We start from the raw sequence: 55,201 nt of genomic DNA, 5'->3' as shown, positions 1-55,201 counted from the left end.
AGGAAACCCTTGCGGCGGTAGAGCTCAAGGGCGCCGTGGTTGGAGTCGACCGCCCACAACTCGACCTGCTCGGCCTTCTGGGCGCGAGCCCAGTCGACGACCATGTCGATCAGCACGGAGGCGATGCCCTTGCCTCTGGCCTCGGGGGCGACCCACATGGAGAAGACCATGACGCTGCCGTTCTCGATGCGTCCGCCCACCAGGCCCACGTCGGTGCCGTCGAGAGAGGCGACGAACCACTCCAGTTCCGGAATTTTCAGGCTTTCGGTCCAACGCTCGTCCGAGTAGTCGCGCTCCTCCTCATACGTTCGGAAGAACGCCTCGGGCGCCTCCTGCAGCGCGCGAAGCCTGATCGCCTTCAAACGGTCGCCTTCATGGGCCATGAGCTGCTCAATCATGGTGCCAATGATGTCAGGGGCGAGTCAGGGTCCGTCCCCGATGTGTCCTCAGGTGGTTCGCGTGCACTCTGGGGACATGAACGAAATCTCTCGGAGTGAAGAACTCTCGCTGTCCGGCGCCGCACTCCGTGGCGCCCCTTGGAAGGCCGCCGCCATCGCGGGCGGCGGCATCGCGGGCATCAGTCTGTTCATGGGCTGGGTGCTGCCCGGCTCCCCCAGCCTCACCTGGGCGCTCGGACTCGGCATCAGCCTCTTCGCCCTCGTCGCCTCCATCGGCGCCGTGGCCAACCCCGAGGTAGGCGACCGCACCACCCGCCAGGCACGGCAGTGGGCGCTTCGCCACCCGTGGAAGTTCGCCCTGCTGCCCGCCGGGATCACCGCGATCCTGGAGTACCCGGTGCAGCTCCTCATCGACGGTCACGGCATCGTCGGCGCGGCCTGGGACTCGCTGTGGCGGGGCGCCCTGGTCTACCTGATCGCCGGCATCGTCACCCTCACGATGAAGGGACGAGCACGAGCTTCCCAGTGATGCGCCTGCCGATCAGGTCGTCCATCGCCTGCCCCGCGCCGGCGAGCGGCCTGATCTCCGGAGCCACCGGGTCCAGGCCGTCGAGGAGCAGCAGCTCCTCCAGCAGGGCCCGGTTCTCTCCAGCGTGGGTGACCGCCCACGCGCCCCAGTCGACGCCCACCACCGAGCGGTTGCGCAGCAGCACCTGGTTGGCGGGCAGGCTGGGGATCGCGCCTCCCGCGAAACCGATGACCAGCAGCCGCCCGCCCTCGCGCATCCCCCTCAGAGCCTGCTCCGACAACTCGCCGCCGATCGGGTCGACCGTGATGTCCACCCCGAAGTCGCGCGCCGCCCGCTTCAGCTCCTCGTAGCCGATCGTCTCGTCCGCGCCCGCCTGGGCGGCCAGCTTCCGCTTCTCCGGCGTCGAGGCCGCTGCCAGGACCTGCCCGCCGTACGCCTTGGCCAGCTGGATCGCGGCCAGGCCCACCCCGCCCCCGGCGCCGAGCACCAGCACGCGCTCCCCCGGCTCCATCCGGGCCCTGCGCCTGAGCGCGTAGGCGGCGGTGCAGTAGCTCTGGACGAACCCGGCGGCCCTGGCGGAGTCGATCCGGTCGGGCACACGAACGGCCTGGTCACGCTGGATGACCACCTGCTCGGCGAACCCGCCGAACATGCAGAACGCGAGCACCCTGGTGCCGTCGTCGAGCGTGCCCGCCACCTCGCTGCCCGGCGTGAACGGCAGCGGCGGCCTGAGCTGGTAGGAGCCCCTCACGATCAGGCCGTCGACGTAGTTGACCCCGGCCGCCTCGACCCTGACCACCACCTGGCCAGGTCCCGCCACCGGATCGGGCACCTCCCTGAGCACGACCGAGCCCAGCTCCTCGCAGACGACCGCCTTCACGCGCGCTCCGCGTGCTGCTTCAGCGCCGCCAGCGTCTTGCGGATGTTGGCCCCGTTGTGCGTCGCACGATCCGGCACGTTGGTCACCAGCCCGCCGACGACGCGCATGAACGCGCCCCTGGTGTCCCACGTCATGTGCTCGACCCGGCACCCCTCGCCGTTCGGCGTCAGCTCCCACCGCCAGATCGCGATGTCGAGCACGCCCGCCGCCCTCGTGTGATACGCGAAGACCCGGCCGGACTCGGCCGCCGTGACCGTGTTGTGTGTACGCCACCGGCGCGCGCCGTTACGGTTGCTCCCCACGAAACGTGCTCCGGGCTCGGCCCACTTCACCTCGCCGAGCCACTTCCCGCTGACGCACTCGGCGTTCCACTCGCCCACCCGGGCCAGATCGGTGATGAGCTCGTAGATCCTCTCTGGCGGCGCGGAGATCTCGATGCTCGCGGACGCGCTGGGCTCACTCATGCCACCCAGCTTCGTCCACCGAACATTATTCCGGCAAGCCCTTCTCGGCGTCGCTCCTGCACACGCAGAACTCGTTCCCCGCCGGGTCGAGCAGCGTGATCCAGCCCGTGCCGTCAGGGTTGCGGTGATCCTCGTACACGGTCGCGCCCAGCTCGATCAGCCGCGCGGCCTCCTCATCACGCGTCCTGCCGTCGCGGGAGGTGACGTCGAGGTGGAGGCGGTTCTTGGTGGACTTGCCTTCGGGGACCCGGATGAACAGGACATAGGGGCTCGTCTCGGTCTGGAGAGCGACCTCCTCGTCGTCGGGCTTGGCGACGTCCTCGACGGGGAAGCCGGTCGCCTCGCTCCACCAGGTGGCCAGGGCGTACGGGTTCTCGCAGTCGACGGTGATGGAGTGGAGTTCAATCATGGATAGCAGCCAACCGCGACACCGGCTAAGACGTCAAACTGGTTATTTGCTCAGAGCCGACGCCCCATGAGGCGGCGGACAAGGTCGTTCGGCGCGAGCCCGCCGACGTGGAGCAGGTAGCTGACCGGTGATTGGGCGAGCTTGTCGGCGCGTGCCTGCCTGGCGTTCCTTCCGTAGCCGAGCAGGCAGAATGCCGCCCCTCCTCCGAGAGCGAGAAGGGGCTGCCCGGCAAGGAGAGCGCCACCGGTAGCGGCCACCGCAGCGGGCAACTCCACCTTGAGGTTGAGACTCCCCAGCACGGCGTCCATGCCAAACGCCCTCATCGCCTTCCGAAGGTCGTCCAGGGGCCGCCGAAGGCGTCGAACTCCGCTCCGTGCCGCCGACGAAGCTTGATGATTTTCGCCACAGGGATCTCCCCCAAGTGGTTCGGCAGAGCGATGTGGACGGCCAGAAGGGCGATCCGTTCAGGCAGTCCCAACTCTCCACCCTGCGCGTGCGCGCGCGCCGATCCTGACGATTCAACCCCGAGCAGGGCGGTGGCGATCTGCTGGCTCCCCCATTCCTGGTCGGCGGTCTGCGCCGCAATCTGGTCAGTCGTAGGATGCAGCCGATTCTGGCGCGCGACCTCCCGACTGAGGACGCACTTGTATATCCACGCGAGGTCGGGATGGACGGCCATCCATTCGTACCTTGGGTTATGGGCGTCCAGGCCTATCCGTGACGACGGCAAGGCCAACTGCGCGTCCCACAGCGCTGTGAGCACGACTTCGTCGAGTTCGCCAAACAGGATTCCGGTAAGTGGCGCCCTCGTCGACCGTAGGCGATCCTCTTCGGCGGAAAACCTCTCCGGCGGGTCGAGCAGACTGTCCGATGCGACGGCCTCCGTGCGCGACATTCTGTACAGGCTCACCAACGAGCCCCTCGAGGAGATGATGCTCTCGACGGTCTCGTTAACCGTGTCGGCATCAACCCGGTACCGCTCGCGTAACTGATCGGCGTGCTCGCCGATGACGCTCACGAATGCTTCTGCGACTGCCGCGGCGGCGGGCGCCGGGTCCACATTTGTGAAGAGGCCTAGCGCGTCATCCAGTTCCCTCGCGGTACGGGTGTCGAGTGTTGTGTAGTGGCGCGGAACGATTCTCGCCAGCCCGGGCCAGCGGCGGCCTTGAGCCACGCCTCCTCGCGAATGTGAATGTAGGGGTAGTAGAGCCCGATCTCGCGCGTCGAAGACAATCGAGAAGTCAGGCCCTACCCCGCCGCGGACGGAAACTGCCAGAGGCCCCCGGCCCGGGCGGGACCAGGGGCGGGTGGGTGGGCGGGCGGCCGGGTGGGAAGGCGGGGGCTAGTGGCCGGCGCCGGCGAGGTTGAGTCCCACCACACCGATGAGGATGAGGGCGATCGAGCCCACCTTCACCGCCGAGAAGTCGTCCCCCAGCGCGATCATCCCCAGCGTCGCCGTGCCGACGGCCCCGATGCCCGTCCACACCGCGTAAGCCGTCCCCACCTCGAGCGACTTGAGCGCGTAGGCCAGCAGCCCGAAGCTCGCGATCGCGAAGACGAGGAACGACACCGTCCACCACAGTTGGGAGAACCCGGAGCTCATCTTCAACGAGTAGGCCATCGCGACCTCGAAGAGCCCGGCGGCGACGAGAAGGATCCATGCCATGACAACCTCCCGAAGGCGCGTCGTCTTGGCGGTCCGGGTACGGCGCGTCTCGTCCGGGAGGAGCGGGGATCCACCCCTCACAACGCCATAACGGCGGTGTGAGGTCAGACATTCCACCAGATGGTGACCCAGCGGTCGCGCGGGACGGGCCACATGCCCAGTTCCGTGGCGGTGTCGGCGACCTCCGGGGCGCGGGAGGGGTCGAGGCACAGGCGGCGGCACGCGCTGGTGGCGAGTTCGTCGATGGTGGTGAACCTCTCGAGCGGCGCCTCGCGTTCGTCGACCTGGACGGCGAAGCCGAGCGCGGCGGCGAGGGCGACGCAGTCTTCCGCGATGGGCCGCACGGGTCTCTTGAGCGAGTGGAAGTGCTCCCAGAGCGGTCCGAGCCAGCTCATGGGGTGCCGGTGTGTGAGTTCGAGGACCACGCGGTGCCTGGCGTGGGTGTTGAGGGCGCGCAGGAAGTCGGCGAGGTCGGGCACGTTGTAGACGACGTGGGCGGCGACGGCGACGTCGGCGGAGGGGACGGCGGGGGCGACGTCGGGCCAGCGTCCTTCGACGGTGTCGACGGGGACGCCGAGTTTGTCGGCGCGGACGGTGAGCTCGGCGAGCATGGCGGCCGAGGTGTCGACGGCGACGAGCGAGGTGAGCTGGGCGCGCAGGGGCAGCGAGGATGCGCCGGTGCCGGCGCCCACGTCGAGGAGGGAGCCGGGCAGGAGTTCGGCGACGCGGCTCATGGTGGGCCCGCGGTCGGAGACGGCGACGGCCAGGTCGCTGCGGATGCCAAACCGGTGGGGGTGGTGGGCCCAGGGGTCGGCGGCGGCGCCGTCGAGGATGCGCGCCGGGATCGCCCACGACTCCAGGTGAGCGCGCCAGCGGGCGTCTAGTGCATCGGCATCCATGAACTTGAGCATGCCACGCATATGCACGGTTACTCGCGGGTAGCATTGCGAGTAAGGTTACTCGCCAGTACTAAAATCCCCTCCGGTTCCAAGGAGCACCAGCCATGGGCCACTACAAGAGCAACGTGCGCGACCTTGAGTTCAACCTCTTCGAGGTGTTCGGCCGCGGCGAGATCCTCGGCAAGGGTCGCTACGAGGACGTGGACGAGGACACTGCCCGCAGTCTGCTGGACGAGATGAATCGTCTGGCCACGGGAGTCCTGGCCGACTCGTTCGAGGAGGGCGACCGCACCCCGCCCGTCTTCGATCCCGCCACCAGCACGGTGACCGTCCCCGACGGCGTCAAGAAGTCCTTCAAGGCCCTCATGGACGGCGGCTGGGGCCTGCTCGACCTGCCGGTCGAGCTTGGCGGCCCCGGCATCCCGCGCTCGCTGGCGTGGGCCGTCGCCGAGATGGTGCTGGGCTCCAACCCCGCCCTGCACATGTACGCGGCGGGCCCGAACTTCGCGCTCACGCTGTGGACGCTCGGCAACGCGTCGCAGAAGCGCTTCGCCGAGCTGGCGATCGAGCGCAACTGGGGCGCCACCATGGTGCTCACCGAGCCCGACGCGGGTTCGGACGTGGGCGCCGGCCGCGCCAAGGCGGTGCAGCAGCCCGACGGTTCCTGGCACATCGAGGGCGTCAAGCGCTTCATCACCAGCGCCGAGCACGACATGGCCGAGAACATCTTCCACCTGGTCCTGGCGCGCCCCGAGGGCCACGGCCCCGGCACCAAGGGCCTGTCGATGTTCCTGGTGCCCAAGTTCCACGTGGACCTGGAGACCGGTGAGCTCGGCGAGCGCAACGGCGCCTACGTCACCAACGTCGAGAAGAAGATGGGTCTGAAGGTCTCCACGACCTGCGAGCTCACCTTCGGCGACAAGCACCCGGCCGTCGGCTGGCTGATCGGTGACGTGCACGAGGGCATCAAGCAGATGTTCATGGTCATCGAGCACGCCCGCATGATGGTCGGCACCAAGGCCATCGCCACGCTCTCGACCGGTTACCTGAACGCGCTCGATTACGCCAAGTCCCGCGTCCAGGGCGCCGACCTGACCCAGATGATGGACAAGAGCGCCCCGCGCGTCGCCATCACCCACCACCCCGACGTGCGCCGCGAGCTGATGCTCCAGAAGGCCTACGCCGAGGGCATGCGCGCCCTGGTGCTCTACACCGCGACCTTCCAGGACGCCGTGCAGATCAACCCCGAGGACCACGCGGCAGAGGCGATGAACGACCTGCTGCTCCCGCTGGTCAAGGGCGTCGGCTCCGAGCGCTCCTACGAGATGCTCACCCGCTCGCTGCAGACCCTGGGCGGCTCCGGCTACCTGCAGGATTACCCGATCGAGCAGTACATCCGCGACGCCAAGATCGACTCCCTCTACGAGGGCACCACCGCGATCCAGGGTCTCGACCTGTTCTTCCGCAAGATCCTGCGCAACCAGGGCCAGGCGCTGGGCTCGCTCCTCGACGAGATCAACGCCTTCGCCGCCTCCGAGGCGGGCAACGGCCGCCTGAAGGAGGAGCGCAAGCTCCTGGCCGAGGCCGCCGCCGAGCTCAAGGCCATGGGCGACACCATGGCCGGCTGGGCGATCGGCTCGCTGGAGGCGCCGCGCGAGGTCTACAAGGTGGGTCTCAACTCCACCCGCTTCCTCATGGGTCTGGGCGACCTGGTGATCGGCTGGCTGCTGCTGCGCCAGTCCGAGATCGCGCTGGGCAAGCTGGCCGAGCGTGAGGACGCGTTCTACCAGGGCAAGGTCGCCGCCGCGTCGTTCTTCGCGCACACCGTGCTGCCCCGTCTGGCCGTCGAGCGCCGCGTTCTCGCGGCGACCGACCTGAGCCTGATGGAGCTGCCGGAGGAGGCCTTCTAAGGACACCTGCTCCCGCGGCAGGCCGCAAGGGCGGCGTCACCTTCGTGGTGGCGCCGCCCTCTGCTTGAGGGGGCAAGATGGGGTATGACGGTTGGCGTACGCGCTCTTTACCCTCCGGAGGTCGCCATGGGTGTCGGGGTCAGCATCTTCTTCCTCACGCTCGGCGCCATCCTGTATTTCGCGATCGAACCCGATGTGTTCGGCACGTCGGTGCACATGGACCGGGTGGGCCTGATCTTCATGATCGTGGGCGGCGTGGGCGTGTTGCTGAGCATCTTCATGGGTTCCCGGCGCGGCCAGACCTCGGAGGAGCGGCTGGCGCGCCGGGAGATCAACCCGCCCGACCTCTAGATCTGGTGCTGGACGGCCGCGCGGGCGGCCAGGATCGGCTTGATGCGCTCGCTGATCACCTGCTGGTGCAGCGGATGGTCGCGATAGACGAAGAAGTCCTCGGCTGAGTCGAACTCCCCGATGATCCCGAAGTCGTAGTTGCCCTCGGAGACCCCTGCGTCGGGCCCGAGGGTGTAGCTGCGCATCTGGGGGATCTCGGCGGGCAGCTTGCTCAGTTCCTCGAGCACGGCGGCCTTCTGCTCCTCGGTGGCCGAGTCGATCCACTTCAGCAGCACGATGTGGCGAAAAGTCATGGCCCTAGCTTGACAGCGAAGCCAGTTGTTCTCATTATGAGATTGTCTCACTGAGAGAAGGACTGGTGATGGGGTACAACCCGAGGGACTACCCGCCCGTGGCGGTGACCGTTGACGTGGTGGCGCTGACCATCCGCGACCGGCGGCTCAACGTGCTGATCGTCGAACGCGGTGTGCAGCCCTTCCTCGGTCACTGGGCCCTGCCGGGCGGCTTCGTGCGGCCCGACGAGAACCTCGACGCGGCGGCCGTCCGCGAGCTGGGCGAGGAGACCGGGCTCGGCATCAGGCCCGCGCACCTCGAACAGCTGGGCTCGTACGGCACGCCGGAACGTGACCCGCGCATGCGGGTGGTCTCCATCGCCTACCTGGCGTTCGGCCCCGACCTGCCGGATCCGATGGCGGGCAGCGACGCGGCCCAGGCCGTCTGGCACCCGGTCGACGACCTGCCGCCGCTGGCCTTCGACCACGAGCGCATCCTGAACGACGGCATCGAGCGGGCCAGGTCCAAGCTGGAGTACACGCCGCTGGCCACGGCCTTCCTGCCGGGCACCTTCACGGTGTCGGAGCTGCGCCTGATCTACGAGAGCGTGTGGGGCACGGCGCTGCACGCGGGCAACTTCCACCGCAAGGTGCTCTCGGTGCCGGGGTTCGTGGAGGGCACCGGGGAGACGACGCAGACCGGCGGGCCGAAGGGCGGGCCCCGGGCCAAGCTCTACACCGCAGGCGACGCCAAGCTCCTGCACCCGGCGCTGCTGCGGCCCTCGCGCGAGGAGGAGATCCGGTGAGCGCGCGCCCCTCCGTACGGCCGGCGAATGCGCGGGAGGCTGCGGCAGCGGTCATGGGAGCCAGGTCGGCCGCCGAGTTGTTCGCGAGCGACCCGGCGGGCACCTACCGCCGCCTGGCCAGGCTCCTGCACCCCGACCTGTCCCCCGGCACGGCTGCCGCGTTCGCGCGGCTGGCCACGCTGTGGGCCGACCACACCAAGGGCATTCGGGTCGGCCGCTACCGCGTCGGGTCGCCGATGCACAGGGGCGGCACGGCGATGCTCTACCCGGCGGATGACGACCTGGTGCTCAAGCTGCCACGCGACCCGGGTGACAACCATCTGCTCCGGCGGGAGGCCGAGGCGTTACGGACGATCGCCGCGGAAGGTGACCCTCGGCTCCTGCCGTACATCCCACGCCTGGTGGCGAGCTTCCGCCACCGGGCGGGCTCCCGGGAACGCCAGGCCAACGTGATCAGCCGGGCGCCCGACGGTTTCGTCCCGCTGAGCGTCGTCCGCACCAGGCTCGACCCCCGCGACGTGGCGTGGATCTGGCGCCGCCTCCTGGTCGCGGTCGGCGTCGCCCACCGGGCGGGCCTGTCGCACGGCGCCGTGTTCCCCCGGCACGTCCTCATCCATCCCCTCGACCACGGCCTGATCCTCGTCGACTGGTGCCGGGCGGGCGACGACCCGGCCCGCGACATCGGGCAGCTGAGCGCCTCGGTGGCCGGCCTGCTCGACGACCCGCCGCGCAGCATGCGCGCCTTCGTCGAGGGCTGCCGCCGCCGGCCGCCCTCCGACGCCTGGGCCCTGCTCAGGGAGCTCGACGACCTGCTCGAAGAGCTGTACGGACCACGCAAGTATCGACCTCTGGAGATCTGACATGGGAAGCGGCATCTGGTCCACCGACGTCTACACCTCCGCGGCCCGCTACCGGGCGGCGACCGGCGCCAGCGCCTTCGCCTACAGCGACAGCGGCGCCCGCAGCACCCACCCCGACCTCGACCCGCGCGGTGTGACGCGGGAGAGCCGCGACTCGGACGAGCACCCCGACTCGCTGGCCATCGCGGTGCTCTTCGACGTGACCGGCTCGATGGGCGGCGTGCCCAGGGTCCTGCAGACCAAGCTGCCCGACCTGCTCGGGCTGCTGCTCAGGAAGGGGTACGCCACCGACCCGCAGATCATGTTCGGGGCCATCGGCGACGCCACCTGCGACCGGGCTCCGCTGCAGGTGGGCCAGTTCGAGTCCGACAACCGCATGGACGACCAGCTCGGCCAGATCCTCATCGAAGGCGGCGGAGGAGGGCAGAAGACCGAGTCGTACGAGCTGGCCATGTACTTCATGGCGCGGCACACGAAGATCGACTGCTTCGAGAAGCGCGGGCGCCGCGGCTACCTGTTCATCATCGGCGACGAGCTCCCCTACCGGACGGTGAAGCGCCGGGAGGTGGAGGGCGTCGTCGGCGACGGGCTCGGGCAGGACATCCCGGTCAAGGAGATCGTGGCCGAGCTCAAGCGCATGTACGACGTGTACTACATCCTCCCCGCGGGCGCGGGCTACGCGGGTGACCGGGAGGTGCTCGACGCCTGGCGCGCGCTGCTCGGGCAGAACGTCCTGGAGCTCGACGACCTCGACGCGGTCTCCGAGACCATCGCGCTGACCGTGGGGCTCGGCGAGGACGCCATCGGGCTCGACGACGGCCTGGCCGACCTGGCCGCGACCGGCTCGACCGCCGGCGCCTCGGTGGGCAAGGCGCTGGCCAAGCTGGACCGCGGCTCGCTGGTGGTCTCGTCGCCGCTCGAAGGCCTCGACCCGTGAACCTCCTGGACGCAGGAGACACCAACTACGTCGTCGTCGACCTCGGGTACGGCGACGCGGGCAAGGGCACCGTCGTCGACTGGCTGTGCGCGACACGGCCGGTCGACGCGGTGGTGCGCTTCAACGGTGGCGCCCAGGCCGCGCACAACGTGGTGCTGCCCGACGGCACCCACCACACCTTCGCCCAGTTCGGCTCCGGCACCCTGCGCGGCGTGCGCACCCACCTGTCGCGGCACGTGGTGGTCGACCCCCTGGCGTTGTCGGCCGAGGCCGGGCACCTCATGGAGCTCGGCCTGGCCGACCCGTTCTCCATGATCACCATCGATCCCGGTGCGCTCGTCGCCACGCCGTACCACGTCGAGGCCGGCCGGCAGCGCGAGCTGGCGCGCGGCGCGGACCGGCACGGCTCCTGCGGCATGGGCGTCGGCGAGACCATGCGCTGGGCGATCGAGCGGCCCGAGCTGGCCCTGCGCGCGGGCGACTGCGTGCTGCCAGGCCGCCTGCGGGTCAAGCTCACCCACCTGCGCCAGGCGCTCGGGGTCGGCGGCCCGCCGGTGGCGGCCGTCGCCGACGCCTTCCTGGCCTTCGCCGAGAGGGTACGGCTCAGCGACGCGCTGCCCACGGGCACCCTGGTCTTCGAGGGCGCCCAGGGCGTGCTGCTCGACGAGTGGCACGGCTTCCACCCGTACACCACGTGGAGCACCACGACCTTCGCCAACGCCATGGAGCTCCTGGGCGGCGCGCCTGCCGTACGGCTCGGCGTGCTGCGCACCTACACGCCCCGCCACGGCGCCGGACCGCTGGTCACCGAGGACCCGTCGCTGGAGGCGCCGGAGCGCCACAACGCGGGCAACGCCTGGCAGGGCGCCTTCCGCCTGGGCCACTTCGACGCGGTCGCCCACCGCTACGCCCTCGACGTCGCGGGCGGGGCCGACGGCCTGGTCCTCACCCACCTCGACGCGCCCGTCTCCCGCATGTGCCGGGAGTACACCGGGCTCGCCTCCCTGCCGGTCAGCGGCGAGCTGGAGGCCCAGGAACGGCTCACCGAGCGGCTGCGCCACGAACGCCCGGTGTACGGCGAGGCGGTCACGGACTGGCCCTCGGCCGTCGCCGAGGCGCTCGGCGTGCCGGTCGTCCTCGGCTCCTGGGGGCCGACGAGCGACGACAAGGGCGTGCTGGAAGCCTCGTCACGCGCCTGACGCGGCCCGGCCGATCCGTACGGCCAGACCGTCGAGGATGCAGTCGAGCCCGAAGCGGCGCCCGAAGTCGCCCGGCGCGTCGCCGATGCCGGCCAGCGTGGCCGACAGGGCGGGGAACCGGTCGCCGTGGCGCTCGAGCAACTCCTTGTACGGCTCGCGGACCTGGTGGTCCTCGGCCCAGGGCTGGGTGCCGGCGGTTCCCGACGACTGGGTGTTGCGTATGTGCCCGAACAGCAGGGTCACGGCGTCCATCTTCTCGACGCCGGACAGCCCCGTGTCGTCGAGCGCGGTGAGCGCGCACTCCACCCAGGCCATCTCTCGCGGGCCCATCATGCGGTCGCCGAGCGTCACCCACGGCAGCCACGGGTGGCGCTCCCACACCGCGCTCAGGGCGGCCAGGAAGCTCTCCAGCCTGGCCCGCCAGTCGCCCGCCCCCAACTGGGGCGGCTCGCCCACCGCGACGTCGACCATGACGGCCAGGAGCTCGGCCTTGTCGCTCACGTGGCGGTAGAGGGCCATCTTGGTGAACCCGAGGACGGCGGCCACCCGCTGCATGGACAGCGCGTCGATGCCCTCCTGGTCGGCCAGCTCGATGGCGGCCCTGGCGATGACCGGGACGCTCAGCACCGGCCGCTCCCGGCTCGGTGGAGCCTCCCACAACTTGCTCATGTTTCCACTTTACACGCATGTGTCCGATGGATACTGTGTGTCCGCCGGACACACAGGTTTCCCAAGGAGATCCACATGCGTAAGCTCGTCGCCAGCCTGTTCATCTCCCTCGACGGCGTGGTCGAGGCCCCCGACCAGTGGCAGTTCGCCTTCGACGACGAGATGGGCGAGGAGATCACCACCGTCACCTCGGCGCAAGACGCCATCCTGCTCGGCCGCGTCTCCTACCAGGAGTGGGCCGGCTACTGGCCCACCTCCGACGAGGAGCCGTTCGCCAGCTGGATCAACGAGACTCCGAAGTACGTCGTGTCGACCACGCTCGAGTCGACGGACGAGTGGCAGAACAGCACCCTTCTGACCGGCGACCTGAGCAAGGCCGTCACCGAGCTGAAGAACCAGCCCGGCGGCGGCATCGGCGTCGGCGGCAGCCCCACGCTCGTGCGCTCGCTGCTGGAGCTCGACCTGCTCGACGAGCTGCGCCTCCTCATCCACCCGGTGGTCGCGGGCAAGGGCGCCAAGCTCTTCGACAACGGCGAGCTCAAGAAGCTGGAGCTCGTCGAGGCCAAGCCGACCAGCAGCGGGACGGTCATCGTCGCCTACCGTCCCGCCCGCTGACGTCAGCTCCAGGCGAGCATGCGGAGGGGATCCTCCAGCATGGCGCCCACGTCACGCAGGAACAGCGAGCCCAGCTCGCCGTCGACCAACCGGTGGTCGAACGACAGGGCCAGGGTCGTGACCTTCCTGACCGCCAGCTCACCGTCGACCACCCACGGCATGTCTCTGACCTGGCCGAACGCCAGGATCGCCGACTCGCCGGGATTGATGATCGGAGTGCCGGTGTCGACGCCGAAGACGCCGACATTGGTGATCGTGAACGTGCCGCCCGCCATCTCGGCGGGCTGGGTCCTGCCCGACCTGGCCGTCTCGGCCAGCTGGTTGAGCGCCTTGGCCAGATCGGGCAACGACCTGGTGTCGGCGTCCTTGATGTTGGGGACGATCAGGCCCCTCGGCGTCGCGGCGGCGATGCCGAGGTTCACGTAGTGCTTCACCACGATCTCCTCGCCGGTCCACGCCGAGTTGATCATCGGGTAGCGCCTGGCCGCCGTCAGGACCGCCTTGGCGACCAGGAGCAGCGGCGAGACCTTGACGTCCTGGAAGTCGGGCATCGCCCTGAGCCGCTTGACGGCCTCCATCGTCGCCGTCACGTCGACCTGGAGGAACTCGGTGACGTGGGGGGCGGTGAAGGCGCTGGCGACCATCGCCTGGGCGGTCATCTTGCGCACGCCCTTGACGGGGATGCGCTCCTCCCTGGGCTGATCGGCCGTCCGCACGGCGGGGGCGGCCTCTGGCGGGGCCTCCGAGGCGGCCCTGAGGTCGTCGCGGGTGATGGAGCCGTGCGGGCCGGTGCCCGTGACCGTGGTCAGGTCGACGCCCAGGTCCTTGGCCAGCTTGCGGACCGGGGGCTTGGCCAGGACCGCCAGCTTGGCCGCCGACGGTTCAACGGATGCCGGCGCGGTTGGGGCGACGTCGGTTGCCGCGTCGGGCACCGCAGGGGCCACCGTCTCGGCCGCCGTGTCGGTCGCTGTGGCCTTGCGGGGGCGGCGCTTGGCCGCGCCCGTCTTGACGCCGTAGCCCACCAGCACGGCCTGGCGCTCCTCCTTGGGCGCCGGGCTGCCGTGGGCGCCCGGCTCCACGGCGCCCTCCGCCGGAGGCTTGGGCACCATGTCGTCGGCCAGCGCCTCGATCCGTTCGGACGGCGCGGCGTCCGCCCCGCCCTCGCCCGTGTCGATGGCGATGATCGCCACCCCCACGTCGACCGTCTGCCCCTCGTCGGCCATCAGCTCGGCGACCACGCCGTCCCACGGCATGGGCAGGGCCACGATCGACTTGGCCGTCTCGATCTCCACGAACTCCTGGTGAACCTTGACCGCATCGCCCGGCTTGACCAGCCAGCGCACGATCTCGGCCTCGGTGAGACCCTCACCGACGTCGGGAAGCTTGAACTCACGTCGCATGATCGACCCCCTCAGTACCCGAAGGCGCGGTCGACGGCGTCGAGCACCCGGTCCAGGTCGGGCAGGTAATGCTCCTCCAGCTTCGACGGAGGGTACGGGGTGGAGAAGCCGCCGACCCTGAGCACCGGCGACTCCAGGTGGTAGAAGCACTGCTCGGTGATGCGCGCCGCGAGCTCGGCGCCGAAGCCGCCGGTGACCGGGGCCTCGTGGACCACCACGGCCCTGCCGGTCTTGCGCACCGACTCGAAGACGCGCCCGGTGTCGAGCGGGTTGAGCGAGCGCAGGTCGATGACCTCCATCGAGCGTCCTTCCTCGGCCGCGGCGGTGGCCGCCTCGAGGCAGGTCTTGACCATGGGCCCGTAGGCGAGCAGGGTCACGTCGCTGCCCTGCCGTACGACCTGGGCCTCGTCGAAGGGCGCCCACCAGTCGGTGGAGCCGGTGTCGACCTCGGCCTTCTCCCAGTAGCGGCGCTTGGGCTCGAAGAAGATGACCGGGTCGTCGCTCCGGATGGCCTGCTGGATCATGGAGTAGGCGTCGGCCGGGTTGGAGCAGGCCACGACGCGCAGGCCCGCGGTGTGGATGAAGTACGACTCGGGCGACTCGCTGTGGTGCTCGACCGCGCCGATGCCGCCGCCGCAGGGGATGCGCACGACGATCGGCAGCCTGATGGCTCCGAGCGCGCGCATGGGCATCTTGGCGAGCTGGGTGATGATCTGGTCGGCGGCCGGGAAGACGAAGCCGTCGAACTGGATCTCGCACACCGGGCGGAAGCCGCGCAGGGCCAGGCCGATGGCGGTGCCGATGATGCCGGACTCGGCGAGCGGCGTGTCGATGACACGGTCTTCGCCGAAGTCCTTCTGCAGGCCGTCGGTGACGCGGAAGACGCCGCCGAGCTTGCCGACGTCCTCGCCCATGATGAGGACCTTGGAGTCGTCTTCCATGGCCTTGCGCATGCCCTCGTTGAGAGCCTTGGACAGGGTCAGAACCGTCATGACTCGAACCCCTCCAGGTAGCCGGCGTAGGTGGCGCGCTCCTCGTCGAGCTGGGCGTGGCCGGAGGAGTAGACGTGCTCGAACATCGCCATCGGCGTCGGGTCGGGCATCTCGACGCAGCGGCGGCGCAGGTCGGCTCCGAGCTTCTCGGCCTCGGCGTCGACGGCGTCGAAGAACTCCTGGTCGGCCAGCTCGTTCTTGAACAGGTAGGCCTTGACCCGCTCGATCGGGTCCTTGAGCTTCCACGCCTCCAGCTCGCTGGCCACGCGGTAGCGCGTGGGGTCGTCGGTGGTGGTGTGGGCGCCCATGCGGTAGGTGAACGCCTCGATGAGGGTCGGGCCCTGGCCTTCGCGCGCGTTCTTCAGCGCCTGGCGGGTCACCGCGAGGCAGGCGAAGACGTCGTTGCCGTCGACGCGGATGCCGGGGAAGCCGAAGCCGTGGGCGCGGCGATAGAGCGGGATGCGCGACTGCTTCTCGATGGGCTCGGAGATGGCCCACTGGTTGTTCTGGCAGAAGAAGACGATCGGGGCGTTGAAGACGCTGGCCCAGACGAACGACTCGTTCACGTCGCCCTGGGAGGAGGCGCCGTCGCCGAAGTAGACGATCGTGGCGCCGTCGCCGCCGTCGCGCTGGATGCCCATCGCGTAGCCGACGGCGTGCAGGGTCTGGCTGCCGATGACGATCGTGTACAGGTGGAAGTTGTGCTCCGCGGGGTCCCAGCCGCCGTGGTTGACGCCGCGGAACAGGCCCAGCAGCTTGACCGGGTCGACGTCGCGGCACCAGGCGACGCCGTGTTCGCGGTAGGTGGGGAAGGCCATGTCGTCGTCGGTGAGCGCGCGGCCCGAGCCGATCTGCGCCGCTTCCTGGCCGAGCAACGAGGCCCAGATGCCGAGCTCGCCGTGGCGCTGCAGCGCTACGGCCTCCAAGTCGATCCGCCGGACGAGGACCAGGTCGCGATAGAGCGATCGGACCTCTTCAGGCGTCAGGTCGATGTCGTAGTCGGGGTGCTCGACCCGCTCTCCCTCTGGGGTGAGCAACTGGACGAGCTCCGGAGGCGCGTCTGCTGTCACGTGCCACTCCTGTGCGGTCGGGCCAAGATTTCGATGGGTTCGCCACCATAGTCCTGGCTTCGTGAACGTAGTCCCACTGGTTGGTGTTCGTACGCTTATGGGGACATGGTGGCAGAGCATGCAGGCCTGCGCGCAAGCCCCACATGTTCCCCGTTCCCCCTTGAAAGCGGCACGAACCAGCGTCAGGAATTAGCTAGCCTTAACGCCCGACATCTCATGAAATGGAAGACCATGCGAACGCACAGAGCACTCCTCATCGCTCTGGTGCCCGCCGTGATCCTGAGGCTCCTGGCCGTCGTCGGCTACTCGCCCGCCCTGTATTTCTGGGCCGACTCTTTCGCCTTCCTCCGCGAGGAGCTGGCACCCGGCACCACGCGCCCGTCGGGCTACTCGCTGCTGCTGGCCCTGCTGCGACCCGCGCACAGCCTCACGCTGGTGACCGTGCTGCAGCACCTGGCCGTCGTCGGGCTGGCCGTGGCGATCTACGCGTTCCTGCGTAAGCGCGGCCTGCCCGGCTGGGGCGCGACGCTGCTGGTCACCCCGATTCTGTTCGACGAGTTCATGATCCTCCTCGAGCACATGATCATGGCGGACGCGGTCTTCATCGTACTGATCACGGCGGCGGTGCTCCTGCTGATCTGGCGGTCCACTCCAGTGACGTCCGGGGTGGCCGGTCTGCTGCTCGGCCTGGCCGGGATCTTCCGCACGGTCGGCCTGCCCCTGCTCGTGCTGGCCGCGGCGTACGTCCTGCTCAAGAGGTACGGCTGGCGCTCGCTCACCGCCCTGCTCGTCGCGGGGGCGGTGCCGCTCGGCGCCTACGCCGTGTGGGCCAAGGCCGAGAAGGGCACCTACGCGCTCACGCAGGCCGACGGCAACTTCCTGTGGTCCAGGACGATGAGCTTCGCCGACTGCGAGGTCATCAGGCCGCCCGCCGAGCTCGCGGTGCTCTGCCCGAACATGCCGGTCGAGCAGCGGCCCTATCCTCCGCACTGGTTGTGGGAGGACTTCTCGCCGCTGCTCAAGATCCCCGGCATCGCCCATCGCAACGAGCTGGCGGGACAGTTCGCCCGCGAGGCGATCATGGCCCAGCCCTTCGACTACCTGCAGGCGGTGTCGGTCGACTTCAAGCAGTTCTTCCGCTGGGAGCGCACGGCCTCCGACGAGAGCAGCCCCTACAAGCTGCCCTCCGTGGAACGGCCGCTGAAGGACTTCGCCAAGGAGACGGCCGACTCCTACGAGGGCGCGTCGGCGTCGACGGGGATCAACGAGCCGTTCGCCGGCTGGCTGCGCGCCTACCAGCGGTTCGGCTACCTGCCCTTCCCGCTGTTCACCCTCGGCCTGCTGGTCACCCTGGGCTTCGCCGCCTGGAGGCGTGACCTGGACGCGCTCTTCCCCGGGGTGACCGCCCTGGCGCTGCTCGTCTCGCCTCCGTTCCTGGCCGCTTTCGACCTGCGTTACGTCATCCCCGCCATCCCCTTGGCCTGCCTTGCCGCGGGCCTCACTATGCTGAGGGGCGAATCCCGACCCCATTCGATGGAGGAGCCTCGTGGCCCGCGTCATAGTCGACGTCATGCTCAAGCCGGAAATCCTTGACCCGCAGGGCCAGGCGATCGCCCGCGCGCTGCCGCGGCTCGGCTTCGAAGGGGTCGGCGCGGTACGGCAGGGCAAGCGCTTCGAGATCGAGCTCGACGGCCCGGCCGACGAGGCGGCACTTGCGGATGTCCGAAAGATGGCCGAGACGCTCCTGGCGAACACGGTCATCGAGGACTACGCCGTGCACGTCGAGGGGTAGTACGGCACATTTGACACCCGAATTCCCCGTGACGGGGTAATGACGGGTTTTGCCATGCCACAATCCCACGGGCGTGCCAACACTAAATAACAACCGCGTGATTTTGCGGTTAGCCCTGATTTCACGGGGAAACCTACTTCAGGTGACATTCAGGCACCCGGAGGAGACCGGTGGACATTGAGTTCTCGCTGGCACTGCCTCGGGATGCGATAGGCATCCCGATGGTCAGGCGAGTGCTTGGCGACGCCCTTCGTTCGCTCAACGTGAGCGAAACGTGCATCGCCGAGATGCTTCTCGCGGTCTCCGAGGCCTGCTCCAACGCGGTCCGCCACGGAGGACCCGCCAACCGCTACGAAGTCAGCGCCGCCATCGGATTCGGCCGCTGCGAGGTGCGCGTCGCCGACCACGGCACCGGTCTTCCCACCATCCCCGCCAACTTCCCGCCGCCCGAGGTCGAGAACGGCCGGGGCCTGCTCATCATGCGCTCGGTCGTCGACGAGATCTCCTTCGGCATCACGCCGGGGCGCGGCACCACGGTGCGCCTGTGCAAGGAGCTGGCCTGGGACGATGAGCGCCAGGCTCCGACCCGGCAGCTCGCCGCTGTCTGAGGAGCGGATACCCTAGGGCCTGCCGCAGACGCCGTCCGCCGGAAGAGACGGTGCGCTGGCGCATGCCTTGGAGGGGACGAAAGTCATGTCTGGTGCCCGCGTTGGCGTGGTCACTTTCCCGGGAACACTCGACGACCAGGACGCCGCTCGAGCCGTACGGCTGGCCGGTGCGCAAGCCGTGCCGCTCTGGCACGCCGACCATGATCTCAAGGGAGTCGACGCCGTCTTCCTGCCCGGCGGATTCTCGTACGGCGACTACCTGCGCTGTGGAGCGATCTCGCGGTTCGCGCCGCTGATGGACGAGCTGATCCCCGCCGCCAAGGCCGGGTTGCCCGTGCTCGGCACCTGCAACGGCTTCCAGATCCTGTGCGAGGCCCACCTGCTGCCCGGCGCGCTGACCCGCAACGCGTCGCTGCACTACGTCTGCCGCGACCAGGGCATCCGCGTGGAGAACAACCGCACCGCCTGGACCGGCGACTTCGAGCAGGGTCAGGACATCGTCCTGCCGGTCAAGCACGGCGAGGGCCGCTACGTCGCCTCCGACGAGACGCTGGCCGAGCTGGAGTCCGCCGGCCGGGTCGTCTTCCGCTACCTCGGCGGCAACCCCAACGGATCGCTCAACGACATCGCCGGCATCACCAACGAGACCGGCACGATCGTCGGGCTCATGCCGCACCCCGAGCACGCCGTCGAGGAGCTCGTCGGAGCCCCCTCGACCGACGGGCGCGCCTTCTTCACCTCCATCCTCAAGAAGCTGGTGAACGCATGAGCACCGACAACGTCAAGCGCGCGGGCGAGACCCCCGACGAGGCCATGCCGTACGCCGAGCTCGGCATGAAGCTCGAGGAGTACGACAAGGTCAAGGAGATCCTGGGCCGCCGCCCGACCTCCTCGGAGCTGGCGATCTACTCCGTCATGTGGTCGGAGCACTGCTCCTACAAGTCGTCCAAGGTGCATCTCAAGCAGTTCGCGACCAAGGCGCCGGCGTCCGAGGCGCTGCTGGTCGGCATGGGCGAGAACGCCGGCGTCGTCGACATCGGCGACGGCTGGGCCGCCACCTTCAAGATCGAGTCGCACAACCACCCGAGCTACGTCGAGCCCCACCAGGGCGCGGCCACCGGCGTGGGCGGCATCGTGCGCGACATCATGTCGATGGGCGCCCGCCCGATCGCCGTCATGGACGCGCTGCGCTTCGGAGCCGCCGACGCCAAGGACACCCGTCGCGTGCTGCCCGGCGTGGTCGAGGGCATCTCCCACTACGGCAACTGCCTGGGCCTGCCCAACATCGGCGGCGAGGTCGTCTTCGACCCTTGCTACATCGGCAACCCGCTGGTCAACGCGCTCTGCGTGGGCCTGCTCCGCAAGGACCAGATCAAGCTGGCCACCGCGCCCGGCCCGGGCAACAAGGTGGTGCTCTTCGGCGCCTCCACCGGCCCCGACGGCATCGGCGGCGCCAGCGTCCTGGCGAGCGCGACCTTCGAGGACGGCTCCGAGGCCAAGCGGCCCGCCGTCCAGGTCGGCGACCCGTTCATGGAGAAGCTGCTCATCGAGTGCTGCCTGGAGCTGTACGCGGCCGACGTGGTCGTGGGCATCCAGGACCTGGGCGCCGCTGGCGTCTCCTGCGCCACGACCGAGCTGGCCGCCAAGGGCACCGGCGGCATGGACGTCACCCTCGACCTCGTCCCGCTCCGCGATCCGAACCTCCGCCCGGAGGAGATCCTGATGAGCGAGTCGCAGGAGCGCATGATGGCCGTGGTCCGGCCGTCCGACATCCCGGCCTTCATGGCGATCTGCCAGAAGTGGGACGTGCCCGCCACCGTGATCGGCGAGGTGACCGATACCGGCCGCCTCGTGATGACGTGGCGCGGCGAGGTCATCGTCGACATCCCGCCGGGCACCGCCGCCGACGACGGCCCCGTCTACCAGCGGCCCTTCCACGAGCCCGCGGGCCAGCAGGCGCTCAACGCCGACACGCCCGACTCGCTGGAGCGCCCCGCCGACCTGAAGCAGGCGCTGCTGCAGCTCCTCGGATCGCCCAACGTGGCCTCCAAGGAGTGGGTGACCTCCCAGTACGACAGGTACGTGCGCTCCAACACCGTGCTGGCCCAGCCGGCCGACGCGGGCATGCTGCGCATCTCCGAGCACATGGAGGGCGCCGTCGAGACCACGCGCGGCATCGCGCTGGCCACCGACGGCAACGGCCGCTACACCAGGCTCGACCCGTACACCGGCGCCCAGCTCGCCCTGGCCGAGGCCTTCCGCAACGTCGCCACCAGCGGCGCCAAGCCGCTGGCGGTCACCAACTGCCTCAACTTCGGCTCCCCCGAGGACCCCGAGGTCATGTGGCAGTTCGCCGAGGCCACCCGCGGCCTGGCCGACGCCTGCCGCGCCCTGGGCGTCCCGGTGACCGGCGGCAACGTCTCCTTCTACAACCAGACCGGCAGCCAGGCCATCCACCCCACGCCCGTGGTCGGCGTGCTCGGCGTCATCGACGACGTCTCCAAGCGCATCCGCTCCGGTTTCGTCGCAGAAGGACTCAAGGTCCTGCTGCTCGGCGAGACGAAGGAGGAGTTCGGCGGCTCCGAGTGGGCGCACGTCGCCCACGGCCACCTCGGCGGGCTGCCGCCCGAGGCCGATCTCGAGGCCGAGAAGCAGCTGGCGGAGGTGCTGGTCGAGGCCGGCCGCCGTGGGCTGATCGAGGGCTCGCACGACCTGTCCGACGGCGGCCTGGCCGTCGCGCTGGCCGAGGCCTGCCTCGCGCGGGGCGTCGGCGCCACGGTCACGCTGGGCGGCGACCCGTTCGTCGACCTGTTCAGCGAGTCGGCCTCCCGGGTGCTCGTGGCGATCAGGCCGGAGGCCTTCGAGGAACTGGCCGCGCTCTGCGGCGACCACGAGGTGCCCTGCTACGGCCTGGGCACCACCGGCGGTGACGCACTGGTCGTCGAGGGTGTGCTGGAGATCCCGGTGACCGAGTTGCGCCAGACGCACGAGAGCACGTTGCCCGCTCTGTTCGGGTAAATCTTCACATTGGCGGAGGGCCGGCCTCGGGGATAATCGAGGCCGTGGCTACTCCCGGTCCCTACCTGCCGCCCGCGACCCAACCGGTCCGGGCGGTGGTCTGGGCTCTCCATATCGCCCTCCCCCTGCTCGGCTTATGGGTGCTGCTCGCCAACCCCGACCACAACGTCAGGTTGGAGCACCATTCAAGCCACTTCATGGTGATCGTCACGGTCGCCGGTCTCAACACCGCGCTCGGACTGCTCATCAGCGAAGCGTCGCGCCGCCGCGACGACGCCAGGCTCTTCCTGGTCTCGATGGTCTTCACCAGCAGCGCCGGCTTCTTCTTCCTGCACGGCATGGCCACTCCCCAGGTGATCCTCGACACCGGCTCGCTGGGATTCGACATCGGCCAGATGGTCGGCCTCACCGTGGCCAGCGCCTTCGCCTTCAGCTCCGCGATGCCGCTGGGCGAGCAGGCCGCCCGGACCGTGCTGAACCTGCAGAACCTGATTCGCGGCATCCTCGTCGGCGTCCTGCTGCTGTGGGGGCTGGCCTCGCTGATCCCCGACATCACCCCGCTGAGCCAGCCGCCCAACGCCTCGCCGGTCAGCTGGCTGGTGTGGCTGTCCATTCCCGGCCTGCTGCTGTACGGCGCGGCGGGCGTCATGATGTACCGCCTCTACCGCAAGCGCCCGTCCGCGGTGCTGGTCAGCCTGCTCACGGCCTACGCGCTGCTGGCCGAGGCCATGGTCGCCGGGATGCCGCAGCTCAACTGGCGGCTGTCGTGGTGGGAGTGGCACGTCCTGCTGACGCTGGCGTTCGTGCTGGTCGCCTACAGCGCCTACCTGCAGTTCCGCCGCGAGGGTTCCAGCGCGGGCCTGTTCGACTCGGTCGCGCTCCCCCGGACCGTCGCCGCCATCCAGTCGGCCTACGAGGACGCCCTGGAGGAGCTGGTCGAGCACGTACGGCGGGGCGAGCGCATGGCGGCCGAGCGTACGGCGGCCAAGTTCGGGCTGACCGAGAAGCAGGCCGAGGTGATCGACCGGGCGGGTCAGGCCCTGGCCAGAGAGCGTGACCTGTCGGAGCGGCTGGCCGCGCTGGTCGACATCGGCACGCGGGCCAGGGTCGGCATCGGCGAGCACGAGATGCTCACCACGGCTCTCGACCGGGTGCGCCAGGCCTACGGCGACGTGCGCATCGGCCTGGTCAACGACGGCAGGGTGGCGGTCGGCTCGCGGCAGTACACCTTCCCGGGCAACGAGCCGAGCAGGGCGGACGGCAGGGTCGCCTACCCGCTGACGGTCAAGGGCATGCTGGCCGGGGCGATCGAGCTGCCCGTGGGCCGCACCAGCCAGGACGAGGCGCTGGCCTCGACCCTGGCCATCCAGCTGTCCATCACGCTGGAGAACGCCCGGCTCTACGGCGAGCTGGAGACGCTGTTCCGTCAGTACATGTCGCCAGACGTGGCGGCCGCGCTGCTGGCCGATCCCACGCAGGCGGCGCTGGGCGGCGAGCTCAAGCAACTGACCGCGCTCTTCGCCGACCTGAAGGGTTTCACGACGTTCTCGGAGCGGGTCTCGCCTGGCGAGATCGTGGAGATGCTCAACCGCTACCACACCGCCGCGGTGCCGTGCATCCTGGCCAACCAGGGCACGATCGTGCAGTTCGTGGGCGATGCGATGCTGGCGCTGTTCAACGCGCCCGCCACCCTCGACAACCACGCGCGGGCGGCCTGCCAGGCCGCGTTGCAGATGCAGGAGGCGGCGGCGCGCATCTCCGAGGAGGTCGCCTGGGTCCAGGACGTCGAGTGGCCGACCTTCCGCGTCGGCGTGAACACCGGAATGGCCCTGGTCGGCAACATCGGCAGCCCTGAGCTGCGCGGATTCAACGCCATGGGCGACTGCGTGAACGTCGCCGCCCGCCTGCAGACGATGGCCGAGCCGGGAACGGTGGTGATCGGGCAGACCACGCTCGATCTCGTCGGCGATGGCGCGCAGGTCACGCCGCTGGGCGAACTCAACCTGAAGGGGAAGACGGAAATGGTTCCCGCATACGTACTGGCCGCGCTATGACTCCCGAGCCCGGCGAGTTCATGTCCACGCTGACCCCCGAGGAGATCGCCGAGCTGCGGGCCGCGGGGAGGCCCCGCCGCTGGGAGCGCGGGGTGACGATCATGACGGAGGGCGACACCACCGACTGGGTGCTCGTGCTCACCAAGGGCCGGGTCAAGGTCTCCTCGCACACCACCAGCGGCACCGAGGTGGTGCTCGCCATCCGCGGGCCCGGCAGCCTGCTGGGCGAGATGGGGGCGATCGACGGCTCGCCGCGTTCTGCCACGGTCACCACGCTGGAGCCCGTCGAGGGGTTCGTGGTGCGCGACTTCATCGCCTTCCTGCAGACCCACGGCCGGGTGGCCGTCCTGCTCATGCAGTTCGTCGTGGGGCGGTTGCGCGACTCCGACCGCAAGCGCATCGAGTACGGCGCGTTCGACACGACGGGACGAGTGGCGACCCGGCTGATCGAGCTGGCCGAGCGCTACGGCGAGAAGACCAACGGCGGGGTGCGCGTGGCGCTGCCGCTGTCGCAGGACGAGCTGGCCGGATGGACCGGGGCCTCGCGCGAAGCGGTGAGCAAGTCGCTGCGGGCGCTGCGCGACCGGGGCCTGATCGAGACCGGCAGGAGGCGCGTGGTCATCCATGACCTGGAGGGGCTGAGGAAGCGAGCCAGATAGAACGTTATTCTAGAAATATGACCCCCGATATCCGGTATGCCTGGCGAGTCTGCGCGGTTGCCAGCATTGGCCTCGTCCTCATCGGGGTAGCCGGCAGCACGCTCAACGTCGCCCTGCCGGCAGTGGTCCGCCACTTCGAGGCCGGACCGCTGGAGTCGAGCTGGATCCTGCTGTCGTACCTGCTGGTCATGACCGCCAGCATGGTCTTCTTCGGCCGCGTGGCCGACCTGTGGGGACGGCGCGAGACCTACCTGGCGGGCTTCGCCCTGTTCACGATCGCCTCCCTGCTGGCCGGGTTCTCCCCCAACGTCTGGTTCCTCATCGCGATGCGCATGCTCCAGGCGGCCGCCGCGGCGATGATCCTGGCCAACGGCGCGGTCATCATCACCCATGCCTTCCCGCCCGAGAAGCTCAGCCGCGGCATGGGCGTCTACATCGGCACCCTGTCCGTCGCCCAGCTCACCGGACCCACCCTGGGCGGCTTCATCGCCGACACGGCGGGCTGGCAGTGGATCTTCTGGATCAACGTCGTCCCCGGCATCGCGTCGGTGACCCTCGGCGCGCTGATCCTGCGCAAGGTCCCGCGCGGGCCGAAGCTGCCGATCGACGGCCTCGGCAACGCCCTGATCTTCGCGGCGCTCTCCGCCCTGCTGCTGGCCCTGTCGGAAACGGGCTCCGTCCTGATCACGTACGGCGGAGCCATCGTGTTCGTGGTGCTGGTGCCCCTGATCTGGCTGGTCGAGCGCCGCGCCTCCCACCCGGTCTTCGACACCCGCCTGTTCGCCGGGCGGCTGCTGGTGCTGGGCAACTTCGCCTCCTTCTGCAACGCCGTCTCGCGTTCGGCGTTGCTGCTGCTGGCCGCGCTGTACTTCCAGGTCGCCCGCGGGGTCGACGCGCTGACCGCGGGGGTCAGCGTGCTGCCGCTGGCCGTCGGGATGGCCGTGGCCTCGCCCATCGCCGGCCTGCTGCGGGTGTCGCCGTACGCCGTCACGGTCGGGGGCGCGGTGTTCAGCTCCGCCGGGCTCGGGCTGCTGATGGCCAACATCGATCCCGCGACGCCGTACTGGGTGCTCGCGGTCGGGCTGTTCGTGGCCGGATGCGGCAGCGGAACGTTCCTGACGGGGAACACGACGCAGATGATGAGCGCCCTGCCCGCCGACAGCCTCGGCGTCGTCAACGGGCTGCGGCTCATGATCATGAATGTCGGGCTGGTGCTGAGCGTCGGGCTCTCGCTGACGCTGCTGACCTCCTCGGTGCCGCCCGCCGTACGGGACCAGGTCTACGCCGCCACGCTCGCCCAGCTCTCACCGGTCGCGGTCGGGCAGCTCATGGACGGCTTCCGGCTCACCTACGCGGTGCTCTTCTGCGTGTCGCTGCTCGGCGCGCTGTCCGCGGCACTGGCCAGGCAGCCCCGGCGCACGCCAGGATCTTCCGTATGGCCCACTACAGCAAGCTCGACAAGATCGTGATCGACGCGCCCTCCGAGACCCACGACGACGAACTGGCGTTCTGGCAGAGCGCGGTCGGCAAGGAGTTCCAGAACTTCGAGAAGTACCCCGAGTACCACGGCGTCAGGGTGCACGGCCTCGGCGTTCTCGTCCAGCGCCTGGGCGAGGGCCCGGCCAAGGTGCACCTCGACTTCCACACCGACGATCTGGAGGCCGAGGTGACCCGGCTGGAGAAGCTCGGCGCCACGCGCGTGCAGAACGTGGGCGACCACTGGTGGGTCATGCGCGACCCGGCCGGACTGCTGTTCTGCGTGATCGTCGAGCAGCCGGGACGGCTCGACGACTCCAACGCGACCCGCTGGGAGTGACTCGCCTCAGTGGGTCATGAAGGCGTCGGGCACGTCCTGGTACTCATCCAGGGTCGCCAGCCGCCTCTCGGCCTCCTCGGCGCCGATCAGGTCGAGCTCGCGCATGAGCAGCACCGACTGGCGGACGTACTCCATGCCGGGCTCCCGGTCGCCCAGCTTGAGCAACGAGCGGCCCAGACCCCACAACGCGGCGATCTCGCCCTGGCGCAACCCCCCGCGCTGGGCGAGGTCGTAGCCCTGGCGGTAGATCTCGCTGGACCTGTCGTACTGCTCCAGATGCCAGTGGGCGTCGGCGAGGTTCATGACGGCGATGGCGGCGCCGTAGGGCGAGTCGACATCGGCCCAGCGCTCCACGCTCTCCTCCAGCGCGATGATCGCGTCGGCGTGGCGCCCGAGTTCTAGGTAGATCATGCCGCGGATGGCCAGGTACCGGGCCTCCGGCTCGGCCAGGCCCTCCGCTCTGGCTTCCTCCAGCGCCTCTTCCAGGGTGGTCAGAGCCTCGTCCAGCCGGTCGAGCAGGCGATAGCACCCCACGAGCCCCGCCCGCACGGGAACGGCGCTCTCCGGCAGTCCCGCCCGCTTGAGGCAGTCGCGAGCGGCCAGGTGCTGCTCCAGTGCCTCCTCCGGCCTCTTGCGCTCGCGGTAGGTGACGCCGAGCACGTTGTGCAGCCGGGCCCGCCCGAGCGGGTCGTCGTCGAAGCCCACGACCTCCAAGGCCTGCTCGATGATCTCGATGAGGTCGTCGCGCCAGGCCAGCGCGGTGAAGGGCCGGTTGATGGTGAGCGCGAGCGCCGCCACGGAGTGCGGATCGCCCGCGAGGTTCACCTGCCTGGCCAGGGCCCGCACGTTCTCCCGCTCCGCCTGCGTCCACAGAGCCGCCTCGCGGGCGTCGGGCAGCGGCAGCCCGTCCCGCTCCGCGGGATAGTCGGCCAGGACCGCGGCCGTGGTCGAGTCGATGAGGATCGAGGCGCGCGTCAACGTGGCCATGTAGTGGTGCACGACCCGGCGGAAGGCCACGCCGGTGACCTCCTGGGGCAGCTCGGCCGCCTGCTCGCGGGCGTACAGGCGGGTGAGGTCGTGGATCTGGTAGCTCCGCCTGCTCGACGACGCGAGCCGGGCGTCCGCCAGCCGGTCGAGCGCGGCCTCCGTGCGCCCCTCCGACCAGCCGGCGAGCGCGGCGACGGCGGAGAGCGGGAGCTCGGGCAGGTCGACCAGGCCGAGCAGCGGCAGCAACGTCGCCGCGTCCGCGCCCGACGGCTCGGCGTTCAGATGGTGATGGCTGACCGCGATGCTGGCCCGCACGGCCAGGTCGGCGTAGTCGAGGGCGTCCAGCCTCCGCCGGGCGTCGGCGAGCCGCTCGGCCAGGTCCGCGACCCGCCAGTCGGGACGGGCGGCCAGGCGGGCGGCGCTGATCCGCACCGCCAGGGGCAACCCGCCGCAGAGCCTGGCGACCCTGGCGAGCTCCTCGGGCTCCGACACCGTCCGTTCCGGACCGGCGACCCTGGCCAGCAGCCCGGTCGCCTCCTCGTCGGTCAGCCCGGTGAGGTGCAGATGCCGCGCGCCGTCGAGCGTCGTCAGCGGCTTTCTGCTGGTCACCAGGACGGCGCAGCCGCTGCCCGCGGGGAGCAACGGGCGGACCTGGTGGACGTCCCTGGCGTTGTCGAGCACGAGCAGCAGCCGGCGGTCGGCCGTGACCGAGCGGAACAACGCCGCGGCCTCGTCGGGCGAGGCGGCGTCGTCCTTGCCCATGGAGCGCAGCAGGCGCCCCAGCGCCTCCGCGGGCTGCACGGGCTCCAGCCCCGGCGTGGAGCCGTGCAGGTTGAGGTAGAGCAGGCCGTCGGTGAAGCGTCCCGCCACCGAATGGGCCGCCCGGATGGCCAGCGCCGACTTGCCGATGCCGCCCTGGCCGTTGATCGCCGCCACATTGGGACCCGCCTGCGGCACCAGCAGGCCGCGCAGCCACTCCAGCTCCTCGCGCCTGGCGGTGAACGCGCTGGTGTCGGCGGGCAACTGCGCGGGGAGACGCGGGGCGGGCTGGGACGGGGGCGGGCTCTGCGGGCGCACCTCCTCGTTGAGCACCGCCCGCTGCAGGCGCTTCAGCTCGGCGCCCGGCTCCACACCGAGCTGGGAGACCAGCGCCTGCCGTACCTCGGTGTAGACCTCCAAGGCCTCGGCGGTGCGGCCCATCAGCGTGAGGGCGAGCATGAGCTGGGCCCGCGGGCGCTCGCGCAGCGGGTGGGCCGCGATGTGCGCGGTGAGCTCGGCCGCCGCCTCCGCGTGCTCCTCAAGGGCCATCAGGTCGTCGACGTACTCCTCGACCGCGACGGCCCTGGCCTCCTCCAGCTGGGCGGCCTCGATCCTCGCCCACGGGGCGGCCAGTCCCTCCAGCGCGGCTCCGCGCCACATTTTCAGCGCCTGCCGCAGCAGCGCCGCCGCTTGGGCGATGTCGCCCTCGTTCCTGGCCGACCGCGCCCGCCGTACGAGAGACGAGAAGCAGTGCGCGTCGACGCGCTCGGCCGTGAGGTCGAGGACGTAGCCAGGGCGCTGGGTCACGATCAGCTCCCCCAGCGCCTCGCGGAGCTTGGAGACGACGATGTGGAGCTGCTTGGCCGCCGTGGCGGCCGCACCGTCGGTCCATACGTCGGCCAGCAGGCGCTCGGTGGAGACCACCTGGCCCGCGCCGACGGCCAGTCTGGCCAGCAGCTCGATCCGGCGCCGTCCCGAGACCTGGACGGGCTCGCCGTCCAGCAGGACCTCGAACGGGCCGAGGAAGCGGATCTCAAGCATGCGGCGATCGTAACGACCGCGCGTTTCGATCGGCTTTTCGAGCAGGTCAGGCGCGCAATGATCGGGAAAGTCTGGACTCCACATCGCGGTAGCGGCTCACCGGGATGAGGTGCACGCCCGCGAAGGCTCCCGACTCCTGGATCGACGTCACCAGCTCGCAGGCCGCATCCACGCCCGCCATGCGGTCGGTGGCCAGGGCCTCGACGAGCGAGTCCGGGATGTCGATGTCGGGGATCGCAGCGGCCAGGCGACGGGCGTGGTTGTGGCTGGCCAGCACCAGCACACCGGCGTAGACCGGGACGTCGACGGGGTTCTCGGCACGCCAGCGCAGCAGCGCGTCGAGGGAGAAGGAGGCCTGGACGAACACGAAGTCGGCGGCGCGCTTGAAGGCGGGCAGCGGCTTGAGCCCCGCCGCCGCGCCCACCCTGAAGGCCGGGTCGAAGGCCCTGGCCTCCTCGATCATGGAGCGCACGGTCAGGTCGCTGGTGCGGTTGCCGCTGGTCGGCTTGTCGCCGTAGACGAACAGGAACTGGTCGACGCCGTAGGCCGCGGCGGTGAGCAGGTCGCGCTGGAAGCCGAGCAGGTTGCGGTCGCGGGAGTTGAGGCAGGCGATGCTGCGCCCGCCCATCATCTCGACCTCGTGGGCCACCGCGACGCTGGAGACGGTCGCGCGGCCGATGTGGTTGTCGGGGATGAGGAACGACGAGGCGATCGAGCTCAGCGTGCCGATCTGGTGACGGACCTTCTTCAGGTCCGGCGTCGTGGGGGGCTCGATCTCGCAGACCACCTGGAACGTCATGCCCGAGATCCTGCCATGGCGACGATTCCGGCGATGATCAGATCCACGCCGAAGCCGTCGTAGAGCTCGGCGGGCACGCCCTCGGCCAGCGGCCTGGCCATCTCGACCAGGTAGGGGTACTCCTCCGGCGACAACGACTGCATCGCGATGCGCTTCTCGCGCAGGCGCTCATCGGTGTCCTTGTGGTGGATGCCTCCGGCGATGGCGATGGCGCTCTGCAGCAGGTACTTGCTGATCAGGCAGCTCTCGTCGGGGTCGAAACCGCCCTGCCTGGCCAGGCCGACGGCCTGGTCCCAGACCCGCAGGAAGCTGGGCAGCGAGGAGTGGTCGACCTGCCCGAGCACGTCCGTGGCGCAGGGATAGCGCCTGAGCACGCGGATCAGCCCGCGCAGCAGGTCGCTCAGCTGCTCGTTCCACGGCCTGCCGTCGGCCTTCGGGGTGAAGCCGACGATCAGGTGGTCGGCCATGCCGGTGATCAGCTGTTCCTTGTTCTTGAAGTGCCAGTACAGCGCCATCGGGGTGACGCCCAGGTCGGTGGCCAGCCGCCTGATGGTCACCGAGTCGAGCCCTTCGGCGTCGCCGATCTCCAGGGCGCGCTCGACGATCGCCTCCGCCGTCAGTTTTCCCATCACGGTTGACAACTATACGCCGTACAAGTTCAACTGTACGACGTACAAGTACAGCGTATAGGAGAGCTTTGCGATGAAGTGGTGGGCACTCGGCGCGGTGACACTCGGCACCTTCGCCACATACCTGAACAACAACGTGGTCAACGTCGCGCTCCCGACAATCGCCAGGGAACTCAACCTGACGATCTCCGGACTGGAATGGATCGTCAGCGGTTACGTCCTGGTCTTCGCCGGCCTCATGCTCGCCGGCGGCAGACTGGCCGACCTGTACGGCCAGCGGCGCGTCTTCCTCATCGGCACCGCGATCTTCACGATCGCCTCGCTCGGCGCCAGCTTCTCGACCGACGGCGGCGTGCTCATCACCATGCGAGCCGTCCAGGGCCTCGGCGCGGCACTCATGACGCCACCCACCCTGACCCTGATCTCCACGATCTTCCAGGACCCGCGCGAACGCGGCGGCGCGGTCGGCATCTGGACCGCCGTCGGCGGCCTGTCGATGGCCTTCGGCCCGGTCACCGGCGGCTTCATCAGCGAGAACCTCGGCTGGCAGTGGGTCTTCACCCTCAACGTGCCCATCGGCGTGGCCGCCTTCGCACTCGGCCTGTGGGCCGTCCCCGCCGACGCCAGGACCGTACGGCGCAGCCTGGACCTGCCCGGCGTGGCCGCCTCCACCGTCGCCCTGGTGGCGCTCACCTTCGCGCTCATCGAGGGCGCGGCGATGGGCTGGACCTCACCCGCCATCCTGTCCGCCTTCGGCCTGACCATCCTGGCCGCGCTCGCCTTCGTCGTCATCGAGAGCCGCTCCGCCGAACCCATGATCGACCTGTCGCTCTTCCGCTCCCGCGTCTTCAGCGGCGGCAGCGCCACCATGGGCCTGTGGTCGTTCGGCGTCTTCGGCATCTACTTCTTCAGCGCCCTGTGGCTGCAGAACGTCCTGGGCATGTCGCCCACCGAGGCGGGCGCCTCGTTCATCCCCATGGCCATCCTCATGGCGGTCGTCTCCATGCTCGCCACCCGGGTGACCGGGATCCTGGGCAACGGCCCCACGGTCGCGCTGGGCATCGCCCTCATGGCGGGCGGCGTCTTCGGCCTGTCCGTGCTCGGCGCCGACGCAGGCTACCTCGACGTCCTGCCCTGGTTCCTGCTGTACGGCCTGGGCGCGGGGCTTCTGGTGCCGCTCACCACGATGATCCTCGGAGCGCTGCCCGACGGCACCGCGGGCGTGGCCTCCGGCGTCCTGAACGTCTCCCGCGAGGTGTTCGGCCTGCTCGGCATCACCGTGCTGGGCGCCATCCTCACGGGAAGGCAGGCCTCCCCCGCGCTGCCCGACTTCCTGGAGGCCTACCAGTTCACCCTCGTCATCGCGGCGCTCATCGTGGCCGTCGGCGTCCCCGTCGCGCTGTGGTCGCTCAGGAAGCAGCGCGTCGTGGAGGAGCCGCCTCAGGCCGCGACGCTCGTCTCCTCCTCCGCGAACTGAGTGCGGTACAACTCCGCGTAGCGCCCGTCCGCGGCCAGCAGCTCGGCGTGCCTGCCGCGCTCGACGATCCTGCCCTCCTCCACCACCAGGATCTGGTCGGCGGCGCGGATCGTCGACAGGCGGTGAGCGATCACCACGGCGGTCCTGCCCTCCAGCGCCTCGGTCAGCGCGGCCTGCACCGCCGCCTCGTTGGTGGAGTCGAGGGCGGCGGTCGCCTCGTCCAGGATCACCACGCTCGGACCCGCCAGCAGCAGCCTGGCGATGGTCAGGCGCTGGCGCTCGCCGCCCGACAACCGGTAGCCGCGCTCGCCCACCATCGTGTCGAGACCGTCGGGCAGCGACTCGATGAGCGGGGCGAGCTGGGCGCGGCCCAGGGCGTCCCACAACTCGGCCTCGGTGGCCTCGGGGCGGGAGAAGAGCAGGTTGGCGCGGATGGTGTCGTGGAAGAGATGGCCGTCCTGGGTGACCATGCCGAGGAGCTGCCGCAGCGCGTCGGACGACAGGTCACGCACGTCCACGCCGCCGAGCCGTACGACGCCGGAATCCACGTCGTACAGCCGCGGGATGAGCTGGGCGACCGTCGACTTGCCCGCTCCCGACGAGCCGACCAGCGCGACCAGCTGGCCCGGCTCGACCGTGAACGACAGATCGTGCAGCACCTCCACGCCGCCGCGGCTGTCGAGCACGGCGACCTCCTCCAGCGAGGCCAGCGAGACCTTGTCCGCCGCGGGGTAGCCGAAGCTGACGTGATCGAACTCCACGCTCACCGCGCCCACCGGAGCCTCGCGGGGCTCGTCGGGGTCGGTGATCAGCGGCTTGAGGTCGAGCACCTCGAAGACCCGCTCGAAGCTGACCAGGGCGCTCATGACGTCGACGCGGGCACTGGCCAGCGCGGTCAGCGGCGCGTACAGGCGGGTCAGCAGCAGGGCCAGCGAGACCACGGCGCCCGCGTCGAGCCGGCCGCCGAGGGCGTAGAAGCCGCCCAGGCCGTAGACCAGCGCCAGGGCCAGCGCCGAGACCAGGGTCAGCGCGGTGACGAAGACCGTCTGGTTGAGCGCCGTGCGCACACCGATGTCGCGGACCCTGTCGGCCCTGGAGGCGAACTCGGCCGACTCCGCCGACGGCCTGCCGTACAGCTTGACCAGCGTCGCGCCCGGCGCGGAGAACCGCTCGACCATCTGGTTGCCCATGGCCGCGTTGTGGTCGGCGGCCTCCCTGCGCAGCCGCGCGATCCGCACGCCCATGCGCCGGGCGGGCAACACGAAGATCGGCAGCAGGAGCAGGGCGAGGACGGTGATCTGCCACGACAGGGAGATCATCACGCCCAGGGTCAGCGCCAGCGTCACCAGATTGCCCAGCACGCTGGAGAGCACGTCGGTGAAGGCCCGCTGGGCGCCGATCACGTCGTTGTTCAGCCTGCTGACCAGGGCGCCCGTCCTGGTGCGGGTGAAGAAGGCGATCGGCATGCGCTGCACGTGGTCGAAGACCGTCGTGCGCAGGCCGAGGATCAGGCCCTCGCCGATCGAGGCCGACATCCACCTGGTGAGCAGGCCCAGACCCGCCTCGGCGACGGCCAGGCCCGCGATCAGCAGGGCGAGCGCCACCACCGTCGAGGCGGGGCCGCCCGCCGTGATCGTGTTCACCACCCGCCCGGCCAGCACAGGCGACACCACAGCCAGTGCCGCCATGACCACGCTCAACACCAGGAAGGCGACCAGGCGCGAGCGGTGCGGCCGGGCGAAGGCGGCGATGCGGCGGAGCGTCGCCCTGGACAGGGCCCTGCGCTCCTGCCGCTCGTTCATCCGGTAAAGCTGGTTCCACGCGGTCACTTCCATGCTCATGAGAGCGACCGTAGGACCTCAAGCTCAGTTGAGGTCAAGCGCCGATCTTCTTGCCCTGGGAGTGCCACACCACGGCCACCGACGGGCGGGGCTGCGAGGAGCCGCCGTCGGGCCAGTGGCTCGCCGGGGCGTCCGGGTTGGCGCCGGCCAGCTCGCCGGGATGCTGCACCGCGACGAAGACACTGCGCTGGTCCTGGCTGATCAGCGGACCGCAGGTCTCCGCGCCCAGCGGCACGGTCAGGAACTGCCGCAGGTAACCACGCTCGCGGCCCTGGACCGGCATCACGAACAGGCCGTCGTTGCTGCCGAGCTGGTTGCCGTCCGTCGAGATCCACAGGTTGCCGTCACCGTCGAAGGCCACGTTGTCCGGGCACGAGATCGGCGAGACCTTCGACTTGTCGAACCCGGCGAAGTAGGTCGTCGGGTCGCTCGGGTCACCGCAGATGAGCGGCAGCGACCAGGTGAACGTCGTCGCCCCGGCGTCGTTGCGCCTCTCGTTGATCTCCAGCACGTGACCGTGCTTGTTCGACGCGCGCGGGTTGGCCTCGTCGACCTCCGCGGCGGTGCGGTTGCTGTTGTTGGTCAGCGCGACGAAGACCCCGCCGGTGACCGGGTTGCGCTCGATGTCCTCGGGCCGGTCCATCCTGGTGGCGCCCTTCTTGTCGGCCGCCACGCGCGTGAACACCAGGACCTCCTCGGCGGTCATCCCTTCGACGTGGCTGAAATCGCCGCTGACCAGCGGCTTCCACTCGCCGGTGCCGTCGTGCAGGCCGTCCTCGGTGCCGTCGCCGGTGAACACGGCCACGTACAGCGTGCCCTCGTCGAGCAGGGTGCGGTTGTGGCGGTCGTGGCCGGGGATGTAGCGGTTCTTGGAGACGAACTTGTAGATGTACTCGAAGCGCGTGTCGTCACCCATGTAGGCGACCAGGCGGCCGTCCCTGGCGAGGGTCGTCGTGGCGGCCTCGTGGGCGAAACGGCCCAGCGCGGTGCGCTTGATCGGCGTGCTGTCGGGGTCGAACGGGTCGATCTCCACGATCCAGCCGAACCGGTTGGCCTCGTTCGGGTGCTTCGACAGGTCGAAACGCTCCTCGACCCGGTCGAAGCGGCGGCCCGCGGTGCCCGTGGGCAGGCTGTAACGCTTGGCGTTCGGGTCCGTGGCGCTGCCCAGGACGAAGTACTGGTTGAAGTTCTCCTCGGCGGTCAGCACCGTGCCCCACGGCGTGGTGCCGCCGGCGCAGTTGTTGAGCATGCCGACCGGGGTGCGGCCCTCGGGGTCGGCCGCCGTCTTCAGCAGGTCGCTCCCGGCCGCCGGGCCGGAGAACCGCATCGGCGTCTGCGCCGTGATCCGGCGGTTGTAGCGGCGACGGCCCTTGGTTACCAGCTTCCACTGCCCCGACTGACCGGCCCGCTCGATCTCCACCACCGAGCCGCCGTGCGCGGCCAGGCCGATCCTGATCTGCTCCTCGGTCGCCGCCGCCCCGCCCGTGTAACCGCGGAACATCAGGTTCTCGTCGCTGTACTCGTGGTTGACCCACATCAGGGCACGGCCGTGACCCATCGGGAAGACCGTCACGAAGTCGCAGTTGTAGCCGAACTGCTTGGCCTGCGCCTCGGCGGTCTGGTTGTCGAAGTCGAACGCCGGGGCGTCCGGCAGCACCGGGTCGCCCCAGCGGACCACCGCGGCGCTCAGGTAACCCGACGGGACGCTCAGCACGTCGTTCTTGTTCGGAGGGACCGGCGTGAACGTCAGGCGCCCGCCCCTGCCCCAGCCCTGCGACTGCGCCGGCTCGGGATCGGCCACGGCCGGGACGGCTCCCGCGACACCGGTGCCGACGACCACGGCGCCCAGCGCACCCGCGCGCAACACGCCACGGCGCGACAGGGCCTGGGTGGCGATGTCTCCGAAGTAGGGGTTGTCACTGGCGTTCGCCACCGGATGCGCACAGGCGTTGCCACAGCGGAACTGGCACGTCAGCGCGCTCCTGCCGCCCTTGTGTGAGATCAGGGGCAAGAACTTGGTCACGGGTCCTCCAGGATTGCGCGGTAGTTGCGCCCGGACGCTACGACGCCAGAAGAAACCTCCGGTGAACAGCAGGGCCCCGTCCAATGAACCCTTGCTGGTAGGACAATGGAGCAGTGCCACCACGCCGTCTCGACCCAGAGAAGACCCGCAGCGCGCTCGACGGGCAACTCGTCGCCCTCGACCTTCCGCCCTTCGACGGGCCCGCGTCCGCTGTGGCCGACGCGCTCGTCGGCGCCGTGCTGACCGCCTACGACCGCGGGGTCGCGCCCGAGCGTGACGCGGCCCGGCATGCCGTACGGCACCTGCTCGACAGGCTGGCGGCCAACGCGCCCGGGCGCACGGTCGAGGTGCGGGTGCCCCCCTACGCGGCCGTCCAGGCCATCGAAGGGCCGCGGCACACGCGGGGCACCCCGCCCAACGTCGTCGAGATGGACGCGCGCACCTGGGTGTCGCTGGCCGTCGGACGGCTCAGCTGGGACGCGGCAATGGCGACGGGCGCCATCTCCGCGAGTGGCGCCCGTGCCGATCTTTCCGCTTACCTGCCGCTCTAGTAGCGGCCTCCGTTCCACTGCAGCTCCATGCACCGCTGCACCTGATCGGGCATCAGCTCGAAGCAGGGGCCGAAGGTGTTCATGAACCACACGAAGCCCGCCACGGCCAGGATCAGGGCGAGCAGGCTCAGGCCGATGCCCGCCCACGCCATCGCGGGCTTCACGCCCTTGGCCACGGCGACGATGCCCAGGACCAGGCCGACGATGGCGGTCAGGGTGCCCAGGCCGCAGACGACCAGCAGGAAGATGCTCGCCACGCCGAGGATCAGCGAGGCCACGGCCAGGCCGGCGCCCGGTTTCTGCGGCTGCCAGTCCTGGGGCTTGCCGCCCTGGTACGGGGAGCCGGGGTACTGGCCGGGAGGCGGGGGCGGCGGGCTGTAGCCGCCGCCACCACCTGGCTGGGAGTGCGGGGTGCCGCCCTGGGGCTGGAAGCCGCCCGGACCGGTGGCGCCGGGCTGCTGCGCCTGGTGGGCGGCGGAGGCCTGGGGGTGGGCATACGGGTCGGCCGGCGTCTGGGACCCGCCCGGGGTGTGGGAGCTGCCGGGCGTCGTGGAACCGGCCGGTGTCTGGGAGCTGCCCGGGGTCTGGCCGCCCTGGGACGTGGCGCCCGCGGCTGCCGCCCCGGCCGCTGCGGCTGCGGCGGCTCCTGCGCCGGCTCCGGCGGTGGTGGTGTACGGGCTGTCGCCCTGCTGGCCGCTGACCCCGCCGTACGGCGCTGCGCCCGGGGTCGCCTGGCCGTACTCCCTCGGTCCACCCTCGTACGGCGAGGCGGCCTGTGGTGCGGGCGCCGGGTCCTGCGGGGCGGTGGGCGGGTCGTACCTGGAGGGCGACTGGGCGGCGGGGGTCTGCTGGTCGGGCTCCTCGCCCCAGCCGGGATAGGTCGGGGTGGCCCCGGGCACCTGGTAGGGCTGCTGCTCGGGAGCCTGGTAGGTGGGCTCGGAGGCCTGGTGGCCTGGCTCGGGCGTCGGGTAGCCGGCTTCGGGGGCCTGGTAGGTCGGCTCCTGGTGGCTCGGCTCGGCGGCCTGGTGCGGCGGTGTGGGAGCGGCGGGGTCCTGCGACCAGGCGGGCTCCTGTGAGGGCCACGCGAGCTCGGAGGCTGCGGGCTGCTCGAGCGTCTCCCCGGAGGGCCGGCTCGGCGTCTCCCAGGAGGGCGCAGAGGCGGCCTGCTCGCTGGACGGCGACGACCAGGAGGGCGTCTCGAACTCGGCGGTGCGCTCGCCCGGGCTCTCCTCCGCCGGCTCCTCGGCACGCCACGTGCCCGATTCGCTCGAGGCCGTCGGCTCCTCGGCACGCCAGGCGCCAGGCTCGCTCGGCGCGGCGGGTTCCTCGGCACGCCAGGCGCCCGGTTCCCTCGTAGCGGCAGGCTCCTGGGGGCGCCACGCGTCCGGAGAGGCGGCCGGCTCGGAAGTGCCCGGCCCGTCGGCGTCGTCCGACCCCGCCTCTCCCCTCGTGGTGTCCTCGGGGTTGAACGGGTTGGTCTCGTCCCCCGGTGCCGTCTCGGGGTCGGAGGCGGGTGGTTCCCGCTCCCACCAGGAGTCGTCGGAAGACGGCGGCTCCTCGCGCGGCGGGCGAGGTGGCTGGTTCGCATCACCAGGAGTGGTCACGTCTACGTCCCCCGACGTGTCGGCATACCGGATACCCCAGCCTCCCCCGAACTCCCGCCCTCACCCGCGTCGACACGGTAAGCGCAGGTCGATGCTTGGGTCATGATGAAGGCATGCTCGACGAGACCCTGACCTACGCGCTGATCAAGCTCACGAAGATGCACCGCTACCGGGTCACGGCCGAGCTGGCCGAGCTCGGGTTGCATGTCGGCCAGGAGATGCTGCTCAACCAGCTCTGGCGCCAGGACGGCCTCTCCCAGAGCGAGCTGATCACCCGTCTCGGCGTGGAGCCGCCGACGGTGACGAAGACGTTGCAGCGCCTGGAGAAGGCGGGTTTCGTGCGGCGTTCGCCGGATCCGAGGAGGCCGCGGGCGAGTGTGGTCAACCTGACGCAGGCGGGCAAGGACTTGCAGGGCCCGGTGGAGGCGATCTGGCAGCGCCTGGACCAGGAGTTGCTTTCCCAGCTGGCGCCCGAGGACCGGCGGACGATGGTGCGGCTCGTCCACAGCCTGTGGAGCTGTCCTTCCGCCGAGGGCGAAACCCCTTTGCATCACGGCGAGGCTTGCAGTTAGCTGGCTAATTAGTCGGCTAACAACCAAGGAGCCATGAACATGCGTGTACTCGTCACCGGCGGCTCGTCCGGCATCGGCGCCGCCATCGCCAAGGCCTTCGCCACCACGGGCGCTGACGTCACCCTGACCTACCACTCGGGTCCCGAGCGGGCCGAGCAGGTCGTGAAGGAGATCGAGAAGGCGGGCGGCACCGCGAAAGCCGTACGGCTGGACCTGGCGGACCATGACGGCATCCGTGCGGCGATCGCCGAGCACGGGCCGTTCGACTCGTTGATCGCCAATGCCGTCCACTGGGGCAGCATGGACAGTTTCACCAAGTCCTTCGAGGAGATGCCCATCGAGGAGTGGCAGGCCTCACTGCACGCCAACGTGCTGGGCAACGTGGTGCTGGCGCAGGCCGTACTTCCCGGAATGAGAAGGGCGAAGTTCGGCCGGATCGTGCTGGTCTCCTCGGGGATCGCCGAGGAGGGCACGCCGGGCAGCGGGCCGTACGGCACGGCGAAGGCGGCCTTGCACGGCCTGTCCCGCATGATCGCCTGGCAGGCCGGCGGCGACGGCGTCCTGGCCAACGTGCTCGCGGCGGGGCTGACCAACACCGACAGCACCCCGATCCCGCAGGAGGAGCGTGAGGCGGTCGCCGTCAGGACTCCCACCAGGCGGTTGTCGACGTCGCAGGACGTGGCCGCACTGGCCGTGTTCCTGGGGTCAGCGGCGAATCCGAACCTCACCGGAGAAATCCTCAGAGACGGGTCGAATGCCGGCAGAAGCATCCATGTCTGACCCAGGTGTGCGAGCAGTTCAGGGGCCAACCTAAACTGAAGCACGTGCTGAAGGGCGACGGCCGGCTTGGCCATGACCTGGACCCCCACGACCGCGCACCCAAGGACGCCTGTGGCGTGTTCGGCGTGTGGGCCCCAGGCGAAGAAGTCTCCAAACTCACCTACTTCGGGCTGTATGCGTTGCAGCACCGCGGACAGGAGTCCGCGGGCATCGCAGTCAGCGAGGGCAGCCGCATCCTCGTCTACAAGGACATGGGCCTGGTGGCCCAGGTCTTCGACGAGTCGGTGCTGGGCACCCTGCGCGGCCATCTGGCCGTCGGACACTGCCGCTACTCCACCACCGGGTCGAGCGTCTGGGAGAACGCCCAGCCGACCCTGAGCTCGACCGAGGTGGGCGGCCTGGCGCTGGCCCACAACGGCAACCTGATCAACACCCCGGAGCTGGCCGAGAGGCTGGCCCCGGGGGTCACCAGGGCCACCACCGACACCGAGGTGCTGACCACCCTGCTGGCGCAGGACCGCAGCCGGTCCATCGAGGACTCCGCCGCGGAGCTGCTGCCGAAGGTCAAGGGCGCCTACTCGCTCGTCTTCATGGACGAGAAGACCCTCTACGCCGCCCGCGACCCGCAGGGCATCCGCCCGCTGGTCCTGGGCCGCCTGGAGTCGGGCTGGGTCGTGGCGAGCGAGACCGCGGCGCTCGACATCGTCGGCGCGGTCTTCGTGCGCGAGGTCGAGCCGGGCGAGATGCTCACCATCGACGAGCGCGGCGTCAGGTCGCGCCGTTTCGCGCTGGCCGAGCCCAAGGGCTGCCTGTTCGAGTACGTCTACCTGGCCCGCCCCGACACCACGATCGCCGGTCGCGGCATGCAGGTCACCCGCGTCCAGATCGGCCGCATCCTGGCCCGCGAGCATCCCGTCGAGGCCGACCTGGTCATCCCGACCCCCGAGTCGGGCACGCCCGCCGCGGTGGGTTACGCCCAGGAGTCAGGCATCCCGTACGGCCAGGGCCTGGTGAAGAACTCCTACGTGGGCCGCACGTTCATCCAGCCGTCGGAGACCCTGCGCCAGCTCGGCATCCGCCTGAAGCTCAACCCGCTGCGCGAGGTCGTCGAGGGCAAGAGCCTGGTCGTCGTCGACGACTCGATCGTGCGCGGCAACACCCAGCGCGCCGTGGTGCGCATGCTGCGCGAGGCAGGAGCGCGCGAGGTGCACGTGCGCATCTCCTCCCCGCCCGTGGCGTGGCCGTGCTTCTACGGCATCGACTTCGCCACCCGCGCGGAGCTGATCGCCGGATCGCTGAGCGTCGACGAGATCCGCGCCTCGCTGGGCGCCGACTCGCTCGGCTACATCTCCCTCGAGGGCCTGACCGAGGCCACCACGCTCCCGGCCGACAAGCTCTGCCGGGCTTGCTTCGACGGGAAGTACCCGATTCCGATCGACGCCGACAACGTCGGCAAGTACGTGCTGGAGAGTTCCCAGAAGTGAGTACCTACGAAGCCGCCGGGGTCGACATCGCGGCGGGCGAGCGCGCCGTCGAGCTGATGAAGTCGAAGGTCGCCCGTTCCCGCAGGCCCGAAGTGGTGGACGACGCCAGCGGCTTCGCCGGGCTCTTCGACGCCTCCTTCCTGCTGCGCTACGAGCGGCCGATCCTGGCCACCTCGACCGACGGCGTGGGCACCAAGGTCATGCTGGCCCAGCAGTACGGCAAGCACGACACGATCGGCATCGACCTTGTCGGCATGGTCCTCGACGACCTCGTCGTGGTCGGCGCCGAGCCGCTGTTCATGACCGACTACATCGCCTGCGGCAAGGTGGTGCCCGAGCGCATCGCCGAGATCGTCGGCGGCGTGGCCGAGGGCTGCCGCCTGGCCGGGGCCGCGCTGGTCGGCGGCGAGACGGCCGAGCATCCCGGCGCGATGGGCGCCGACGAGTACGACCTGGCGGGCGCGGGCACCGGCGTGGTCGAGGCCTCGCGCATGCTCGGTCCCGATCGGGTCCGCGAGGGCGACGTCGTGCTGGCGATGGCCTCGTCGGGCGTGCACTCCAACGGCTACTCCCTCGTACGGCACGTCATCAAGCAGGCAGGGCTGTCACTCGACGCGGAGGTGCCCGAGCTGGCCCGCCCGCTCGGCGAGGAGCTGCTGGAGCCGACCCGCATCTACTCCCTCGACTGCCTGGAGCTGGCCAAGTCGGTCGAGGTGCACGCCTTCTCGCACATCACCGGCGGCGGCCTGTGCGGCAACCTGGCGCGCTCGCTGCCGTCCACGCTCGACGCGGTGCTCGACCGCGGTTCGTGGACTCCCCCGGCGATCTTCGACGTGCTCGCCGGGCACGGCGAGATCGCGCAGGAGTCGATGGACCGCACCTTCAACCTGGGCGTGGGCATGGCCGCGATCGTCCCGGCCGAGGCGGTCGACCCGGCGCTGCGCCTGCTGTCGGAGCGCGGGCTGCCCGCGTGGGTGCTGGGCGACGTCGTCGCCGGATCGGGAAATGCGGTCTACCGCTAAAACCAATTCCGGCTCCACCGCCTCTAACGAGGCATGAAGAAGATCACACTCCCCCTCCTGGCCTGTCTCGCCCTGCCGCTGGTGGCCGCCACCCCGGCTCAGGCGGCGAAGCAGGTCAGCCTGTGTGACACCGCCATCAAGGACGCCAAGCCCCGGTCGGGCGAACCCGCCCGGGGCCGCGGCGCCCTGCCTGGACTGCGTGTGTCCTACCTGCCCAAGGGTTTCGTCTACGGCGATTTCTCCCTCCACAGCGACAAGAAGGCCTGGGAGTACGGCTATGTCTGGAGCGACGATCGCGACGACGTCGACCGCAAGCACCGCTCGTTGTGGGTGCGCGTCGTGTGCTGGCCCGCGGCCAAGAGCCTGAAGGACCTGTCCAAGCTGCCCGTCGTCGAGGGCACGTTCGCGACCGCCGAGAAGGCCACCATGGGCGGCAGGAAGGTGCTGGCCAAGGAGGGTGACGGCGCCCTCGGGCACGGGCGCTACGTCGGGTGGGTCGAGCGGCCGGGCGTCGTCGTCACCGTCATGGCCAGCGAGCCGCTGACCCCGCGCCTGGACCGGATCGTCAAGGGGATCAGAGCAACAAACTAAAAAGAGAGCACCGCTCTTGACTTGCGAGAGCACTGCTTACATTATTGGAGCAGTGCTCTTCGCAACGTCCACGGAGGCGGACATGACCCAGTTCCTGCAGGTTCCCGGCGGCACCATCGCGTTCGACGACAACGGCACCGGACCCCTGGTGGTCCTGATCCCCGGCATGCTCGACAGCCGCCGCTCCTACCGCTTCCTCACCCCCCTGCTCGTCGAGGCGGGCTACCGGGTCGTCACGATGGACATTCGCGGCTGCGGCGAATCGAGCGCCGTCTGGGACGACTACTCCTTCGAGGCGCAGGGAGCCGACGTCGCCGCCCTGGTGCGGCACCTCGACGCCGGCCCCGCCGTACTGGTCGGCAACTCCTACTCGGCCGGCACCATCATGGTCACCGCCGCCGAGCACCCCGAGCTGGTCGCGGGCGTGGTGCCGATCGCGAGCTTCGTGCCGAACCTGCCCGAGGGTCCGGTCAAGCGGGCGCTGCTGGCCGTGATCGGCCGCATCGGGCCGTACGTTCCCGGCGTGTGGGGCGCCTACCTCAAGACCGCCTACCCGTCGGCGCCGCCGGCCGACTTCGACGCCTATCGCGCCGCCGCGGTCGCCGCGCTGCGCGAGCGGCGCGACTCGGCCCGCTTCTACATGCGCGCCGTCCCGATGGACGCCGCCTGGCTCGACCGCGTGACATGCCCCGCCCTGGTGATGATGGGCACCGCCGACCCCGACTTCTCCGACCCCACCGCCGTGGCCGAGCTCCAGGCCGCGACCATGGGCGCCGGGCTCGCGCTCATCGAGGGCGCGGGCCACTACCCGCAGGCGGAGTTCCCCGCCGCGGTGGCGGCCGCCCTGCTGCCCTTCCTGGCCGATGTCACCAGCGGAAACGATGCGGCTACGATGGGTGACGTATGGGAACTCCGCATGAGCTCGGCAAGCCGCTGAACATCAGCACGAGCTACACGACCGACCCGGACGAAGCCCTCGCGGCCCTGCAGACCGACGCGGTCACCACCGGGCGGCTGCCGCACGCCGTCCGGCGCTCGCTCGACGACCTGCCGCCCGAGGCCAACCTCGACCCGCCCGACGGCGTCGAGATCGGCACCGCCCGCGACGACCACAAGCTCGTACGGCTCAGCGCTGGCGACGGCTGGCTGGCGCTCTCGATCCGCGAGAACGACGGCAACGCCAGCCTCACCGTCACCGCCGCCACGCCGGAGCTCGCCGCCAAGGTGGTCCAGGACGTGCTCGGCGAGATCCCCGAGGTCGACCACGGCCCCGACCGGGTGCCGATGGGATTCTGGTACCACTCGACCGACAGCGGGGCCCACCGCTCCGTCCGCCCGATCACCGCCCTGTCATGGGAGGAGATCCGCGGCAACTACTCCGCTCCCGCCGCCGGGGCCTTCGAACGGCTCATGAGCCACCAGCCCGGCTCCTCCAGCGGCCGCCTGATCCTCCTGCACGGCCCGCCGGGCACCGGCAAGACCACCGCGTTGCGCACGCTGGCGCGGGAGTGGCGCTCCTGGTGCCAGGTCGACAACGTGCTCGACCCCGACGAGCTGTTCCTGCGCACCGGCTATCTGATGGAGGTCACGCTCGGCGAGGAGGCCGAGAACAAGGGCCGCTGGCGGCTGCTGCTCCTCGAAGACTGCGACGAGCTGATCAGGGGCGAGGCCAAGGCGGCCAGCGGCCAGGCCCTGTCTCGCCTGCTCAACCTCACCGACGGCCTGCTGGGCCACGGCCGCGACGTCATCGTGGCGATCACCACCAACGAGGACCTGGCCCGTCTCCACCCGGCCGTCGCCCGCCCCGGCAGGTGCCTGGCCCAGATCGAGGTCGGGCCGCTGGGCGGCGAGGAGACGGCGCGCTGGCTCACGGCCAACGGCATGCCCGACGACGCGGTGACGGCTCCGGCGACGCTCGCCGAGCTCATCGCGGTGCGCGACGGCCAGGGGCTCGACGGCGAGCGCACGGCCCACTCGCCCGGCATGTACCTCTGACGTTCACTCCGTGGGCGGGCGGCTCGCGAGGTAGTCGTTGCGCCACTGCTCGGCCGCCTCGATCATGGCGCGGCCGACCGTGTCGAGGAAGCCGCTCATGTCCTGGAGGCGGGCGCCGGCGGGGGTCGTGGCTCCGAGAATCGCCGCCCCGCGCCCGGCGAAGTCGGCCAGCACGGCGTTCTGCCGCGCGCTGGACATCCACGCGCGGAACCAGGCGGTGGCGTCGATGATGTAGCGGTCGCGCCGCCGCCTGGGGTCACGCTCGCGTCTCACCAGCTGCTGCTGCTCCAGCTCGCCGATGGCCTTGGAGATGGAGGCCGGGCTGACCTCGAGGCGCCCGGCCAGCTCGGCGGCGGTCATGCTGCCGCTGTCGGTGAGGTAGAGGCTGGTGAGCACGCGCGCGGTCATGCGCGGCAGCCCTGACCCGACCATCACCTCGGTGAACTGCTCCTCCAGCTCGCGGACGGCGCCCAGGTCACGTCCCGCCCCGGCGGGCCCGGCGGGCTCGCCGAGCTCGCGTCCGGCGGCAGCCCTGCTGCGGCGGGCCCGGCCCTGGGTGGCGCGTTGCGCGAGGTCGGCCCGGTAGCCGCCGGCCCCGCCGTTGCGGCCCACCTCGCGGGTGACGGTGGAGATCGGGCGTCCCAGGCGCGCGGCGATCTCCGTGTAGGTGAGCCCTTCCGCCAGCCCCTCGGCGATCAACTGCCGGTCCTGGTGGGTCAGCCTGCCGCCTGGCATCGATGCGTCCTCCTCGCACTCCGGGTGGCCAGTATTGCGTTCGCCGCCATTCATTGCAAGCCAGCCTTTGCATTCATCGCCACTCTCATTGCAAAGGCCCTTTGATTTACATGTTCTTGCTTGACGAAAAACTGAAAGCAAGTTAGCTTTTCGGCATCGAGAAACTGAGTTGGGAGCCGGAATGAACCGACCGCTACTGGTCTGCGCGACCCTGATGACAACCCTGGTCCTGGCCTCGATCGTCGGCATCGCCGTCGACGAGCGGACGCTGCTCGGCGAGTCCGTGTGGATCAAGCCCGCGAAGTTCGGATTCGCCTTCGCGCTCTACGCCGTCACGCTGGCCTGGATGCTGACCAAGCTGCGCAAGGGCCGGCGGATCGGGCGGTGGGTCGGCACGGTGTTCGCCGCGACCGCGATCGTCGAGGTCGGCGCGATCACCGTCCAGGCGGCGCGGGGCACGTTCAGCCACTTCAACGCCGACCAGGACGACCCGATCACACTGGCGCTGGTGCCGATCCTGACCTACGGCGTGATGATCATCCTCATCGCCCAGCTCGTCCTCGCGGGCGTCGTCCTCTTCCAGCGCACCGGCGACGCCGCCCTCAACAGGGCGCTGCGCTCCGGGCTGCTCATGGCCACCTTCGGCATGATCGTGCCGCTCTTCTGGATGGTCTCGGAGATCAACCCCCGCACCGTCACCGACGCCAACGGCGTCGCCGTGCGGATGTACCAGGGCCACGGCATCGGCGACCCCGACGGCAACGGCATGCCGCTCACCGGCTGGAGCATGACCGGCGGCGACTTCCGCGTGCCTCACTTCTTCGCCCTGCACGGCATCCAGGTGCTGCTGCTGGTCACCGCGCTGCTCGGCTTCCTCGCGGCCAGGCACGTGTGGCTGCGCGACGAGAAGGTGCGCGCCAGGCTGGTCGGGGCCGTGTCGCTCGGCTACTGGGGGCTGGTGGCCGTCGTGACCTGGCAGGCCGGACGCGGGCAGTCGCTCGCCCACCCCGACGCGGCCACGCTCGCCGCCTGCGAAGTGGTGGTGCTGGTGACCGTGGCGCTTGCCGTACGGGCGATCGTCGGTGGCCGGCGCGCCGCCGTGGCCGGTGAGCGCAAGGCGCACCAGCTCGTGGCATGAGCGGTCACGCCAGGCGGGCCCTGGCGACCCAGTGGTGGTCGTGCGGCGGGCAGAGCCGCGCGGGCGGCGCGGGCACCCAGGCGCACGCTCCCGCGGCCAGCTCGGCCAGCGTGTACGCCTCCGCCTTCCAGCCGTGGCGGCCCAGGAATTCCCCGAAGTCGTCGAAGCCGAGCCGGAAGGCCGAGCCGCGAGAGTTCATGAACGTCAGGAAGGTCTCGTTCGCCGGGTCGCGGAAGAACTCGGCGTGCGGGGCGTCGATCAGCAGGACCGAGCCGGCGCCCGACATCATCCTGACGTTCTCGATGAGGCGGGTGAAGTGGTCGAGCCGCAGGTACGGCAGGAGCCCTTCGATGATCCACACCGTCGGCGACCCCGGGTCGAAGCCCGCTTCCACCAGCCGAGCCGTCCACCTCTCCTCGCGCAGGTCCTCGCCCAGCGAGACGCGGCCGCAGCTCAGCCGGTCGGCGACCGGCGCGAGCAGCTCCTCCTTGGCCTCCAGCTGGCCGGGCAGGTCGACCTCGAAGAAGCGCACCACCGAGGGCAGGCCGAGCCGCCAGGCCCGGGTGTCGCTGCCCGCCGCCAGGCAGACCACCTGGGTGACGCCCGCGGCGACGCCCTGGCCGAGCGCCACGTCACCGAACCTGGCACGCACGATCACCGAGCCGACGGTGCCGCCCTCGGCCAGCGCCGCCTCCGCCATCGCGCGCGAGCGCGGGGTGGCCAGCAGCTCGGCGTAAGGGTCCGACACGTAGGCGTCGGGCCTCTCGTGTTCCGCGGCGCGGATGACGGCCGTGATGAAGCTGGTCTCCTTGACGGCCTCGGACTTCACGGTCACGGCGTACTCCGGCTGATGGGGCGGCTGACGGTCAGCGAGGGGCGGGTGTTGACCCACTCCCGGTCGAACCTTCCGGTCACGGCGTAGGCGTCGGAGATCTCCGCCAGCTCCTGCGGGGAGAAGACCTCCGCGACGTCGTCGAAGCCGTGCGGGGCTCGCTGGTGGGCCAGGGTGATCACCCGTTCCGGCCCCATGGCGCGGTTGGACCTCTGCAGGTCCGTCATCTGGGGGCGGCGTTCCGCTTCGTACGCCTGGAGCGCCTCCTGCGTGTCCGCGGTGGTGGCGAGGTGGTGGGCCAGGACACGGGCGTCGACGATCGCCTGGGTGGCGCCGTTGGAGCCCGCCGGATACATCGCGTGCGCGGCGTCGCCGGCGAGGGTCGCGGCGCCGAAGCTCCACCGCGGGATCGGCTCGCGGTCGATCATCGGGTAGTGGCGGATGTGGTGCGTCGCGCCGAGCAGCCCGGCCAGGTCGACCTCAGGCGGTGACCACCTGCCCAGGTGGCGCAGGATGGTTTCCCGTGGCTCCTCCGTGGCCAGGACGGCGTCGTCCTCTCGCGGGAAGGCGGCCACCCAGTTGATCAGGACCCGGTCGCCGTCCCTGTCGATCGGGTAGAGCACGAGCCTGCGGCGGTCGTCGCCGAGCACGGCCATGGTGGCGCCGGTGAGGAACGGCTCTCCCCAGGTCGTGCCCCTGTACATGGTCACGCCGTTGCAGGGCGGAGGGCCCTCCGATGGATAGAAGGCGGTGCGCACGGTGGAGTGGATGCCGTCGGCGCCGACGAGGACGTCGGACTCCACCGCCCGGCGCCTGCCGTACCGGTCGATCAAGGTCGCCCGCACGCCGCCGCTCGCCTGATCCAGGTCGACGAGCCGCGCGTCGTGCACGATCGCGCCCTCCCCGAAACGGCGGCGCACCTCGGCGGCCAGCACCTCCACGAGCCGGCAGCGGGCGATCGCGATCTGCGGCCAGTCATAGCCCGCCGACCGTCCCCGGTCCTCCCGCCACACCAGCTGCCCGTGCCGGTTGTACATCGCCAGCTCCCGCGTGCGGACCGCGTGCCGTTCCACCTCCCCCAGCAACCCGAGCTCGGCCAGCTCCCTGACGGCGTTGGGCAGGATGTTGAGCCCGAACCCCGTCGCATCAGGACGCGAGTCGGCCTCGAAGACGGTGACGTCGCCGAACCCCGCCTCGTGCAGGCTGATCGCGGCCGCCAGCCCGGCGATCCCCGCCCCGACGATCGTGACTCTCACGGCAGCGCTCCCTTCCTGTCTCATCGCGGGCCCAGCGCGCCGACCATCGTCGCGTTCTGCCGGGTGAGGGTGAGGATCTCCTCCAGCAGCCCGACGCTTCCCCCGCCGCTGCCGAGCTCGTAGAGCCGGACCTCCTCGTGGTAGGCCCGCCGCGCCATCACCAGGTGCTTGCCACGGAACCGCGTGAGCGAGCGCAGCGCCTGCCGCAACCCCTGGGCGCTCGCATAGACGTGCTCCATGTCGGCCGGCGCGCAGGAACCTCCCAGCGCCCTGGCGACCTGTGAGGTCACCGACGGCACCCGCGACCACTCCGAGAACCACTGCCGCCAGTGCGGCAGCGTGTGCGCGGCCGCCTCGTCGCAGAACTGCCCGTACTGCGGGGCGCACCGGTCCGACGACCACAGCAGCGTGTCGATCAGGAACAGCGGCACGTGCGCCGCCGCCGGACCCATGTACCTCCGGCCCGAGATGTGCACGTCCTCGAAGTACGGCCTGAGCACGAGGGCGAAGAACTCGGGCGCCACCTGCGCCGCGACGTCGCCCATCGCCCGATCGGCCGACGACACGTACGAGGCCAGCGACAGGACCCTGCCCGCATAGGCGGGACCACACGGATCGTCCCCGCGCAACGCGTGACCGAGATCGACCGCCCTGGCCAGATCCGGGATGCACGTGCGCACCGCGTCGACCAGGCAACGCTCCATCGGATGCCCCGTGTAGAGCCGCTCCCGCTCACCGACCGGGTTCCAGCACGTGTAGTGGTAGACCGTGTCACGCGGGATCATCCCCGTGCGCCGCCCCAGCGCCTCGCACAACCCGGCCGCGCGCGGCACGATCACGAACGGCGACAACCCGTGACGCTTCAGACTGCCGATGTACATGCCCAGATCGCGCATGGCGGCAAGACACTCGGCCGGAGAGAACCCGGCGACGACCTCCGCGGAGGGCAACGACCTGGCGAAAACCCGCACCAGCGAGGAGATGTCGCCCGCCTCGTTCATCTTCGACAGTAATCGGAGATCGTCGTCCAGCCCCAGCGGGTCGAGCCGCCTGACCTCAGCCTTGCGCTCCTCTGACGTCACATCCAGCTCGGCCCTGCCGTGCATGTGCACCAACTCTTCCGGTGAGGATCGACTTGATGACCGAGAAGGGCCGTCGAGGGGAAGACGGGTCGCGGGCACGCGATCGCCGGCCGGACCGGCAGGCGGCACCATCGCGTCGGCGACCTCGGGCGGCCACGGCACGAGCCCTCCATGCGTCCTCCTCGGTTGCGTTGTCCTCAGGGTCGGACACAACCGCGGGAGCGGGCCGGGGGGCGACAGAGCTCGGACAGATTGCCGGCTCAGCCCTCACGGCCTCCGCGCGGGACCGTCCTCCAGCGTGCCCCGATCCCAGGCGGCCAGCCGCGCGGCCGCCTCGTACGTCGACTCGAGGAACTCCGCGACCATCCGGTCAGGATCCTCCGCCACCGCGACCGTCTCGTAGGGCAGCACGAACTCCCCCAGCTCGGCACTGTAGAACGCGCCCTCGGGCAGCACCGGCTGCTCCTGATACCCGTCGGGCGCGGGATAGGCGTACGCGTAGAACGCCCCCTCCTGCCCGCCCCCTGGCCAGAACCCGCAACTGGCCAGCTCCTGGCAGTAGCTCTCGACCATCACCCAGTCGGCGCAGTTGGGCACCCCACCCGGGTGCGGCGGCGCCTCCCGCCCCGAGAACCGCGTGCACGCCAGATCCATGGCGCCCCAGAAGAAATGCACGGGGCTGGACTTGCCGACGAAGTCGGACCGATACGCGCCGAGCACCCGGTCGGCGTGGATGAGCTGCTGCCAGAAGGCATGGGCCGCCGCGGGATCGTAGGAGTGGTGCTGCCGGTCCTCCGCGAACGGGATCGCGGGCTCGACCTCGTTCGGCACCGCCCTGATCGTCGTCGGAACACCCAGCGCCGCCAGGGTCGACATGAGCTCGCCGTAGAAGTCCGCCACCGACCGGGGCTCCAGGGCGATGTCAGCACTCCCGCCCGTGCTCGTGCGCAGCCGCAGCTTGTGGATGACGAAGTCGAACTCGAGGTCGAAGACCCCCTCCGAGTACGGCACCGCGGACGTGGTCAGTCCCCGGGGGCTCACGTACAGGGTGGTGTTCCACCAGTGGTTCACCATGGGGGTGTGGACCATGCGGACCTTGCCCACGATCTGGAGCCACATGTGGAGGGTGTCGCGCGTCGCGGTCCAGTCGTCCACTCGCAGGCGTGGCCACGGGGTGGTTGGCATCGTGTCGCTCCCGTCTTGCCCGATCCGTGCCATCCAGGTGCACGGCCATGCGGGGAGACCTATCCCGGGGCACGTCGGGACACTCCTGGGGGGCAACCATGCTTGGGGCAAGAGCGGCCTTGAGGTGGTTTCCCATGCTGTCCGCCAGGAACGCGCCTCATCCGGGAACATTCACGCAGGAATTTCCGCATCGCTCGCACCCACCCGTAGCGACGTGGACGCGCTTGAACCTGCGATCAGGCCCGGCCCAACCCACCCGATGGCAGCACTCTGCCAGCAGGAAACCCCGAACGAGCCTCACCATGGGGTGCCCGGGCGCAGCCCGGGCCAAGAGAGGAACGCCCGAGCGCGGAGCGCGAGGACCGCTGATCCGGGTGGGATCAAAGTGGGTGACCCCGGAAGCGCGTCACGGGTGGGCGGGGGGTGCCGGGGGGCGGAGGCCCCGTGCGGGGTCTGGGGCGGCGGAGCCCCGGTGTCACAGCCCCGACCACGCCCGGCGCGAAGCGCCCGCCTGCCGGGGAGGGACCATGCGTGCACGACACACCCGGTGTGACAGCTCACACCGGGTGTGTTCTATACGCGCTTACCGGCGCCCCGAGGGACGGTCGTCCTCGTCGTCGTCGCCGTAGTCTTCGGCGTAGTCGGCGTACCGATCCGCCAGCTCGTCGGTGTACTCGTCGGCGTCATCGTTGGCGTTGGAGTCATTGACCCCGAGTTCGTCGCGAAGTCGGTCTAGATCCGTGCCGCCGCTGTTGTACTTCAGCTGGCGGGCAACCTTGACCTGCTTGGCCTTTGCCCGGCCGCGCCCCATTGGCTCGACCCCCTCGTGTGGGGTCGTCCCCGACCCCTCGTCGCTAACGCACCGCAACACTGACGCCTGACTTGGCGGCGTCAGCCTCTCGTTCGCCTATTACCGTACCTGTTTTGTGCCCAGCTCGGTACGTCGTATGAGCGCGGGCCGTCAGCGGCCCAACCAAATGCCCTTAAGTCGTCCAACTTCCGACATTCGGCGCTCTGCCAGCCTATCGGCTGCCACCGCGGGCGGGACGCCCTCCTCCGCGGCGATCGCGAAGATCTTCAGGGTCGTGTCATAGATCTGGCCCGCCTTGGCGCGTGCCCGGTCCATGTTGAACCCCTGGATCTCGTCGGCCACCTGGATGACCCCGCCCGAGTTGACCACGTAGTCGGGAGCGTAGAGGATGCCGCGCTCCTCGAGCTGCTTCTCCACGCCGGGGTGGGCGAGTTGGTTGTTGGCGGCGCCGCAGACGATGCGGGCGCGGAGCGTGGCGACCGTGCTGTCGTCGAGGGAACCGCCCAGGGCGCAGGGCGCGAAGACGTCGATCTCCTCGGCGACCAGTTCGGCGAGGGAGGCGACGACCTCGACCTGGGGGTGGCGCTGCCGTACCTGGTCGACGGCCCGCTCGGAGACGTCGCAGACGATGACGGAGGCGCCGTCCTCGATGAGCAGGTCGACCAGGCGGTGGCCCACCTTGCCGACGCCCTCGACGCCGACCCGCAGGCCGTGGAGGGTGGACCGGCCGTGGATGTGCTGGGCCGAGGCCCGCATGCCCTGGAAGACGCCGAACGAGGTCAGGATGGAGGAGTCCCCCGCGCCGCCGTTGGCGACGGTGCGCCCGGTCACGAAGCGCGACTCGCGGGCGACGATGTCCATGTCCTCGCTGTAGGTGCCGACGTCGCAGGCGGTGACGTAGCGGCCGTTGAGCGACTCGACGAAGCGGCCGTAGGCCCGCAGCAGGGCCTCCGACTTGTCGGTGGCGGGGTCGCCGATGATGACGGCCTTGCCGCCGCCGAGATCGAGCCCGGCCAGGGCGTTCTTGTAGGCCATGCCTCGGGAGAGGTTGAGCACGTCGGCCAGGGCCGCCTGCTCGCTCTCGTACGGATAGAACCTCGTGCCACCCAGGCCAGGCCCGAGGGCGGTGTTGTGGATGGCAATGATGGCGCGCAGCCCGCTCTGCCGATCGGCGCAGAACACGACCTGCTCATGCCCGAAGACTTCGGTCACGGTAGTGACTCCCGGTCCAGGTCCGCCGCCCCATCGCGGCAGAGATCCCTTCAAGCCTAGGAGAAGTCGTGACACGATGCCTCTCGTGCTGCCCTATGCCGCGTATCTCCGCGTGTACGAGCCCGTGACCGCCTTCCCTCCGGAAGAGCAGAAGGTCTGGGCGGACTACGCCGAGTCCAAGACCCGTCCCAAGCGGGCCAATGCACTCGAAGCGGAGCACGGCGAGTCGATCCTGCGACTGCTGGCCCGCCCCCCGCATCCCGCACCGGGCCAGGAGAGCCGCAACGCCTATCTGAGGCGCGTTGAGGACCGTCTGTATGTCTGCCCCTGGCAGACGCAGTTGCGCTCGTGGCTGGCGTTCTCACGGCTGCGCGGGAGCACCCCCGTGAAGCTGATGAACCACTTCGTGCCCAAGGCCATCGCCGAGCAGACCGCCGACGACTTCGACCGTTTCAAGCGCAACACGGGTTCCGCCGGCCTGCGCACCAGCATCAGGACCACCGCCTGGCACATCCCGCTGGCGTGGTTCGTGCCCTTCGACGGCAAGGAGCGCTGGCTGGTCCTGGGCACCAGGGGCACCGACGTGACCACGACCACGGGCCGCAACCTGATCTACGTCACCTCGATGGCCCAGGCCAGGCGCCGTACGGCACGCGCCCTGCAGGTGTTGCGCAAGCACGTGGGCGAGGTGGGCACCAGCCTGGAGGTCGAGGACGTGGCCCGCTGGCTGGAGGAATTCCACCCTCACTCTCTGGTGGAACTCGACTACGGTGGGTTGGTCCACCTGATGGATGACGAAGCGCTCAAAGCCGACCATTCCGTGGCCGAGATCGCGGCCGCTCTCAACGGTTTGGACAGCGGTCAGGAAGAACTTGCGTTCGCGATGCATCAACGCGTGACACTCCGCTGGAAGTCGACCCAACTTCTGGAATCTGCCAACTGAACCCCATAGCGACGCTCTGACCTGCATGAGTAGGTCAAGCGGTACGGCTGCTGCCTTCTGCGAACTGAGTAGTTTGCCGTTTTCACTGCGATACCACGAAACGTGTCGCTAGAATCACCGAGCGTGACATCGCCACGTGAGCGACAGTCGGGTCAAAGAAGGACTCGCCAATCGCTCTGCGTGGCGGTATGGTCACTTCGGGTGATGCCGCATATGGCTCAGAAAAGCCGCACGCACTGGGCCATACGGGACATCCGTGACACGCGAAAAGGGGATCGCACAGAGCCGGTCCACACGGAGGAGAGGCCGCACAAATGTCAGCTCGTACACCCGAGGCCGAGCCACTGCTTACGCCCGCCGAGGTCGCGACCATGTTCAGGGTCGACCCCAAGACCGTTACGCGGTGGGCCAAGGCGGGCAAGTTGACGTCGATTCGCACCCTCGGCGGTCACCGGCGTTACCGGGAGACCGAGGTCCGTGCGCTGCTCGCGGGGATTCCGCAGCAGCGCTCTGAGTAGTAACCCATCGTCACAGACCTAGGGGGGTCGAGGCGGGCCGGCTACCCGGCCGGGTCCGCCAGCGTGACGGGGGGACGATTTCAGTGGGGAGTTGGCGCCGCCCGCCCGGCGCCATCCTTCCCTCTGTGATCAGGCCAGCTGCCCCAACAGCTCGCCCACACCGTTGTCGTACTGCGCGGCCACGCCGAGCAGCGCGACCATCTGGTCGACGAGCATCTTCTCGAGCGTGGCGCGTTCGATGTCACGATGTTCGAGCCAGTCGAGCCCGGCCGTCTCCACGGAGGCGATCCACGAGCGCAGGGTCGTGCGCAGCACCGGGCTGGGTTCCTCGACCCGCATCTGCTTCATGATGAGCCGGAACAGCCGCTGCCGTACGCCGTCGACGATCTCGCCGACCTCGCCCGCGCGGTTGGCAGGGCCGCCGCGCAGCAGCGCCGCGAATCCCGCCGCGTGCTCCTCGACGAAGTCGAAGTAGCGGCGCAGGCCGCCGGCCAGTTCGTCGATCGGCTTGCCGCCCTCCAGGGGCCGCAGCCGCGCCTCCAGTTGCTCGGCGGCGCTCCGCAGCGCCGCGACGTAGAGCTCCTGCTTGCCGCCGAAGTAGTGGTAGACGAGCGCCCGGGAGGCTCCCGCGGCCGAGGCCACGTCGTCGATGGAGACCTCTTCCGCGTCGTGTTTGCTGAAGAGCTCCAGGGCCGCGGCCATGAGCTCCTCGCGGCGGCGGTCGACACTGAGCCTGCGCCGAGCAGGGCGAGCGGTCTTCCCGGGTGTCACCCCTGAACACTATCCGACGCGATGCCCAATAGTGATTTCGCAATTGCGGGCAACGCAAGCCGTACCCGACGGCGAACTCGATCGTTTTGTGAGACAGGTGCCCATCCACGCATCGCGGGGGAGACACATGTCAGGACCGCCGGTCAACTCCACTATCACCAGGCCCACGATCAGGAACGTCGCAGAACGTGCGGGCGTCTCCAAGTCGCTGGTCTCGCTCGTGCTGCGCGGTTCCCCGCACGTGAGCGAGCACCGCCGGCAGGCCGTGCTCCAGGCCGCGCGCGAGCTGG

Annotated in this window: 54 protein-coding genes, 2 pseudogenes and 1 riboswitch (2 of these 57 cut by a window edge); of the genes and pseudogenes, 30 read left to right on the top strand and 26 right to left on the bottom strand. The window is 70.1% G+C overall.

The window, feature by feature from the left end:
• Positions 1-398 carry the 5' end (the start) of a GNAT family N-acetyltransferase gene (locus ACIBH1_RS44435; protein ID WP_397320141.1) on the bottom strand. It extends 505 nt beyond the left edge of the window, so the window shows 398 of its 903 coding nt (coding positions 1-398); the start codon lies at positions 396-398; its stop codon lies off the left edge, out of view.
• A gap of 76 nt (positions 399-474) precedes the next feature.
• On the opposite strand from ACIBH1_RS44435, the gene ACIBH1_RS44430 reads away from it, so the two are divergent.
• Positions 475-927 (top strand): hypothetical protein, encoded by a 453-nt coding sequence (locus ACIBH1_RS44430; RefSeq protein ID WP_397320140.1) that lies wholly within the window; start codon positions 475-477, stop codon positions 925-927.
• On the opposite strand, the gene ACIBH1_RS44425 is transcribed toward ACIBH1_RS44430, so the two are convergent.
• From ACIBH1_RS44425 to ACIBH1_RS44400, 6 genes and pseudogenes are all read right to left on the bottom strand, one after another.
• Complete coding sequence (locus tag ACIBH1_RS44425; RefSeq protein WP_397320139.1) at positions 893-1,807, bottom strand: NADPH:quinone oxidoreductase family protein; 915 nt, start codon at positions 1,805-1,807, stop codon at positions 893-895. The two genes, ACIBH1_RS44430 and ACIBH1_RS44425, sit on opposite strands and share 35 nt — an antisense overlap.
• On the bottom strand, positions 1,804-2,271 hold the full coding sequence (locus ACIBH1_RS44420; RefSeq protein ID WP_397320138.1) for an SRPBCC family protein: 468 nt from the start codon (positions 2,269-2,271) through the stop codon (positions 1,804-1,806). The genes ACIBH1_RS44425 and ACIBH1_RS44420 overlap by 4 nt, the downstream gene beginning before the upstream one ends.
• A 25-nt stretch (positions 2,272-2,296) precedes the next feature.
• Positions 2,297-2,680 (bottom strand): VOC family protein, encoded by a 384-nt coding sequence (locus ACIBH1_RS44415; RefSeq protein WP_397320137.1) that lies wholly within the window; start codon positions 2,678-2,680, stop codon positions 2,297-2,299.
• A gap of 50 nt (positions 2,681-2,730) precedes the next feature.
• Positions 2,731-3,698 (bottom strand): annotated as a pseudogene (locus ACIBH1_RS44410) (DUF6236 family protein).
• 324 nt (positions 3,699-4,022) lie between these two features.
• Positions 4,023-4,346, bottom strand: a complete 324-nt coding sequence (locus ACIBH1_RS44405; RefSeq protein ID WP_397320136.1) for a DMT family transporter — start codon at positions 4,344-4,346, stop codon at positions 4,023-4,025.
• A gap of 14 nt (positions 4,347-4,360) precedes the next feature.
• A riboswitch (guanidine-III (ykkC-III) riboswitch) is annotated at positions 4,361-4,427 on the bottom strand.
• Positions 4,428-4,450: 23 nt separating this feature from the next.
• Complete coding sequence (locus ACIBH1_RS44400; RefSeq protein ID WP_397320135.1) at positions 4,451-5,245, bottom strand: class I SAM-dependent methyltransferase; 795 nt, start codon at positions 5,243-5,245, stop codon at positions 4,451-4,453.
• A 104-nt stretch (positions 5,246-5,349) separates the two neighbouring features.
• Here ACIBH1_RS44400 and ACIBH1_RS44395 point away from each other — a divergent pair, with 104 nt between their 5' ends.
• Both ACIBH1_RS44395 and ACIBH1_RS44390 read left to right on the top strand, forming a co-directional pair.
• On the top strand, positions 5,350-7,155 hold the full coding sequence (locus tag ACIBH1_RS44395; protein WP_397320134.1) for an acyl-CoA dehydrogenase: 1,806 nt from the start codon (positions 5,350-5,352) through the stop codon (positions 7,153-7,155).
• A gap of 126 nt (positions 7,156-7,281) precedes the next feature.
• Entirely contained in the window at positions 7,282-7,506 is a 225-nt protein-coding gene (locus ACIBH1_RS44390) for a hypothetical protein (RefSeq protein ID WP_397320133.1), read from the top strand.
• On the opposite strand, the gene ACIBH1_RS44385 is transcribed toward ACIBH1_RS44390, so the two are convergent.
• Positions 7,503-7,799: a Dabb family protein gene (locus ACIBH1_RS44385; protein WP_397320132.1), complete on the bottom strand. Its 297-nt coding sequence runs from the start codon at positions 7,797-7,799 to the stop codon at positions 7,503-7,505. The two genes, ACIBH1_RS44390 and ACIBH1_RS44385, sit on opposite strands and share 4 nt — an antisense overlap.
• A gap of 68 nt (positions 7,800-7,867) precedes the next feature.
• Here ACIBH1_RS44385 and ACIBH1_RS44380 point away from each other — a divergent pair, with 68 nt between their 5' ends.
• Genes ACIBH1_RS44380 through ACIBH1_RS44365 form a run of 4 tightly spaced genes read left to right on the top strand, consistent with a single transcriptional unit; the run spans position 7,868 to position 11,580 of the window.
• Positions 7,868-8,584, top strand: a complete 717-nt coding sequence (locus ACIBH1_RS44380) for an NUDIX hydrolase (RefSeq protein ID WP_397320131.1) — start codon at positions 7,868-7,870, stop codon at positions 8,582-8,584.
• Positions 8,581-9,444 carry a molecular chaperone DnaJ gene (locus tag ACIBH1_RS44375; RefSeq protein ID WP_397320130.1) on the top strand — a complete coding sequence of 288 codons (864 nt, stop codon included), beginning with the start codon at positions 8,581-8,583 and terminating at the stop codon, positions 9,442-9,444. The genes ACIBH1_RS44380 and ACIBH1_RS44375 overlap by 4 nt, the downstream gene beginning before the upstream one ends.
• Position 9,445: 1 nt before the next feature.
• The gene (locus ACIBH1_RS44370; protein WP_397320129.1) at positions 9,446-10,381 is read left to right on the top strand and encodes a hypothetical protein; all 936 of its coding nucleotides are present in this window, start codon (positions 9,446-9,448) and stop codon (positions 10,379-10,381) included.
• Positions 10,378-11,580 carry an adenylosuccinate synthetase gene (locus tag ACIBH1_RS44365; protein WP_397320128.1) on the top strand — a complete coding sequence of 401 codons (1,203 nt, stop codon included), beginning with the start codon at positions 10,378-10,380 and terminating at the stop codon, positions 11,578-11,580. Before ACIBH1_RS44370 ends, ACIBH1_RS44365 begins: the two co-directional genes overlap by 4 nt.
• Here ACIBH1_RS44365 and ACIBH1_RS44360 read toward each other — a convergent pair.
• Positions 11,569-12,249, bottom strand: coding sequence for a TetR/AcrR family transcriptional regulator (locus ACIBH1_RS44360; RefSeq protein WP_397320127.1), 681 nt, complete (start codon positions 12,247-12,249; stop codon positions 11,569-11,571). The genes ACIBH1_RS44365 and ACIBH1_RS44360 overlap by 12 nt on opposite strands.
• A 75-nt stretch (positions 12,250-12,324) precedes the next feature.
• Between ACIBH1_RS44360 and ACIBH1_RS44355 the strand changes: the two genes are divergently transcribed.
• A complete protein-coding gene (locus ACIBH1_RS44355) occupies positions 12,325-12,864 on the top strand; it encodes a dihydrofolate reductase family protein (protein WP_397320126.1) in 540 nt (179 codons plus the stop codon).
• Positions 12,865-12,866: 2 nt separating this feature from the next.
• On the opposite strand, the gene ACIBH1_RS44350 is transcribed toward ACIBH1_RS44355, so the two are convergent.
• Genes ACIBH1_RS44350 through pdhA form a run of 3 tightly spaced genes read right to left on the bottom strand, consistent with a single transcriptional unit; the run spans position 12,867 to position 16,326 of the window.
• On the bottom strand, positions 12,867-14,264 hold the full coding sequence (locus tag ACIBH1_RS44350; protein ID WP_397320125.1) for a dihydrolipoamide acetyltransferase family protein: 1,398 nt from the start codon (positions 14,262-14,264) through the stop codon (positions 12,867-12,869).
• A gap of 11 nt (positions 14,265-14,275) precedes the next feature.
• A complete protein-coding gene (locus ACIBH1_RS44345; protein ID WP_397320124.1) occupies positions 14,276-15,256 on the bottom strand; it encodes an alpha-ketoacid dehydrogenase subunit beta in 981 nt (326 codons plus the stop codon).
• Positions 15,253-16,326, bottom strand: coding sequence for a pyruvate dehydrogenase (acetyl-transferring) E1 component subunit alpha (gene pdhA / locus ACIBH1_RS44340; RefSeq protein ID WP_397320123.1), 1,074 nt, complete (start codon positions 16,324-16,326; stop codon positions 15,253-15,255). The genes ACIBH1_RS44345 and pdhA overlap by 4 nt, the downstream gene beginning before the upstream one ends.
• A gap of 231 nt (positions 16,327-16,557) precedes the next feature.
• Between pdhA and ACIBH1_RS44335 the strand changes: the two genes are divergently transcribed.
• The 9 genes from ACIBH1_RS44335 to ACIBH1_RS44295 all read left to right on the top strand — a co-directional run bounded on the left by ACIBH1_RS44335 (position 16,558) and on the right by ACIBH1_RS44295 (position 26,273).
• Entirely contained in the window at positions 16,558-17,919 is a 1,362-nt protein-coding gene (locus ACIBH1_RS44335) for a hypothetical protein (RefSeq protein WP_397320122.1), read from the top strand.
• Complete coding sequence (purS, locus tag ACIBH1_RS44330) at positions 17,873-18,118, top strand: phosphoribosylformylglycinamidine synthase subunit PurS (RefSeq protein ID WP_181616254.1); 246 nt, start codon at positions 17,873-17,875, stop codon at positions 18,116-18,118. Before ACIBH1_RS44335 ends, purS begins: the two co-directional genes overlap by 47 nt.
• A gap of 221 nt (positions 18,119-18,339) precedes the next feature.
• A complete protein-coding gene (locus ACIBH1_RS44325) occupies positions 18,340-18,726 on the top strand; it encodes an ATP-binding protein (RefSeq protein WP_397320151.1) in 387 nt (128 codons plus the stop codon).
• A gap of 85 nt (positions 18,727-18,811) precedes the next feature.
• The gene (gene purQ, locus ACIBH1_RS44320; RefSeq protein WP_397320121.1) at positions 18,812-19,495 is read left to right on the top strand and encodes a phosphoribosylformylglycinamidine synthase subunit PurQ; all 684 of its coding nucleotides are present in this window, start codon (positions 18,812-18,814) and stop codon (positions 19,493-19,495) included.
• The gene (gene purL, locus ACIBH1_RS44315) at positions 19,492-21,744 is read left to right on the top strand and encodes a phosphoribosylformylglycinamidine synthase subunit PurL (protein WP_397320120.1); all 2,253 of its coding nucleotides are present in this window, start codon (positions 19,492-19,494) and stop codon (positions 21,742-21,744) included. Before purQ ends, purL begins: the two co-directional genes overlap by 4 nt.
• Before the next feature lie 44 nt (positions 21,745-21,788).
• Positions 21,789-23,798: an adenylate/guanylate cyclase domain-containing protein gene (locus ACIBH1_RS44310; protein WP_397320119.1), complete on the top strand. Its 2,010-nt coding sequence runs from the start codon at positions 21,789-21,791 to the stop codon at positions 23,796-23,798.
• Entirely contained in the window at positions 23,795-24,457 is a 663-nt protein-coding gene (locus ACIBH1_RS44305; protein WP_397320118.1) for a Crp/Fnr family transcriptional regulator, read from the top strand. The genes ACIBH1_RS44310 and ACIBH1_RS44305 overlap by 4 nt, the downstream gene beginning before the upstream one ends.
• Positions 24,458-24,474: 17 nt before the next feature.
• Positions 24,475-25,926 (top strand): MFS transporter, encoded by a 1,452-nt coding sequence (locus tag ACIBH1_RS44300; RefSeq protein ID WP_397320117.1) that lies wholly within the window; start codon positions 24,475-24,477, stop codon positions 25,924-25,926.
• Complete coding sequence (locus tag ACIBH1_RS44295) at positions 25,893-26,273, top strand: VOC family protein (RefSeq protein ID WP_397320116.1); 381 nt, start codon at positions 25,893-25,895, stop codon at positions 26,271-26,273. Before ACIBH1_RS44300 ends, ACIBH1_RS44295 begins: the two co-directional genes overlap by 34 nt.
• Positions 26,274-26,279: 6 nt before the next feature.
• Here ACIBH1_RS44295 and ACIBH1_RS44290 read toward each other — a convergent pair whose 3' ends face one another.
• The 3 genes from ACIBH1_RS44290 to ACIBH1_RS44280 are packed head-to-tail and all read right to left on the bottom strand — an operon-like array spanning position 26,280 to position 30,488.
• Positions 26,280-29,060: an AfsR/SARP family transcriptional regulator gene (locus ACIBH1_RS44290; protein ID WP_397320115.1), complete on the bottom strand. Its 2,781-nt coding sequence runs from the start codon at positions 29,058-29,060 to the stop codon at positions 26,280-26,282.
• A 46-nt stretch (positions 29,061-29,106) separates the two neighbouring features.
• Positions 29,107-29,859, bottom strand: coding sequence for a methylenetetrahydrofolate reductase (locus ACIBH1_RS44285; RefSeq protein WP_397320114.1), 753 nt, complete (start codon positions 29,857-29,859; stop codon positions 29,107-29,109).
• Positions 29,856-30,488 (bottom strand): TetR/AcrR family transcriptional regulator, encoded by a 633-nt coding sequence (locus ACIBH1_RS44280; protein ID WP_397320150.1) that lies wholly within the window; start codon positions 30,486-30,488, stop codon positions 29,856-29,858. Before ACIBH1_RS44280 ends, ACIBH1_RS44285 begins: the two co-directional genes overlap by 4 nt.
• Positions 30,489-30,561: 73 nt before the next feature.
• On the opposite strand from ACIBH1_RS44280, the gene ACIBH1_RS44275 reads away from it, so the two are divergent.
• The gene (locus ACIBH1_RS44275) at positions 30,562-31,965 is read left to right on the top strand and encodes a DHA2 family efflux MFS transporter permease subunit (protein ID WP_397320113.1); all 1,404 of its coding nucleotides are present in this window, start codon (positions 30,562-30,564) and stop codon (positions 31,963-31,965) included.
• Here the strand turns inward: ACIBH1_RS44275 and ACIBH1_RS44270 are convergent.
• On the bottom strand, positions 31,929-33,806 hold the full coding sequence (locus ACIBH1_RS44270; protein ID WP_397320111.1) for an ABC transporter ATP-binding protein: 1,878 nt from the start codon (positions 33,804-33,806) through the stop codon (positions 31,929-31,931). The genes ACIBH1_RS44275 and ACIBH1_RS44270 overlap by 37 nt on opposite strands.
• A 34-nt stretch (positions 33,807-33,840) precedes the next feature.
• A complete protein-coding gene (locus ACIBH1_RS44265; RefSeq protein WP_397320110.1) occupies positions 33,841-35,829 on the bottom strand; it encodes a PhoX family protein in 1,989 nt (662 codons plus the stop codon).
• A 113-nt stretch (positions 35,830-35,942) separates the two neighbouring features.
• Here ACIBH1_RS44265 and ACIBH1_RS44260 point away from each other — a divergent pair, with 113 nt between their 5' ends.
• A complete protein-coding gene (locus ACIBH1_RS44260) occupies positions 35,943-36,380 on the top strand; it encodes a sterol carrier family protein (RefSeq protein WP_397320109.1) in 438 nt (145 codons plus the stop codon).
• Here the strand turns inward: ACIBH1_RS44260 and ACIBH1_RS44255 are convergent.
• Positions 36,377-37,984: a hypothetical protein gene (locus ACIBH1_RS44255; protein ID WP_397320108.1), complete on the bottom strand. Its 1,608-nt coding sequence runs from the start codon at positions 37,982-37,984 to the stop codon at positions 36,377-36,379. The genes ACIBH1_RS44260 and ACIBH1_RS44255 overlap by 4 nt on opposite strands.
• 113 nt (positions 37,985-38,097) lie before the next feature.
• On the opposite strand from ACIBH1_RS44255, the gene ACIBH1_RS44250 reads away from it, so the two are divergent.
• From ACIBH1_RS44250 to ACIBH1_RS44220, 7 genes and pseudogenes are all read left to right on the top strand, one after another.
• Entirely contained in the window at positions 38,098-38,556 is a 459-nt protein-coding gene (locus ACIBH1_RS44250; protein WP_397320107.1) for a MarR family winged helix-turn-helix transcriptional regulator, read from the top strand.
• A gap of 33 nt (positions 38,557-38,589) precedes the next feature.
• Positions 38,590-39,336: an SDR family NAD(P)-dependent oxidoreductase gene (locus tag ACIBH1_RS44245; protein WP_397320106.1), complete on the top strand. Its 747-nt coding sequence runs from the start codon at positions 38,590-38,592 to the stop codon at positions 39,334-39,336.
• Between the two features lie 44 nt (positions 39,337-39,380).
• A complete protein-coding gene (gene purF / locus ACIBH1_RS44240; protein WP_397320105.1) occupies positions 39,381-40,820 on the top strand; it encodes an amidophosphoribosyltransferase in 1,440 nt (479 codons plus the stop codon).
• Positions 40,817-41,842 carry a phosphoribosylformylglycinamidine cyclo-ligase gene (gene purM / locus ACIBH1_RS44235; RefSeq protein WP_397320104.1) on the top strand — a complete coding sequence of 342 codons (1,026 nt, stop codon included), beginning with the start codon at positions 40,817-40,819 and terminating at the stop codon, positions 41,840-41,842. The genes purF and purM overlap by 4 nt, the downstream gene beginning before the upstream one ends.
• 33 nt (positions 41,843-41,875) lie before the next feature.
• A complete protein-coding gene (locus ACIBH1_RS44230; RefSeq protein WP_397320103.1) occupies positions 41,876-42,433 on the top strand; it encodes a hypothetical protein in 558 nt (185 codons plus the stop codon).
• Positions 42,434-42,443: 10 nt separating this feature from the next.
• Positions 42,444-43,370 (top strand): annotated as a pseudogene (locus ACIBH1_RS44225) (alpha/beta fold hydrolase); the annotation flags it as partial.
• A complete protein-coding gene (locus ACIBH1_RS44220) occupies positions 43,337-44,428 on the top strand; it encodes a DUF5925 domain-containing protein (RefSeq protein ID WP_397320102.1) in 1,092 nt (363 codons plus the stop codon). The pseudogene ACIBH1_RS44225 and the gene ACIBH1_RS44220, both read left to right, overlap by 34 nt.
• Positions 44,429-44,431: 3 nt before the next feature.
• Here the strand turns inward: ACIBH1_RS44220 and ACIBH1_RS44215 are convergent, their stop codons facing one another.
• Positions 44,432-45,163, bottom strand: a complete 732-nt coding sequence (locus tag ACIBH1_RS44215) for a MarR family transcriptional regulator (RefSeq protein ID WP_397320101.1) — start codon at positions 45,161-45,163, stop codon at positions 44,432-44,434.
• Between the two features lie 181 nt (positions 45,164-45,344).
• Between ACIBH1_RS44215 and ACIBH1_RS44210 the strand changes: the two genes are divergently transcribed.
• A complete protein-coding gene (locus ACIBH1_RS44210; RefSeq protein WP_397320100.1) occupies positions 45,345-46,301 on the top strand; it encodes a hypothetical protein in 957 nt (318 codons plus the stop codon).
• 4 nt (positions 46,302-46,305) lie between these two features.
• Here the strand turns inward: ACIBH1_RS44210 and ACIBH1_RS44205 are convergent, their stop codons facing one another.
• The 6 genes from ACIBH1_RS44205 to ACIBH1_RS44180 form a co-directional block, all read right to left on the bottom strand.
• Complete coding sequence (locus ACIBH1_RS44205) at positions 46,306-47,136, bottom strand: class I SAM-dependent methyltransferase (protein WP_397320099.1); 831 nt, start codon at positions 47,134-47,136, stop codon at positions 46,306-46,308.
• Positions 47,133-48,389, bottom strand: coding sequence for an FAD-dependent oxidoreductase (locus ACIBH1_RS44200; protein ID WP_397320098.1), 1,257 nt, complete (start codon positions 48,387-48,389; stop codon positions 47,133-47,135). Before ACIBH1_RS44200 ends, ACIBH1_RS44205 begins: the two co-directional genes overlap by 4 nt.
• A 20-nt stretch (positions 48,390-48,409) precedes the next feature.
• On the bottom strand, positions 48,410-49,495 hold the full coding sequence (locus ACIBH1_RS44195) for a monodechloroaminopyrrolnitrin synthase PrnB family protein (RefSeq protein WP_397320097.1): 1,086 nt from the start codon (positions 49,493-49,495) through the stop codon (positions 48,410-48,412).
• A 243-nt stretch (positions 49,496-49,738) separates the two neighbouring features.
• Entirely contained in the window at positions 49,739-50,656 is a 918-nt protein-coding gene (locus ACIBH1_RS44190; RefSeq protein WP_397320096.1) for a DUF5996 family protein, read from the bottom strand.
• Positions 50,657-51,239: 583 nt separating this feature from the next.
• On the bottom strand, positions 51,240-51,467 hold the full coding sequence (locus ACIBH1_RS44185) for a DUF3073 domain-containing protein (protein ID WP_397320095.1): 228 nt from the start codon (positions 51,465-51,467) through the stop codon (positions 51,240-51,242).
• A 150-nt stretch (positions 51,468-51,617) separates the two neighbouring features.
• The gene (locus tag ACIBH1_RS44180) at positions 51,618-52,679 is read right to left on the bottom strand and encodes a Glu/Leu/Phe/Val dehydrogenase (RefSeq protein WP_397320094.1); all 1,062 of its coding nucleotides are present in this window, start codon (positions 52,677-52,679) and stop codon (positions 51,618-51,620) included.
• 85 nt (positions 52,680-52,764) lie between these two features.
• On the opposite strand from ACIBH1_RS44180, the gene ACIBH1_RS44175 reads away from it, so the two are divergent.
• Both ACIBH1_RS44175 and bldC read left to right on the top strand, forming a co-directional pair.
• Complete coding sequence (locus tag ACIBH1_RS44175; protein ID WP_397320093.1) at positions 52,765-53,622, top strand: hypothetical protein; 858 nt, start codon at positions 52,765-52,767, stop codon at positions 53,620-53,622.
• A 314-nt stretch (positions 53,623-53,936) separates the two neighbouring features.
• On the top strand, positions 53,937-54,140 hold the full coding sequence (bldC, locus tag ACIBH1_RS44170; protein ID WP_013133571.1) for a developmental transcriptional regulator BldC: 204 nt from the start codon (positions 53,937-53,939) through the stop codon (positions 54,138-54,140).
• Positions 54,141-54,269: 129 nt separating this feature from the next.
• Here the strand turns inward: bldC and ACIBH1_RS44165 are convergent, their stop codons facing one another.
• On the bottom strand, positions 54,270-54,911 hold the full coding sequence (locus ACIBH1_RS44165; RefSeq protein ID WP_397320092.1) for a TetR/AcrR family transcriptional regulator: 642 nt from the start codon (positions 54,909-54,911) through the stop codon (positions 54,270-54,272).
• Positions 54,912-55,038: 127 nt separating this feature from the next.
• Here ACIBH1_RS44165 and ACIBH1_RS44160 point away from each other — a divergent pair, with 127 nt between their 5' ends.
• Positions 55,039-55,201: the start of a LacI family DNA-binding transcriptional regulator gene (locus tag ACIBH1_RS44160; RefSeq protein WP_397320091.1), read on the top strand. Its footprint extends 851 nt past the window's final position; only the first 163 of its 1,014 coding nucleotides appear in the window; the start codon lies at positions 55,039-55,041; its stop codon lies beyond the right edge, outside the window.

This window comes from Nonomuraea sp. NPDC050663 (assembly GCF_044456985.1).
GTDB lineage: Bacteria > Actinomycetota > Actinomycetes > Streptosporangiales > Streptosporangiaceae > Nonomuraea.
The sequence above is the reverse complement of the archived record's forward strand: the minus strand, read 5'-3'. Positions and strand labels throughout refer to the sequence as shown.

What these genes read in the sequence shown, in the direction of transcription:
- ACIBH1_RS44430 (WP_397320140.1), top strand. Translation starts at nt 475, where the DNA reads ATGAACGAAATCTCTCGGAGTGAAGAACTCTCGCTGTCCGGCGCCGCA.
- ACIBH1_RS44420 (WP_397320138.1), bottom strand. Translation starts at nt 2,271, where the DNA reads ATGAGTGAGCCCAGCGCGTCCGCGAGCATCGAGATCTCCGCGCCGCCA.
- ACIBH1_RS44415 (WP_397320137.1), bottom strand. Translation starts at nt 2,680, where the DNA reads ATGATTGAACTCCACTCCATCACCGTCGACTGCGAGAACCCGTACGCC.
- ACIBH1_RS44405 (WP_397320136.1), bottom strand. Translation starts at nt 4,346, where the DNA reads ATGGCATGGATCCTTCTCGTCGCCGCCGGGCTCTTCGAGGTCGCGATG.
- ACIBH1_RS44400 (WP_397320135.1), bottom strand. Translation starts at nt 5,245, where the DNA reads ATGGATGCCGATGCACTAGACGCCCGCTGGCGCGCTCACCTGGAGTCG.
- ACIBH1_RS44395 (WP_397320134.1), top strand. Translation starts at nt 5,350, where the DNA reads ATGGGCCACTACAAGAGCAACGTGCGCGACCTTGAGTTCAACCTCTTC.
- ACIBH1_RS44390 (WP_397320133.1), top strand. Translation starts at nt 7,282, where the DNA reads ATGGGTGTCGGGGTCAGCATCTTCTTCCTCACGCTCGGCGCCATCCTG.
- ACIBH1_RS44385 (WP_397320132.1), bottom strand. Translation starts at nt 7,799, where the DNA reads ATGACTTTTCGCCACATCGTGCTGCTGAAGTGGATCGACTCGGCCACC.
- ACIBH1_RS44380 (WP_397320131.1), top strand. Translation starts at nt 7,868, where the DNA reads ATGGGGTACAACCCGAGGGACTACCCGCCCGTGGCGGTGACCGTTGAC.
- ACIBH1_RS44370 (WP_397320129.1), top strand. Translation starts at nt 9,446, where the DNA reads ATGGGAAGCGGCATCTGGTCCACCGACGTCTACACCTCCGCGGCCCGC.
- ACIBH1_RS44360 (WP_397320127.1), bottom strand. Translation starts at nt 12,249, where the DNA reads ATGAGCAAGTTGTGGGAGGCTCCACCGAGCCGGGAGCGGCCGGTGCTG.
- ACIBH1_RS44355 (WP_397320126.1), top strand. Translation starts at nt 12,325, where the DNA reads ATGCGTAAGCTCGTCGCCAGCCTGTTCATCTCCCTCGACGGCGTGGTC.
- ACIBH1_RS44350 (WP_397320125.1), bottom strand. Translation starts at nt 14,264, where the DNA reads ATGCGACGTGAGTTCAAGCTTCCCGACGTCGGTGAGGGTCTCACCGAG.
- ACIBH1_RS44345 (WP_397320124.1), bottom strand. Translation starts at nt 15,256, where the DNA reads ATGACGGTTCTGACCCTGTCCAAGGCTCTCAACGAGGGCATGCGCAAG.
- ACIBH1_RS44335 (WP_397320122.1), top strand. Translation starts at nt 16,558, where the DNA reads ATGCGAACGCACAGAGCACTCCTCATCGCTCTGGTGCCCGCCGTGATC.
- ACIBH1_RS44325 (WP_397320151.1), top strand. Translation starts at nt 18,340, where the DNA reads ATGGTCAGGCGAGTGCTTGGCGACGCCCTTCGTTCGCTCAACGTGAGC.
- purQ (WP_397320121.1), top strand. Translation starts at nt 18,812, where the DNA reads ATGTCTGGTGCCCGCGTTGGCGTGGTCACTTTCCCGGGAACACTCGAC.
- purL (WP_397320120.1), top strand. Translation starts at nt 19,492, where the DNA reads ATGAGCACCGACAACGTCAAGCGCGCGGGCGAGACCCCCGACGAGGCC.
- ACIBH1_RS44305 (WP_397320118.1), top strand. Translation starts at nt 23,795, where the DNA reads ATGACTCCCGAGCCCGGCGAGTTCATGTCCACGCTGACCCCCGAGGAG.
- ACIBH1_RS44300 (WP_397320117.1), top strand. Translation starts at nt 24,475, where the DNA reads ATGACCCCCGATATCCGGTATGCCTGGCGAGTCTGCGCGGTTGCCAGC.
- ACIBH1_RS44295 (WP_397320116.1), top strand. Translation starts at nt 25,893, where the DNA reads ATGGCCCACTACAGCAAGCTCGACAAGATCGTGATCGACGCGCCCTCC.
- ACIBH1_RS44290 (WP_397320115.1), bottom strand. Translation starts at nt 29,060, where the DNA reads ATGCTTGAGATCCGCTTCCTCGGCCCGTTCGAGGTCCTGCTGGACGGC.
- ACIBH1_RS44285 (WP_397320114.1), bottom strand. Translation starts at nt 29,859, where the DNA reads ATGACGTTCCAGGTGGTCTGCGAGATCGAGCCCCCCACGACGCCGGAC.
- ACIBH1_RS44280 (WP_397320150.1), bottom strand. Translation starts at nt 30,488, where the DNA reads ATGGGAAAACTGACGGCGGAGGCGATCGTCGAGCGCGCCCTGGAGATC.
- ACIBH1_RS44275 (WP_397320113.1), top strand. Translation starts at nt 30,562, where the DNA reads ATGAAGTGGTGGGCACTCGGCGCGGTGACACTCGGCACCTTCGCCACA.
- ACIBH1_RS44270 (WP_397320111.1), bottom strand. Translation starts at nt 33,806, where the DNA reads ATGAGCATGGAAGTGACCGCGTGGAACCAGCTTTACCGGATGAACGAG.
- ACIBH1_RS44250 (WP_397320107.1), top strand. Translation starts at nt 38,098, where the DNA reads ATGCTCGACGAGACCCTGACCTACGCGCTGATCAAGCTCACGAAGATG.
- ACIBH1_RS44245 (WP_397320106.1), top strand. Translation starts at nt 38,590, where the DNA reads ATGAACATGCGTGTACTCGTCACCGGCGGCTCGTCCGGCATCGGCGCC.
- ACIBH1_RS44230 (WP_397320103.1), top strand. Translation starts at nt 41,876, where the DNA reads ATGAAGAAGATCACACTCCCCCTCCTGGCCTGTCTCGCCCTGCCGCTG.
- ACIBH1_RS44220 (WP_397320102.1), top strand. Translation starts at nt 43,337, where the DNA reads ATGGGAACTCCGCATGAGCTCGGCAAGCCGCTGAACATCAGCACGAGC.
- ACIBH1_RS44215 (WP_397320101.1), bottom strand. Translation starts at nt 45,163, where the DNA reads ATGCCAGGCGGCAGGCTGACCCACCAGGACCGGCAGTTGATCGCCGAG.
- ACIBH1_RS44210 (WP_397320100.1), top strand. Translation starts at nt 45,345, where the DNA reads ATGAACCGACCGCTACTGGTCTGCGCGACCCTGATGACAACCCTGGTC.
- ACIBH1_RS44195 (WP_397320097.1), bottom strand. Translation starts at nt 49,495, where the DNA reads ATGCACGGCAGGGCCGAGCTGGATGTGACGTCAGAGGAGCGCAAGGCT.
- ACIBH1_RS44190 (WP_397320096.1), bottom strand. Translation starts at nt 50,656, where the DNA reads ATGCCAACCACCCCGTGGCCACGCCTGCGAGTGGACGACTGGACCGCG.
- ACIBH1_RS44185 (WP_397320095.1), bottom strand. Translation starts at nt 51,467, where the DNA reads ATGGGGCGCGGCCGGGCAAAGGCCAAGCAGGTCAAGGTTGCCCGCCAG.
- bldC (WP_013133571.1), top strand. Translation starts at nt 53,937, where the DNA reads ATGTCAGCTCGTACACCCGAGGCCGAGCCACTGCTTACGCCCGCCGAG.